The sequence below is a fragment of the Mycobacterium sp. SM3041 genome (assembly GCF_039668335.1).
GTDB lineage: Bacteria > Actinomycetota > Actinomycetes > Mycobacteriales > Mycobacteriaceae > Mycobacterium.
In genome coordinates, this window is sequence record NZ_JAYXBQ010000001.1 from 341,411 (window position 1) to 394,570 (window position 53,160).

The following is a 53,160-nucleotide window of genomic DNA, read 5'->3' on the forward strand; positions in this document are numbered from 1 at the left end:
GGAGGCCCTTCCACGTGCTCTCGATGTCAGCAGCGAGCGCCGTGGTTGCCTCCACGGCGGTCACCACGACGTTCGGGAAGCCTCCGTTAGCCGTGGAAGGCCTGGTCACTTGCTGAACTTATCGCGCAGCGCGGCAGCAGCCTCGGGGTTCTCTTCCTCGAGCTTCTGGATGTAGGCGACGACGTCACCAACAGTGCGCAGGCCGGCCAGGTCCTCGTCCGGGATCTTCACGCCGTACTTGTCCTCGGTCTGGACGGCGATCTCGACCATCGACAGCGAGTCGATGTCCAGGTCGTCGACGAAGGACTTCTCGGGGGTCACCTCAGACGGCTCGATGCCGGTGACCTCTTCGATGATCTCGGCGAGGCCGGCGATGATTTCTTCTTGACTGGCAGCCACGATGGCTCCTTCTTTTTGTTGTGTCGGCACACCGGATTTGGTGTGCCGGGTCGGTTGATTCGGGTTGGTTGCTTTTCAGGCCTACAGCCCTGTCAGAACTCGGTGAGTCCGTCCAAATCTGCGGGGGTCTTGATGGCGAAGGTGGGCACGCCCTTGACTTCGCGCTTGGCGATACCGGTGAGGGTGCCCGCCGGGGGGAACTCGATGATGCCGGTCACTTCCTGGCCTTCCTGTGCGGCACTGAAGCGCTTCCGCATCGTTTCCGAGCACAGGTCCCAGCGGACCGGGCGGGTCATCTGGGCGACCAGCTTGGCCATGGCGTCCGCGGCGTCGGCGACCGGCTGGCCGTCGGCGTTGGACAGCAGCGTGGTGGTCGGCTCGCTGGGGGTGACGGTCGCCGCGGCAGCCGCGTACGGCTCCTGCGCCGAGCCCATGAAGTGCGTGTGGAAGGCGCCGGCGGTGGCCAGGACACGGACGCGGGCCTTGGCCGGCGGATCCTCGGCCAGCTTCTCCAGCGCCGAGACGGCACCGGCCGCGACGATCTGTCCCGCCGCGTTGCGGTTGGCCGGGACCAGTTCCAGGGCTTCGAGACGTGCCAGCACCTCGGCCTCGTCGCCGCCGAGCACCGCGGCCATGCCGGTGGGCTCCAGGGCGCAGGCCTTGGCCATCTCGGCGCCGCGGGTGGCGGCGAGCTTGATGGCCTCGTCGGCGGAGATGACGCCCGCGATGGCGTAGGCGGCGATCTCACCGACCGAGTGGCCGGCCACGATCGTGGTGGCGCCGGCCAGGAGGCCGCGCTTGGTCAGCTCTTCGTGTGCGAGCAGCGTGGCCGCGACGACCAGCGGCTGGGTCACCGCGGTGTCGGTGATCTCCTCGGCGGTCGCCGTGGTGCCCAGCTGGGCGAGATCGAGACCGCTGATCTCCGACCAGGTGGCCAGACGGTCCGCCGCACCGGCCAGCTCTAACCATGGGGTGAGCATGCCGGGCGTCTGAGATCCCTGCCCGGGGGCAAGCAGCGCAAGCACAGGTGTTTGAGGCACGGATTAAGAAAACACTGTGAAGCGGGATTTATGCCGTGTAAGAGATTATGAACCTGGTCTTAAAGTTTTGTGGAATGTCTACAAAAACGCACGTTATGCAACGTTGGCGAGACCTGGCTGCGATGTGGATCACAGTAGGGGGTCGATAGCTACCGGCGGGTAGGTTTGCTGTAACTGTGCTGATCAGGCCGTTTGCTGGTTGGCTTGAGCGGGGGTACGGCTCAATCGACCCACTGTCGAGGCCACTCGGAGCACATAGGCGTCCCTGGGCACCATCGGATCGCGGCCGGTGAAGTCCGCGATCCGGCGCAGCCGGTACCGGACGGTGTTTGGATGAACGAACAATTTACGGGCGCACGCTTCTATGGCGCCGCCGGCGTCGAGGTAGGCGTCGAGCGTCTCTGTCAGCGCCGGACCCGCGTCTGCCAGCGGCCGGACGACCTCGAGTTCCAGGGCCGCGATGGCCGTGCGGTCCCCGAGCAGGGCGCGTTCGGGCAGCAGTTCGCGCGCGGCGACGGGGCGCGGTGCACCCGTCCAGCCGCTCACCGCATTCATGCCGGAGATGGCTTCGGTGGCGCTGTAATGGGCGGCGGCCAGCGTGGCAGCGGTCGGACCGATGACCACCGGGGCGTCGGCGAACACGCCCATCAGGTCACCCAGGAACCGATCGGTGGGGGAGATCTGTCCGGAGATGATGGCCACCAGCCAGGTGCCGTGGACGTCGGACAGGGCGACGCGACCGTTGCGGCTGGCGACGTCGTGGACGTCCTCGCTGGCCAGATCGGCGCGGTCGGGCTGCGGGTAGCCCACCACGACGGTGGCGGGCGCGGTGGCGTCCCAGTTCAGTGCCGCCGCCTGCGACTGCAGGCTGGTGCCGACGTCGCCACGCACCACGGCGTCGACGACATTGGCCTCCATCCGGGTGTCCCAGGCGCCGCGGGCCTCGGCCTGATCGGCGTACGCGCTGGCGGCAGCGAACGCCAGGTCGCGGCTGTACCGCAGGATGCCGGCGGTCAGCGCCGTCAGCTGTTCCTCGGTGCGGGCCAGGAGCGGCACCACTTCCTCGAAGAACTCCATGGTGGTCCGCACCATCTCCACCGACTGCCGCAGCGCGATGCGGCGCCGCAGATCCTGGGGCACGACCTCGAAGGCCTCCGCGGTGTAGCTGACGTCGCTGTTCGGGTCGCGCATCCACTCGACGAAGTTGACGACGGCGGTCTGCACCACCAGGTGAACGCTGGCTCGCTGCGAGGCCTCCAACTCGGCGAAGAACGGCAGGCGCTCTTCGAGGGCGTGCACGGCCTGCGTCGCCAAGGTGCCGGAGTACTGCTTGAGGCGACGCAGCACGGTGTCCGGGACGTTCTCGAGGACTTCGAGCGTCGACTTGGGCGGAACGAACCGCTTACCGCCGTTCGTGTTGTCAGGCATGACTAAAAGCTACGCCTGATTTCTGGAGACTTCTGCCAATCCGGTCGCGCCGAGATGACGGTTCCTGTCGGAAACCGTCATCTCAGCGCCTGCGGACTACGCGCTGCCGGTGTCGGCGTACGACACCTCGGCGGCCGAGACGTCGTCGATCCGGTACTGCTTGGCCGCCGCGACGGCCACCGACGGGTCGATCTCGCCGTCGCGGGCCAGGGCCTCCAGCACCGCCACCACCACCGACTCGGCGTCGGTGTTGAAGTAACGCCGGGCCGCCGGGCGGGTGTCGGAGAAGCCGAACCCGTCGGTGCCGAGCGTGACGTAGGTGTTCGGCACCCACGGCCGGATCTGCTCGGGCACCGCGCGCATCCAGTCGGACACCGCGACCACGGGGCCCGCGGTCTTCGCGAGCTGGGCGGTCACGTACGGGACGCCGGCCTGCTGTTCGGGGTGGCGCAGCGCCTGCCGGTCGATGGCCACGCCGTCGCGGTTCAGCTCACCCCAGCTGGTCACCGACCACACGTCGGCCGCCACATCCCAGTCGGCGGCCAGGATGTCGGCCGCCCGCAGCGCGTCGGGCATCGAGACGCCCGACGCCAGGATCTGCGCCGTGCTGGAGCGCTTCTCCGTCGCGGCGCGGAACCGGTACATGCCGCGCAGCACGCCCTCGGGGTCGAAGTTCTCGGGCTCGGCCGGCTGGACGTACGGCTCGTTGTAGATGGTGATGTAGAAGTAGACGTTCTCGGGGTTCTCGCCGTACATGCGCTCGAGGCCGCTCTCGATGATGTACGCGATCTCGTAGGCGAACGCCGGGTCGTAGGCCACCACCGCGGGGTTGGTCGAGGCCAGCAGCAGCGAGTGACCGTCCGCGTGCTGCAGGCCCTCACCGGTGAGCGTGGTGCGCCCGGCTGTGGCGCCCAGGACGAAGCCGCGGCCCATCTGGTCGGCGGCCGCCCAGAAGCCGTCGCCGGTGCGTTGGAACCCGAACATCGAATAGAAGATGTAGATCGGGATCATCGGCAGGTCGTGCGTGGCGTACGACGTCGACACCGCGGTGAACGACGCCGTCGACCCGGCCTCGTTGATGCCCTCGTGCAGAATCTGGCCGACTTCGGATTCCTTGTACGCCAACATCAGATCCGCATCCACGGCGGTGTAGAGCTGGCCGTTGCGGTTGTAGATCTTCAGGCTCGGGAACCACGAGTCCATACCGAACGTGCGGGCCTCGTCGGGGATGATCGGGACGATGCGCGGCCCGATGTTCTTGTCCCGCAACAGTTCTTTGAAGGTTCGCACCGTCGCCATCGTGGTCGCGACGGCCTGGTTGCCCGAGCCCTTCTTGAGCGACTTGTAGACGTCGCGGCCCGGCAGCTGCAGCGGCTTGGACTTGGTGCGCCGCTCCGGCAGGAAGCCGCCGAGCGCCCGGCGCCGGTCGAGCATGTACCGGATTTCCGGCGACTCGGAGCCCGGGTGGTAGTACGGCGGCAGGTACGGGTTCTCCTCGAGCTGGGCGTCGGTGATCGGCACCCGCGTCGCGTCGCGGAACTTCTTGAGGTCGTCGAGCGCCAGCTTCTTCATCTGGTGCGTCGCGTTGCGGCCCTCGAAGTGGCTGCCCAGCGTGTAGCCCTTGATGGTCTTGGCGAGGATGACGGTCGGCTGGCCCTTGTGCTCCATGGCCGCGCGGTAGGCGGCGTACAGCTTGCGGTAGTCGTGGCCGCCGCGCTTGAGGTTCCAGATCTCCTGGTCGGTCATCGGGTCGACCAGCGCCTTGGTGCGGGGGTCACGGCCGAAGAAGTGGTCGCGGACGTACGCGCCGTCGTTGGCCTTGTAGGTCTGGTAGTCACCGTCGGGCGTGACGTTCATCAGGTTCACCAGCGCGCCGTCCTTGTCGGCGTGCAGCAGGGCGTCCCACTCGCGGCCCCACACCACCTTGATGACGTTCCAGCCGGCGCCGCGGAAGAACGACTCCAGCTCCTGGATGATCTTGCCGTTGCCGCGGACCGGGCCGTCGAGGCGCTGCAGGTTGCAGTTGACGACGAACGTCAGGTTGTCGAGTGCCTCGTTGGCGGCGACCTGGATCAGGCCGCGGCTCTCCGGCTCGTCCATCTCACCGTCGCCGAGGAAGGCCCACACGTGCTGATCGCTGGTGTCCTTGAGCCCGCGGTCGTGCAGGTAGTGGTTGAAGCGGGCCTGGTAGATGGCGTTCATCGGGCCCAAACCCATTGACACCGTGGGGAATTCCCAGAAGTCGGGCATCAGGCGGGGGTGTGGGTACGACGGCAGGCCGCCGCCGAGGCCGGCATGCGAGTGTTCCTGGCGGAAGCCGTCCAGCCGGTGTTCGTCGATGCGGCCCTCGAGGAAGGCGCGGGCGTAGATGCCGGGGGAGGCGTGGCCCTGGATGAAGATCTGGTCGCCGCCGCCCGGGTGGTTCTTGCCGCGGAAGAAGTGGTTGAAGCCGACCTCGTACAGCGAAGCCGACGACGCATATGTCGAAATGTGGCCGCCCACACCGACTCCCGGCCGCTGTGCGCGGTGCACCATGATGGCGGCGTTCCAGCGGATCCAGCGGCGGAAGCGGCGCTCGACCTCTTCGTCACCGGGGAACCACGGCTCCAGATCGGTGGGGATGGTGTTGACGTAGTCGGTGGACGTCAGCGCGGGGATGGACACGCGCATCTCCCGCGAGCGCTCCAACAGCCGAAGCATCAGATACCGCGCACGTGCGGGCCCGGACCGGGCCAACAGGTCGTCGAACGATTCCAGCCATTCGGCGGTCTCGTCCGGGTCGATGTCGGGAAGATACGACGCGACGCCATCACGGATCACCCGAACCCGGTCCGGTTCGGCTGAGGTACTGGAGTTTTGAGCCAGGTCTTGGCGCACGAACTCAGTGGTCAACTGCCACTCCTTGGTATGCGATTTTGGGGATGCTTTTGGCACTGCCCATGGTCCCCCCATCGTTCCGCAGATTAGGCGTTGGGGTGGGCTACCGGCGAGTACGCGTTCGGATGCCTGTGATTGCCGCATCGACCCTGTACGGTCAGCTGATGATGACCAGCGCGGCTAGTGTGTCGCGGCTTCGCGCAGCCGCTTTGGTATCCGGGGCCCTGGCGATGGTCGGGATGATGATCGTCGGCTGCAGTAAGTCCGTCGAAGGCAGCTCCACGGTCGACCAGCCCGGCGCGGCGGCGTACCGCACCTCGGTGTCGCTGTCCGCGGCAGCGTCGGCCAGTTCCAGTTCGTCGAGCGCCTCCGCGGCGGCGACAGAGGCTGCGTGCCAGACGTTCGTCGACACCGGCAAACCGGCGATGCAGGCGGTCAACGCCTACGTCGACGCCGAGAACGCCGGTGGCACCGACGCCGCCAAGCTGCAGGCTGCGGTCGACGCACTGCACCATGCCGCGGACGCGGTGACCAAGAGCGCCACGACGGTGCAGTCCGACACCCTCAAGGCGGCGCTCGCCGGCTGGTCGGCGGCGGCCCAGGCGCTGGCGACGGCGATCAGCACCAACGCGTCGACCTCTGATTTCAATGCGGCGGTCGACTCGTTCAACAACGCCAAGTCGGCCACCGAGACCGCGTGCGGGTAACACGTGCGCTGATCTTGTCGATCAAAGATGTGTCTTGCGTCGAATGAATCGTCGTCGCGTGCGACTATTGGGTTCCACACACACGGGCTGCAAACAAGCAGGTTAGAGGAGGACACCGGTGGCCGCGGCGGACGCGCCGAACTACGCCCAGAGACTGGGCATTCACAAAGATCAGATCGTCCAGGAGCTGGGTTGGGACGAGGACACCGACGACGACATCCGCGCTGACATCGAAGATGCGTGCGGCGGAGAGCTTCTCGACGAGGATTCCGACGAAGTCGTGGACGTCGTGCTGCTGTGGTGGCGCGATGACGACGGCGACCTGGTGGACCGTCTGATGGACGCCATCACCCCGCTGGCCGACGACGGCGTGATCTGGGTGGCCACCCCGAAGACCGGCAAGAACGGCCACGTCCAGCCTGCCGAGATCGCCGAGTCGGCGCCGACCGCAGGGCTCGTCGTCACCTCGTCGGCCAACCTCGGGGACTGGATCGCCAGCCGCCTGGTGCAGCCCAAGTCGAAGGCCGCGGGCCGGCACTAGTGGTGGTCGGTGCCCTGGCGCCGCGGTCTCGTAGGTCTGACGTGCCCGGCTCTGTGCGGTGTTCGTGGGCCGCTGTCTGTTTGTGGGCCACTGTCGCCGCGAGTGCAACCACACGGCGGAAAAGCGGCCTGATTTCCGCCACCACGTTGCATTCGCGGGTTGAGTCATGATCGAGGTCGGGTCCGTCGCGCCGGACTTCACTCTCAAAGACCAGCACGGTCGCGCCGTGACGCTGTCGGCGCTGCGCGGCCGGAATGTGCTGCTGGTGTTCTTCCCACTGGCGTTCACCCCGGTGTGTGCGGGGGAGCTCGGCGAGATTCAGGAAAACCTGGCCCGGTACCGCAATGATTCGGTGGAAACGCTGACCATCTCGGTCGGGCCGCCGGCCACTCACAAGGTGTGGGCGCGGGAATCGGGCTTCGAGTTCCCGATCCTGTGCGACTTCTGGCCGCACGGCGCGGTGTCCCAGCTGTACGGGGTTTTCAACGAGGTTTCGGGCTACCCGGACCGGGGCACATTCCTGGTCGACCGGGAGGGCATCGTGCGGTTCGCGGAGTGCACATCGCCCGGCGAGGCGCGGGACCAGCAGGTCTGGGTCGACGCCCTGGCGGCCTTGGACTGATTTTCCCTGACCCGCCATCGGCGTGTAGCGTGCCCGGGGCGGGGCGCGTAGCTCAGTGGTAGAGCTCTGGTTTTACACACCAGCGGTCGGCGGTTCGATACCGTCCGCGCCCACCAACTTTCCCCAGGTAGCGGCTTACTAGTCGACCGGGCTCATGTCGTCGGCACTCCACCGCACCGCGGTGACGGCAGGTGCCTTGATGACATCGGCGAGGGCCGCTTCGATGCGGTGGTCGTCTCGCTCGTCGGCGATGACGGTGGCCGTGATGCGGACTCCTTCGTCATCGGGTAAGTCGACGGCAGAGATGGAGCGCACCGTCAGGTTGGGGTGCGAGATGGCGTCGAAGATGAGGCTCCGGATGTGGAGTTCGGCGCTCGTCGCGCACCGCACCTCGAACCGGTATTCGGCGGAGGACTCTTCGGCGCCCGGGCGGCGGTGACGGTCCAGCGTGCGCCCGACCGGCCGCAGGAAGATGTTGGCGGCGATGACCGCGCAGCTGCCGATCACCGCGGGCAGCATCAGTCCACCGCCGGCCAGGGCGCCGATGGCGGCGGAGGCCCACAGGGTGGCCGCGGTGTTGAGCCCCGAGATCGTGGCGCCCTGCTGCATGATCACGCCGGCACCGAGGAAGCCGATGCCGGACGCCACCTGGGCGGCAACACGGGTTGGGTCGGCGTGTTCGCCTGCGAAGGTGTAGCCGCCCATGATCACGAACAGCGCGGAGCCGAGGCTCACCAGCGCGGTGGTGCGCAACCCGGCGTTGCGGGACCGCCACTGGCGTTCCAGCCCGATCGCTGCGCCGAGGCCCAGGCCGGCGCCGATCCGCAGCGCGATATCCAGTGTGTCGATCACCTTGTGCTCCTGTTGCTTTCGTGCGCCGGGGCGCGCTCTCGGCGCGTCCACGGCTGCGACGGCAGTAGGGGCGGATGATAGGGACGGTGTGCGAACTCAAGGTGAACGGCGGCCGACCCGCCGTTCACCTTGAGGCGCGGATATCGTTGAACCAGTGCGGATTTCGCGTTGCTGAGGTCCGCTGTGAGTTACCTCCCGATGTGCTGGGCGTCAGGCGGCGGCCTGCGACGTCGCCGCGGCCTTCTTGCCCTGGGTCTTCTTGCCGAACTTGGACTTCGGCTTCTTCGGGGCGGTCTGCTTCTCGGCCTTACTGCCGGTGTCCGACGTTCCAGCGCCGGCGTTCGTGTCGGTTGCCGCTCCGGTGGTGTCGGGTTTGGTGTCGGGTTTGGTACCGGAGTCGGTGTCGTGCTTCGTCGTCGAGACGGTGTCGGGTGTCGTTGAATCCTTGGGATCCGTCGGGTCTTTGGTGTCCTTGGGGTCGGTCACCGTTGGCTTGGCCGCTGTCGGCGCAAGCTTGATCGTGGGCTTGACCTTGGTGGTGGTGATCTTCGGTATTGCGGTGGCCTCGACGCCGGCTGCCGCCGTGGGCGTGGTCGTGTCGACCGCCGCGATTGCCGCGGGCTTGGTCGCGAGCGCGTTGGCAATGGTGTTCTGCGCGAAGGCGATTCCGTCGATGACGTTGGCGGCGCCGGTCTTGAGGCCCTGGACGACGAGCTTCACGCCGTCGACGACGGCTGTGACGAGATTGCCGATGTTGATGGGCAGTAGCGCCGCCACGACGTTCTGGGTGGCGATGATGGCCGAGGTCGCAAAAGCGTTGAATCCGCCGAGCAGACCGGTGCCGAGACCAATCAGCGCTACCGGGACTGCTTGCACCAGCGCCTGGTCCACGGCCAGCACGCGTTGGTCGCGCGCGATCATGGACACCAGAATCGGTCCGCCGATGACGGTCACCGCGCCGATCACTCCGGCTTCGACGGTGCCAAGCGCCCCGACGAAGTCGCGGGCCAGAACCTGCTGCGCGACGGTGGTCACGAGTCCCGGGATGGCGGCGATGGTCTGCCCGACGCCCTGGCCTGCTTTGACCAGGCCCGCACTGATTGTCACGAAGTCGGTGATCTGGTTGGCGACCCACTGCTTGAACGCGGGGAATTCCAGGATGTCGGCGATGGTGGCGGTCAGCTGGATGTCGGGTACCTGGATGTGCGGCACCTGGACGCTGTGGACGATCGGTGCCGGCAGGGCACTCAATGCTGGTGGCGGGGGAGCGGAGACGATGACGCCCGCGGCCATGACAGCGGCGGCGGTGGGCAGGCTCAGACGGGCGGTGAGTGTATGCATGTGAAAGCTCCTGACCGAGAGTGGAACCCAAGCAATATTGACGGTATCGACAAAATTGTCTCGGTGCTGGGCAATCGCAATGTTCGTGCCGGGATCCGGCCGCGCTCAGTGCTGCGGGCGGTGCTCGTCGGGGTGGAAGCTGCCGGGTGCCATTTTCGGGGCCTCGGGTTCGGCCGACAGAGTGCGGCGCAGGCGCTGGCCCAGTTCGTGGTTCTGCACGGGCTTGCCGACGTGCGGAACGAGCGCGCGGGCAATGGCCTGTAGTGCGGGCTCGCGCGGCGGGATGGGATAGAAGTGGTCGCCGATGACCAGCCAGCCGTTGCCGCCGGAGGCGGCGCCACCAATCAGCTTGCCGACCAGATCTGGCAGGTGGAGGTCCGCGGGTGTGACGTGCAACTGGGCGATCACCGACACCGTGTTGGCATGTCGGTTGGTGACGTAGATCCGTGATCCGTCGGGCGAAACAGCAACGGCCCCTGCGTAACTCCCGATGCTGACCGCATCTGTCACGGTCATGGTGCTGGCGTCGATCCGGCTCACGTCGCCGGTCAGCTGCGTGACGTATACCGCTGCACCATCGGGCGCGACAGCCATGTCGGTCAGCTCTTCGCCCAGCGGGAAGGTGATGGCGGTGGTGACGGTACCGGTGGCCGCGTCGATGACGGTCACATTGCTGGTTGTCACACCGAACTTGACCGCACCCAGCACGTAGACGCGGCTGTTGTCGGGGCTGACGACGAGCCCGCTGATCGGCTTGCCGAGGTCGATGGTTTGCACGATGCTGTGGCCGACGGTGTCGATGACCCAGATCAGGTCTCCGCTGTAGCCCGCAACGTAGAGCCGGGCGCCGTTGGGGCTGACGGCCAGGTAGTACGCCTCGTCGACCTTGATGCTTCCCGTCACCGTATTGGTGGCGGCGTCGATCAGTATGACCTTCGGGTCGGGAGTGCCACTGTCGTCGCCGCCCGACGCGAGGTAGACGGTGGACCCGTCGGGATGGACGGCCACCATTCCCGCCCAACCCGAAGGGATCAGTGCGGCAATGGATTTCGTGTTGACATCGACCACCGCCACCGCGCCGAAGGTGTTGCAGTACAGCCGAGTACCGTCCGGGTGCACCGTCAACTGCTGGGCGCCCTGCAGTCCGAGGGGTGCGGGCCCGATGGAGTCGATCACCGTATTGGTGACCGTGGCAACCACCGAGATCGTCGGGTTGGCGGTGCTGCCAACGTAGATGCGGTCGCCGCTCGGACTCGACGCCGGCGCGGTGGGACCACCGCCCGCCGGGATCGTGGTAATTACCGCAAGCATGGCATCACAGGGATTCGATAACCCGGGTCGCGGTGGGCAGGTCGACGCCGGCCTCGTCGCGGTACGCCTTGACGGCCGCGATCTTGTTGCCGGACGCCAGTAATTCGAGCACGCGGTTCGACACCTGTGGCTGCGCCATCGAACGCACATCGGGCAGCGGGATGCCGGTCTGCGCGTAGAGATGTCGGACCAATTGCTCCAACGCGCCGAGCCGCTCGTAGACATCGTTCGTCGTCACGTCGCCAGTGTGGCACCTATGCGCCGGCTGTGGGCCGAAAGCGCCGTCAGGCCTCCAGCCGCGCGCGGACGGTCTCGAGCCGCTCCTGCAACTCGGCTTCACTGATGACGCCGCGGGCGACGAGCGAGTGGGCGAGCGAGACCAACTGGCTCTCGGGGTACGGCAGGCCCGCATACACCGTGGCGGAGAGGGCGTCCTCCTCGTCGCGACGTTCTTTGAAGCTGAGCACCTCGGTATCGCACGCCGAATGGTCGAGTGCGTCGCACAGACCGTCGAGGCTGGTTTTCCATGGGGGAACGGGGTTTTCGACGCCCCACTTGGCGGCCATGCGTGACCAGACCTGGTCGCGCTCCACAATGTCCCGCAGCGGGGCGATGTCGCTCATCCGGCCGTCCCCGGGTGCATGGCCGGCCGCGTCGTCACGATCGCGTTGGTGGTGACGCCCGGCTTGGGCAGCGCCACGCCGATCAGGCAGTCACGCGTGATGATCTCGGCCAGTTGATCTTCGGTCCACCCATCGGTGCCCTCCGGGCGCATCGGCATCACCATGAACCGGTGCTTCTGGTTGGAGTCTTCGACACGGACCTCGATGTCGTCGGGGAGATACAGCCCGAACTCGGCCAGCACCTGACGCGGCCAACGCACCAGGCGCCGCCGGTAATTGGGCGTGCGGTACCACTCCGGCGAGTTGCCCAGGATCGGCCGGGGGTAGCACGAGCACAGCGCGCAGACGATGACGTGATGCACCGTCGGGGTATCGGCAAGGATCTGGAACGCCACGAAATCGCTTGGCGTGCCGAAGCCGGTGGGCTCCAGCCAGTCGACGCCGACGGCTTTGCTGGCGGCCAGTGAGTCGTTGACGGCGAGTTCGGCGAACTCGGGATCGAGCCAGGCGCGGGCGACGAGCCGGGCCGCGGGGGTGGGGCCGATCTGCTCGGCGAACTCGGTGAACCGCCGATGCTCCTCGGCGGTGAAAATGCCTTTCTCGATACACAACTCGCGCAGTGCGATCTCGAGGACCTCGAAGTCGGTGATCTCGTCGACCATGGGTTTCACGGTGCGCGCGTGATCGTGGTCATGATCATGGTGGTGATCGGAGCCGTGATCAGACATGCAAATCCTTTCTGGCAACGGTGATTCGAGCTAGTTGGCTGCTTCCAGCCAGCGTTCGGGGATTTCGGTGCGCAAGGTGTCCTGCTTGGTCCCGGTGTAGTCGTGCCACAGCTCGGATTGGTTGAACTCGACGACGTAGAACCACTCGGGCGGCGCGTCGGGGATGTCCCAGGTCTCGTCCTCCGGCGCCGGGCTCTCGTAGGCCAGCACGGCGATCTTGCCGGTCGCGCCGCGCACGTACTCGGGGGTGCGGGTGTAGAAGATCACCGGCAGCTCGCGCACCCGCACGGCGTCACCGACTTTGAACTTCGGTGTCCCGGCTTTGCCGGCATAGATCTGCGGATCCCCGATGCCGACGGCCTCGATGTGGTGCTTGTTGCGCTTGACGTTCGCGCCGTCGCCCTCAGACCTGGGCTTGGCTTCGAGGGTCTTGCCGTCGAGCCCGCCCTCGTAGCGCGCCTTCACCTCGGCCATCCGCTCCATGAGCTCGCCGAGGCCGATGTGGTGCTTCTCGATGAGGACCCGGGCAACCGACAGCAGCCAGCGTCCGTAATAGGGGAGACCGAGGTATTCCGCGCGGCCGACGTCGACGTTGCCGATGCGGCGCCGTTCCTCCGACAGCCAGATGCCGCGCCACGCCAGCACCTCGCAGATGACGTACGTCATGTGTTCCCACAGCTCGTACTGCTTGTTGACGTACTCCATGGGCGCATCGGGTTCACCACCGACGTCGTGGACAGGCTTGAGGTACGCCTGGATGCGGGCGGCGTCCAGCATGTCGGGGTACGGGGCGTCGGGAAGCTCCGGATAGGACGATTTCAGTCGGGACACCAAGCCCAGTTGGGCTGCGCGCTCGGCCGCTGTGCTCATGGCAGCTCCTCAGGTTGTGCAGACGCCACAAACTGACGCGAGGGCCGGTCCGGCATCCAACACGTACTGAGGAACGAACGCACCCCCGCGTCCTGGCTCACATGACTACGTTTCGACCATATCCCCGCTTCGGCAGTTGCGTGCCGGTTTGCGCGCATTCGCCAAACGCATTGCCGCATAAACCGATTCACGCACCTTCGCGGGCGTGTGCAGGCGGTGGTGGCGACGACCGGTTCGTCGGCCGGTGTGCCCGGCGCCGGCCAGCACCGGCCGGACGAGTTCACCGAGATGAATGCCAGCAAATCATCTCTTTCCCCAACCGGCCTGACGTGTGATGCTGTGCTCGGCAGTCGCAGAGGAAGGCCGGGAGATGGACGTCAGCACGATCAGCGACGAGATGCGGGAACTGTTGGAACGCGCGCTGGGCCCTCTGCCCGATCCGTGCGATCTACCCCTGCCGCCCATGGGCCTGTCGGTCGAGGAGGAACGCGAGCAGCGTAAGCGCGACCTCGCCATCGCGTTCCGGGTGTTCGGCAAGTTGGGATTCTCCGAGGGCGTCGCCGGGCACATGACCGCCCGCGACCCGGAAGACCCGGATCTGTTCTGGGTCAACCCGTTTGGCATGAGCTTCAACCACATTCGCGTCAGCGACCTCATCTGCGTCGACCATCAGGGCCACGTCGTGCACGGCACGCGGCCGGTCAACGCAGCCGCGTTCACGATCCACGCGCAGGTGCACAACGCCCGGCCCGACGCGGTCGCCGCCGCCCACACGCACTCGCTGTACGGCAAGTCGTTCTCGGCCCTCGGCATCCCGCTCGAGCCCCTCACTCAGGACGCCTGCCCCTTCTACGAAGACCACGGCCTGTATCTCGATTACCGCGGGGTGGTCCTTGCCGAAGAAGAGGGCAAGAACATCGCCGCGGCAATCGGCAGCAACAAGGCAGCCATCCTGCGCAACCACGGATTGATCACCGTCGGCACCTCGGTCTGCGCGGCCGCCTGGTGGTTCGTCACGATGGAGCGGTCGTGTCAGGCGCAACTGCTCGCGATGGCAGCCGGGACGCCGACCGTCATCGACCACGACACCGCCAAACTGGTACACAGCCAGATCGGCAGCGACATGGTCGCCTGGTTCCAGTTCCGGCCGCTGTGGGAGCAGATCGTCGCGAGCCAGCCGGACGTCTTCGACTGATGGGATTCTTCCCGGGATTCACCAACGAGCGGCTGGCCATCAACGGCGTCGAAATCCAGGCCGTCATCGGCGGCTCGGGCCCGCCGCTGTTGCTGCTCCACGGCGCGCCGCAGTCCCACGTGATGTGGCACCACCTCGCGCCCCGATTGGCCGAGCGCTTCACCGTCGTCGCGACGGACCTGCGCGGGTACGGCGACAGCTCGAAACCACCCGGCGACGGCGACCACGCCGACTACAGCTTCCGGACGATGGCGGCCGACCAGGTCGCGGTCATGAACCTGTTGGGGCACAACACCTTCGACGTGGTCGCCCACGATCGCGGTGCGCGCGTGACGCACCGGATGCTGCTCGACCACCCCGAAGCCGTCACCCGCGCCGCGCTGCTCGACATCATCCCCACCAAGTACGTCTATGACCATGCCGACCGGGCCCTGGCCACCGCGTACTTCCACTGGTTCTTCTTCATCCAGCCCGCGCCACTTCCCGAGCTGATGATCGAGCCGACCGCCGCGGTGCTGCTCAAGGCCTTCCTCGGGGCTTTCGGCGGCGGCGAGTTCTACGACCCCGCGGCCATGGCCGAGTACGAGCGCTGCTTCGCCACCCCGGACGCCATCCACGCCATGTGCGAGGACTACCGTGCCGCGGCGAGCATCGATCTGGTGCACGACGCCGCCGACGAAGGACGAAAGGTCGAGTGCCCGTTGCTGATCCTGTGGGGCGCACGCGGCGTCGTCGGCCAGCTGTACGAACCGGTCGAAGTGTGGCGGCAGTACGCCAGTGACGTTCGCGGACACGGCATCGACGCCGGCCACTACCTCGCGGAAGAGAACCCCGGCGACACCTTCGCCGCATTGGACGCATTCCTGAGCTGACCGCGCGCCCAGCATCTTCATAACAAGCTCTGAGCTGGTTCATTGCTGGGCCGGTCACTGTGGGCTCATGTCCACTACGTCTCGCACCCGGCGCTACGGCGTCGTCACCCTCGCCGGATTTGCCGCGCTGTCCCTGGCGGCCTGCGGATCCTCGAGCACACCGTCGGCCGGCTCCACCACCGCCAGTTCGTCGCCGTCGTCCGCCGCCCCCGCACCCGCAGGCGCGGGCGGCAAAGACCGCCTGTCCGGCCTGGTCAACTCGGTGTCCGGCGGCACCGTGTCGATCACCGGGAAGGACGGGCCGGGCACGGTGGACATCACGTCCTCGACCCGCATCACGCAGCTCAGTCCCGGTCAGCTGACGGACGTCACGGCGGGCGAGTGCGTCGCGGTCCGCCCGGTCAAGGGCAACGACAGCGGTTCCGCGGTGACGGCCGCCAACATCCTCGTCGGCCGGCCGGGCAACGCCCAGTGCGGCGAGAAGGGCGGAAAGCGCGAGCACGGCATCAACGGCACGGTCGCCGCGGTGAACGGCAACACCATCCAGGTCACCGACGCCGACAACGCCCAGATCACGGTGACGGTGACACCCGATACCCGCTACACCAAGACCGCCGGCGCGGACGCGAAGGCGATCGCCGCCGGGATGTGTCTGGGTGCGCGCGGCACCAAGGACGGCAACGGCGCCCTGCAGGCGACGTTCGCGATGGTGCGGCCGGCCGTCAACGGCGCGTGTGGCGGGGGCGGCGGGCACGAGCACCACTGAGTCAAGCCGCGATCACCCCGGCGGCGCGAAGAACTCCAGTGCGATGCCGTCGGGGTCGCGGAAGCTCAGACCCGAGCCATAGGGTGCGTCGACCACGCCGCCGTGGGTGATGCCCAGCGCTTCGAGCTTGGCGGCCCAGTCGACGAGCTCGTCCCGCGAGGCGCAGCCGAAACCGACGTGGTCGAGGCCGGCCCGGAACTCGCTGAACGGGCCCGGCTCGATGGCGCGGTCGTGCTCGTGGATGCCGAACAACGTGCCGCCGGGCAGTGCCCACACCAGATGTCGGTAGCCGGCGTCGGTGTGTTCGTCGAGCACCGGATCATCGCCGATCAGGGCGCGGTACCAGGGACCGCTGACCGCCATGTCGCTGACGGTGACCGCGACATGGTTCAGAGCTGCGAACGCCATGAGATGCCTCCTGATCGTGAATGTTGCGTCATACCACCGGTTTTCCGCGCCGGGCGCGGGACCGCATGTCCCACAGGTACAGCTGGTAGCCGAACAGCCACACGTCGCGCGGAATCACCCGGTCGGCCAGGCGCAGCGTCGTCAGCAGCCGGCCGAACCAGCGCTCCTGGCTCGGTGTCCACGCCAGCTTCATGTGGGTGCGGAATTCGGCGGGCAGGAAACCCGTCGTCGCGAACAGGTTGATCGGCCCGGCCAGTTGCCGCAGCGGGGTGGGCAGGAACGCCAGCGACGCCACGCCGTGCAGGTGCGCGCGGACGGGCTCGTCGATCTGCAGCTCGTCGAGCGTGCGTTTCCAGTACTCGTCGAAGGCGACGCGGTCGGGCGGCCACATGCCGTCGCGGACCTGCAGCGTGGTGCCCAGCGTGCGGGCGTCCTGATAGACGGCGTCGGCGGCCTCGGGGCTGAGCGGTCCGTAGAGGAACTCGTGCTGGTCGACGTAGTAGCGGTAGAGGCACGACGCCACCCACAGCTGCAGCTTCGGGTCGAACGCGTGGTATTTCACCGGGCTGGACGCCGTCGACCGCACCAGCGCATGCACCCGGTCCACCTCGCGGCGGATCAACTCGCGGTCGTCGTCGGTGCCGTACACCGCGGCCGCCAGATAGGTGCCCGTGGTGCGGGCGCGCTTGAACGGGTGCTTGTAGACGTTGCCGCTGTCCACGGGGCTCTCCAGCACGCCGTAGCCCACGCCGGGCAGGGCCAGTTGCATGATCACGTTGGCCGCCGGTGCGAGCGCCGCCGCGGGGTTGATGAGGTCGACAACCCGCTTCGGGTGCCGAGGTGGACCGAGCCGCATGCTGCCGAGTAAACACCCTGTGAGACGCTGCCCGGCGTGTTTGACAGAAGCGCCCCGAGGGCGGCTGGTCTGGCGCTCGGCTACCTGGCGGATGTGTGCTGGGGCGATCCGCAGCGCGGTCATCCGGTAGCGCTCTTCGGTACCGCCGCGGCCGCCCTGGAACGCCGCACGTACCGCGACAACCGGCCGGCCGGGGCCGGTCACACGGCCGCGCTGCTGGTCGGTCTGGGGGCGCTGGGTTTCGGGCTGGAACGCGTCGCGCGCGGCCCGGTGGCGAAGACATTGGTCACTGCCGCGGCGACCTACACGGTGCTGGGGGGCACGTCGCTGGCCCGCACCGGCGCCGACATGGCGGCGCGACTGGACCGCGGCGACGTGGCCTCGGCCCGTGAGCTACTGCCGTCCCTGTGCGGCCGGGATCCGTCGGCGCTCGATGCGGACGGGCTGGCCCGCGCCGCGCTGGAATCGGTTGCGGAGAACACGTCCGACGCGCAGGTCGCGCCGATCCTGTGGGGCGCGGTCGCCGGGGTGCCGGGGCTGCTGGTGTACCGCGGCGCCAACACCCTCGACGCGATGATCGGTCACCGCAACCCGCGCTACACCCGGTTCGGTTGGGCGGCAGCACGATTCGACGACGTCCTCAACTACGTGCCGGCGCGCGTGACAGGGCTGTGCGTCATGGCGGCCTCCGGTCGGCCCGCCGCGGCGTGGCGCGCCTGGCGTGCCGACGCGCACAAACATCCGAGCCCCAATGCCGGTGTCGCGGAAGCGTCATTCGCCGGTGCCCTGGGTGTGCGGCTCGGGGGCGCAACGCAGTACGCGCACCGGCTCGAGATGCGGCCGACCCTGGGCGTCGGGCCCGCGCCCGTGCCCGCCGATCTGCGCCGGGCGGTGCGACTGACCCGCCGGGTGCAGGCGCTGGCGGCCGTGCTGGCCGTCGGGATCAGCGGCGCCGGCCGTAGCGGTCGGCGAGTTTCTGCTCGGTCTTCTGCTCGGCGGTGAGCGGGGCGGCCGGTTCCTCAGCGTTCGGGCCGGGGTCGGGGCCGCCGGAAGTCTCGGTGCTCGAACCGGATTGGGCCTTCTCCAGGCGGCGCTGCCGGATTTCGGCCATCACGAAGTAGCCCAGCCCGATGGGTGCGACGATGCCGAACGCGATCCACTGGATGCCGTACGACAGGAACGGGCCGGCATCCAGATGGGGGAGCGCGATGACCCCGAGACCGCCCGGCTGGCCGTCGACGAGCTGCAGGTACTCCGCCGTCAGCGGCACCCCGGTCAGCTGCGAGATCTGCGTCGGGGCGATCGAATAGACCTGCTGGATGCCGTCCTGCTTGAACGGTTCCTTGCCCGACATGACCGGCTCGGCGTCGCGGAGGCGCCCGGTGATCGTGACCGTGCCCGTCGGCGGCGTGGCGAACGGCGGCACGCCCGGCCCGTCGCCCTGCTTGACGTAGCCGCGGTTCACCAGCACGGTCGGGCCACCGTCGACCGCGAACGGGGTGAGCACCTCATAGGACGGGTCGCCGTCGTCGGTCCGTAGCCGGACCAGCACCTGCGCCTCGGGGCGGTAGTGGCCCGTCGCCGTCAGCCGCCGCCACTGCGCGTCCGGGGCCGACGAATCCTGGTGCGGCAGGACCGAGATGAGGGGCGCGGGTTCGGTGTTCAGCGACGACGCGATCTGGTTGTTCTCCCGCGAGGTGCGGGTGTTCTTGCCCAGCTGCCACGGCGCGAGCACCGTGAAGCACAGGTAGGCGAACGCGATCACCACGACGAACAGCGCCAGCCACTGCGGCCGGAGCAGGAACCCGAGCCGGCGCATCAGTCGCCTCGCTCCGCGAGTTGCTTGTCGACCCAGTCGTGCAGGCCCGGCAGCGCGGCCTCGATGACCGCGAAGGTCTCCTCGAAATCGTCGATGCCGCCGTAGTACGGGTCTTCGACGTCGAGGGCGTGGGCGCCCGACCGCGGGTCGAACGAGCGCATCATCCGGACCCGGTCCGGGTCGGCGCCCAGGTCGCTCAGGATGCGGGTGTGGTTGCGGCCCATGGGAACGATCATGTCGGCGGCGAGATGGTCGTCGTCGATCGCCGCGGCGGCGTGCGCGGTGGGGTAGCCGTGCGCGCGCAGCACCCGCTCGGCGCGGCTGTCGGCCGGGTCACCCGCGTGCCAGCCGCCGGTGCCGGCGCTGGTCACCCGGACCAGGTCGGCCAGTCCGCGCTCGTTGATCTGGTGGGCGAACATCTTCTCGGCCATCGGCGACCGGCAGATGTTGCCCGAACAGATGAACGTCACGTGCACGGGGTCAGACACCCAGCACCTCCCGTAGCTCGGCGACGGTGGCGACCCGCCGGACCGTCGAATCGTCGGCGAAATCGGTTGCGCCGTAACCCCAGTCGACGACGACGGTGTCGATGCCGTGGTGCGCGGCCCCATGCACGTCGTGCGACCGGTCGCCGACCATCAGCACCTGTTCGGGTACCGGGGCCAGCTGGGCGAGGGCATGGGCGACGACGTCGGCCTTGGCCGACCGGGTGCCGTCCACACTCGCGCCGGCGACGACCTCGAAGTGCTCGTGGATACCGAAGTGCTCGACGATGCGCCGGGCGGTCGGTTCGGCCTTCGACGTCGCGACGGCCAGGCGCACTCCCGCGGCCCGCAGGTCCGCCAGGAGATCCTCGATGCCGTCGAACATGCGGTTCATGGACCAGCCGCGGGTGGTGTAGTCGGCGCGGTAGGCGGCGATGGCGTCGGCGGCCTTCTCGCCGAGGCCCAGCGAGCCCAGCGTCACGTGCATCGGCGGGCCGACGATCCGTTCCACGAGGTCACCGTCGGGGATGTCGGCGCCGACAGCGCCGAGCGCATGACGGAAGCTGGCGACGATGCCCTCGGCGGAGTCGGTCAGCGTCCCGTCGAGGTCGAATAGCACCAACTGCGGGGTCACGGTGTCATTGTCCCTGATGTGTCTGGCCGCCTGCGCCGCGCATTAGGGTCTACCTGTGGAACTCGGGGCGCGCTATCACGGCGATCAGGCGGTGGCGCCCGGCATGCTCGACTTCGCGGTGAACGTCCGCGGCGCCGGTCCGCCGCAGTGGCTGGCCGACCGGCTCGCGGCCCGGCTGGCCGACCTGGGCAGTTATCCGGCCTCGTCCGACGTGGCCGCGGCCCGCGCAGCCGTGGCGGCCCGGCACGGCCGTGACCTCGACGAAGTGGCGCTGCTGGCGGGCGGCGCCGAGGGTTTTGCGCTGCTCCCGTTGCTGCAGCCCAGCCTGGCGGCGCTCATCGCGCCGTCGTTCACCGAGCCGCAAGCCGTCTTCGACGCCGCCGGGGTGCCCGTCACGCACGTGGTGCTGGCCGCGCCGTTCCGGCTGTCCGGCGCGGCGGTGCCGGCGGACGCGGACCTCGTGGTTGTGGGCAATCCCACCAATCCGACCGGCGTCCTGCACCGCCGCGACGAGATCCTGGCGCTGCGGGCACCGGGTCGCATCGTCGTCGTCGACGAGGCCTTCGCCGACGCGGTGCCCGGTGAACCGGAGTCGCTGGCCGGGCGGTCGCTGCCCGACGTCGTGGTGCTGCGCAGCCTGACCAAGACGTGGTCGCTGGCCGGGCTGCGGGTCGGCTACGCGCTGGGCGCGCCCGAGGTGCTGGCGCGGCTGACGGCGCAGCGGCCGCACTGGCCGCTGGGCACGCTGCAGTTGGAGGCGTTGACGGCGTGCAGCACGCCGGCCGCGGTCGCCGAGGCCGGGGCCGGGGCGCGCCGGTTGGCCGACCTGCGGGCCGAGATGGCGGCGGGTCTGACGGCGGCGGGTTTCGCGGTGGCCGACGGCGCGGCACCCTTCGTACTGTTCTCGGTGCCGGACGCCGAGCTGGCCCGGAAGCACCTGGCGGAGAAGGGGATTGCGGTGCGCCGCTGCGACACGTTCGTCGGGCTGCCCGGCGGCTACCTGCGCGCCGCGGTCCGCCCGGAATGGCCGGTCCTCGCCGAAGCCCTACAGGAGGTCCCCTGGTGAGTGTGCCGTTGCGTGACGTCATCGCCGCGCTGGACCGCGCCTACCCGCCGGCGCTCGCGCACAGCTGGGACTCGGTGGGCCTGGTGTGCGGTGACCCGTCCGAGGCCGTGGAGTCGGTGACCGTCGCGGTCGACGCCACCGCGGCCGTCGCCGCGTCGGTGCCCGAGGGCGGACTGCTGCTGGCGCACCATCCGCTGCTGCTGCGCGGCGTCGACACCGTGGCCGCCGACACCGGCAAGGGCGCCCTGATCCACTCGCTGATCCGCCGCGGCGCGGCGCTGTTCAGCGCGCACACCAATGCCGACGCGGCCGCGCCCGGGGTGTCGGACGCCCTCGCCGAGGCACTGGGCCTGCAGGTCGAGGGTGTGCTCGACCCCGCCGAGGCGCGCGCTGACCTGGACAAATGGGTCGTGTTCGTGCCGCACGTGAACGCCGACGCGGTGCGGGACGCGATGTTCGCCGCCGGTGGCGGCCAGATCGGCGACTACTCGCACTGCAGCTGGGCGACCATGGGCGTAGGCCAGTTCCTGCCGCACGAGGGCGCGACACCGACCATCGGCATGGTCGGCGCCATCGAGCAGGTCGCCGAGGACCGCGTCGAGGTGATCGCGCCGTCCCGGCTGCGGCGGGCGGTGCTGACGGCGATGCGCGCGGCGCACCCCTATGAGGAACCGGCGTTCGACGTGCTCACGCTGGCGCCGCTGCCGTCGGACGTCGGAATCGGGCGCATCTGCTCATTGCCGGAGCCGGAACCGTTGTCGGCCTTCGCGTCCCGCGTCGCGCGCGGTCTGCCCACCACATCGTGGGGGGTACGGGCAGCGGGCGATCCGGACGCCCTGGTGTCACGCGTCGCGGTCTGCGGGGGCGCCGGCGACTCGCTGCTGGGGGCGGTGACGCGGTCGGGCGTCGATGTCTACGTGACGTCCGATCTGCGCCATCATCCCGCCGACGAGCACCGCCGCGCATCGGACGTGGCGCTGGTCGATGTAGCGCATTGGGCGAGTGAATTTCCGTGGTGCGAGCAGGCCGCCGGGGTCGTGCGTGCACAATTCGGTGATGCGTTGCCGGTGCGGGTCAGCCAGATCCGTACCGACCCCTGGAACGTCGAGATAACCTGCTGAGAGACGTGAAGATGAAAGCTGAAGTGTCGCAACAACGTTTGTTGCTCGAGGTGGCCGAAGTGGACGCCGCGCTGACCCGCCTGACGCACCGGTCGACGCACCTGGTCGAGCAGCAGCGCTTCGACGCCGTGCAGGCAGAGCACCGCGAGGCCAACGATCGGTTGGCGGCGCTGAGCATCGCCGTCGAGGATTTGGACGCGCAGATCGCCAAGTTCGAGTCCGAGATCGACGCCGTGCGTCAGCGTGAGGCCCGTGACCAGAAGCTGATGGACAGTGGTTCGGTCGGCGCCAAGCAGGTGGCCGAACTGCAGCACGAGCTCGAGACGCTGCAGCGCCGGCAGGCCGCTCTCGAGGAGCAGCAGCTGGAGATCATGGAGCGTCGGGAAGAGCTGCAGGGTGAGCGGAACGAGGAACTGGCCCTGATCGACGCGCTGCAGGGGGATCTGACCTCAGCGCAGGTCGAGCGCGACCAGGCGCTGGTGTCCATCGACGAGTCCCGCAAGGTGGCGGCCGACCGGCGCAAAGCGCTGCTGGACTCGGTGTCCCCGGAACTTGCCGAGATGTACGAGAAACAGCGCAAGCTGGGCGGCCCCGGCGCGGGGCTGCTCCAGGGCAGCCGCTGCGGCGCCTGCCGCATCGACCTGGATCGTGGTGAGCTGTCCCGGGTTTCGGCGGCCGCCCCCGACGACGTGCTGCGCTGCCCCGAGTGCGGGGCGATCCTGGTGCGGGTCAAGGACTTCCGTGCGGGAGAAACCGGTCTGTGAGAGTTCTGGTCGAGGCCGACGGTGGGTCGCGCGGCAACCCGGGACCCGCAGGCTATGGCGCCGTGGTGTTTTCGGCCGACCGGGCCGAGGTGCTCGCGGAGAGCAGTGCCTCGATCGGGGTGGCGACCAACAACGTCGCCGAATACCGGGGCCTGATCGCCGGTCTGGAGGCCGCGGCCGCCCTGGACGCCGATGACGTTGCGGTGTCGATGGATTCGAAGCTGGTGGTCGAGCAGATGTCGGGCCGCTGGCAGGTCAAGCATCCGGACCTGATCCCGTTGAACCGCGAGGCGGTGGCGCTCGCCCGGCGGTTCGGCCGGGTGAGCTACACGTGGATTCCGCGGGCCCAGAACTCCCACGCCGACCGGTTGGCCAACGAGGCCATGGATGCTGCGGCGGCGTCGGTGTCGGCGCCGTCGGTGCCGGCTGCCCAGCCGGAGCCGAAAGCTGCTGCGGCACAACCATCCGCGCCCGGTTGGACCGGTGCCGTCGGCGCGCCGACCCGGTTCCTGCTGCTGCGGCACGGGCAGACCGAATTGTCGGTGCACCGGCGCTACTCGGGCCGGGGTAACCCGCCGCTGACCGAACTGGGACGCGAGCAGGCCGCGGCGGCCGCGGCGTATATCGCTGGCATCGACGGCATCTCGGCGGTGATCAGCTCGCCGCTGCAACGGGCGCTGGACACCGCGAAGGCGGCGGCGAGTGCGCTGGGCCTCGATGTCACCGTCGACGACGACCTGATCGAGACCGACTTCGGTGCCTGGGAAGGCCTGACCTTCCGCGAAGCGGCCGAACGGGATCCGGAATTGCACCGCAGCTGGCTGGGGGACACCAGCGTAGCGCCGCCGGATGGGGAGAGCTTCGATACGGTGACGCACCGGATTCGCCGCGCCCGCAACCGGATCATCGCCGAGCACGGTGCGACGACGGTACTCGTGGTCTCGCATGTCACGCCGATCAAGACGATCCTGCGGCAGGCGCTCGATGCGGGGCCCGGCATCCTGTACCGCCTGCACCTGGATCTGGCGTCGCTGAGCATCGCGGAGTTCTTCGGCGACGGCGGTTCCGCGGTCCGGTTGGTCAATCAGACCGCTTATCTGTAGGCCGGTCTGTAGCTCCGGCGGTTTGCTGACTCACAGATTTGTCGTGTCAGGACAGAGCAGAGCGGGCGACGCTGGTTTTTTCGTCGGTTGCGGACATAGGTCGAAAGCTGTCGTCCACGCAGAATCTGCGTAGCAACATTTCAAACGGTTGTTGAACGCGCATCGGTCGCAGCTGGGCAGAGCTGCCGCGGGTCCGACCCGTCTGCGCGCACCGCGGAACATGTTGGCACCAGTCCCGTTTTCGACCTCGAGGCAGGGGAGTGAATGGCCACGCTCATCGCCGGGCACGCTGCGACGACGACGGGAGCGGACCGACTGCACTCGCTGGGCCGCAATCTTCGCGATCCCGGCGCCTACCGCGAGCTGGACCGGCAACTCGACCGCTTCCGCCGCCGCCTCGAACGCCAGCGCAGTGCCGGCACCGCGACCGAAGACGTGTTGGCCGGCGTCCAGCGGCTCCGCCGTGAGCTGAGCCGTCGCGCGGTGGCCCATGGTGCCGGGCGCGTGACTGCCATTCGCCACGCCGTCGATTCGTTGCGCGGCACCTCGTCGCGGGAGACCATCAAGGCCGCCATGACACTGCTGTGCCGGGACTTCGGATTCAGCCGCGTCATGGTCTCCACGGTCCGCGAGCACGATTGGCTGCCGCGGCATCTGCATGGCCGCGGTGCGACATCGCTGTCCTTCCATGGGTTCTCGGTGGGCGTGCCCGTCCGGTTCGAGGACGCCGAGGCAGAGGCCGCCCTGATCCGCGGGCGACACGGCGTCGTCGTGTCCCGCCCGACCGCGTCGGCCCGGCTGGACTACCTCGCGGCACCGATCACCGTCGGCGGCGCGGTGATCGGGATGCTGCACGCCGATTTCCCCGAAGCCCCCGGCACCACGGTCATGGATCAGTTCGATCTGCTCGAGGCATTCGCCGAATGCCTGGCCGTGGTGTACGAGCGGGCCGTTCTGGCAGAGAAGGTTACGCAGCAGCGCGTCGAGGTCGACAAACTCTGCGCCACAATGGATCACCTCATGACGCGGCCCGCACCGGGTGGCGCTGTCGTGTCGGATGCAGGCGAGTGCGAGCCGGATGTCCAGCCGACGAGCGCGCCCGTCGTCGCGGCCGAGCTGACCCCGCGTGAGCGGGAGGTCATGTCCTACGTGGCGACCGGAGCCACCAATCGCGACATCGCGCGCTGTCTGGAGATCTCCGAGGGCACCGTCAAGTCCCATCTCAAGCGCATCGCCGAGAAGTTCGGCACCACCAACCGCGCGGCCGCCCTCGCGATGTATCTGGCGATGGACGCCGGCGTGGGGAGCGGACCGTCGCGATGACGCGCCGTGCGATGGTGACCAGGCTCAATCAGATCGACGGACACCTGCGCAGCGTGCTCAACCTGCCGCGAGCGGACAAGGCGACCACTCTCGAGGAGGCCATTGCCAACTCGGCGGCGACCACGGAGGAAGTGCTGTTCGGCGACGACGGCGAGGGCATCGCACTGATGCCCGCCGTGGCGCAGCGGCTGCTGATGGCGTCGTTGCAGGCGCAGGTCGAGGCGCGCCTGATCAGCGGTGACGACTCCGGTGCCACGGCGCGCTCGGTGATCGACAGCATCCGGCGGTTGAAAGCGGCGCCGTCGCTGCAGGCACTCGAGCGCCAGGTGTGCGCCGAGCTCTGCCACACCATCGGGTTCAGCAGTGCGGTGCTGTCGTCCATCGCTCCCGACAAGTTCATCCCCGTGACATCGCACGGCACGCGCGGTACCGGAAAACCGGTGCCGCGCAATGTCGCTGCCGCCGAACAGGACTGCGTCAGATTCCGGCGGGTCATCCACGCCGGCGGCGATGAGGCGCCGGCCAGCGAGGGCTTCTGCGACATACTGGGCGCTGCGGACTATCTGGTCGCCCCCATTGTCGTCGAGTCGAAAGTGGTGGCACTGGTCCACATGTTCCGCGCGCGGGGTGCCATCGCCGACGGTGACGTCGAGACGTTGGGACTGCTGTTGGCGGTGTATTCGTTCGTCTACGAGCGGCTGTTGAATTCCGAACGGATGGAACAGCTTCGGGTATCGATCATCGGGGCCGCCGCCCGGTTGGCGGAGGAAGCCGACCGCATCGCCGGCACCGCCGTCAGCCTGGACCCCGGCGGTGACGACGACGTGTTCGCGCCGGCCGCGGCGGTCGATGCGGTCACGGCGGCGTTGTCCAGCCGCGAGCGTGAGGTGTTCGCCAGGATGGTGCGGGGCGACTCCAATGCGGAGATCGCCGAGGGGTTGGTCGTGTCGGTGGAAACCGTCAAGACGCACGTGAAACGCATCCTGCGCAAGATCGGCGCGGCCAATCGGTTGGAGGCGATCACGCTCTACATGGACGCGCAGTCCAGATTCGGTGAACAGGCGCGATAGCCGTGCGTGCTTTCGGCCTCCGTCGGGTTTTCGGGGCGCTTTCGATATTGCCGCTGTGGTGAATTAAAAAACTGGCCTGCATTTCTGTTCTGGTGCGAATTCAGCAATTATCTGATATGGCTTGACTGTGCTATTGCTGTGGAATTCCGGTACCGCCAGCACCGTGTGATGTAGAGCACAATAGTCACCCCGATGGGGGACAACTCACAGGCCTGAATCCCTCCATCTGGAGGTGGCTGACGGCTGACCTACATTGATAGCGTCTCCACCCATGTTGGCCGCAGCGATCGCTTATCGACCATACGTAGTGGATTCGGCGCAATGGTTGGAAAGTGCGGGCGGCAAATGGTGACGATTGCTCGCACAGCGGCGAAGCCGGTTACTTCACTGGGCGGCTTCTTCGCGATGACGTTCGACACTTTTGTGCAAATGTTTCAACCGCCGTTCGCATGGCATGAATACGTCATGCAAACGTGGTTCGTCGCGCGCGTGTCCGTCCTGCCCGCGCTGCTGCTCACGATGCCGTTCGCGGTGTTGCTGACATTCACCTTCAACATTCTCCTGACCGAATTCGGCGCAGCCGACTTCTCCGGCACCGGCGCCGCGATCGGCACCGTCAACCAGATCGGCCCCATCGTCACGGTGCTGGTGGTGTCGGGGGCCGGCGCGACGGCGATGTGCGCCGACCTCGGGGCGCGGACCATCCGCGAAGAACTCGACGCGCTGCGCGTGATGGGCATCAACCCCATCCGTTCGCTCGTGGTGCCCCGCGTGCTGGCCGCCACCACGGTGGCGCTGGCGCTGTCGGCGACGGTGATCCTCGTCGGCCTGACCGGTGCGTTCCTGTTCTGTACCACCGTGCAGCACGTGTCTCCGGGTGCGTTCGTCGGCGGCCTGAACCTGCTCACCGGTCCCGGGGACATCATCGTCGCGCTCATCAAGGCGACGCTGTTCGGCATGGCGGCCGGCCTGATCGCTTGCTACAAGGGCACTTCCGTGCGCGGCGGCCCCGCGGGTGTGGGGAACGCCGTCAACGAGACCGTGGTCTTCACCTTCATGGTGCTGTTCGCCATCAACGTCATCGTGACCGCGGTCGCGATCCAGTACACGGTGTCGTGAGGGAGAGATGACTGTCGACGTCCCCAGCCGCAGATTCCCGCGGCTCGACAAACTGGCCAAGACCTCGGTGGCGCGCTGGAATCGCATCGGTGAGCAGGGTGCCTTCTATTCGCACACCATCGGGTCGATTCCCGATGCCGTCGTCAACTATCGTGCGGAGCTGTTACGGCTCATCGCCGCAACAGGTTTGGGCACCGGCGCGCTCGTCGTCGTCGGTGGCACGGTCGCGATCGTCGGCTTCCTGACGATGACGACGGGTGCCCTCGTGGCGATCCAGGGCTACAACCAGTTCTCGTCCGTGGGCTTCGAGGCGCTCACGGGTTTTGCTTCGGCGTTCCTCAACGTGCGGATGATCGTGCCGGCGACCACGGCCGTGGCGCTGTCGGCCACCATCGGCGCCGGCGCCACCGCGCAGATCGGTGCCATGCGGATCAACGAAGAGATCGACGCCCTCGAGGTGATCGGCATCCGCAGCATCACCTACCTCGCGTCGACCCGGGTCCTGGCCGCGGTGGTCGTGGTGATCCCGCTGTACTGCGTCGCGGTCATGATGGCGTTCTTCGCCGCGCGCATGGGCACCACGACGGTCTACGGGCAGGGCGCCGGTGTGTACGACCACTACTTCAACACGTTCCTCAACCCGACCGACCTCATCTGGTCGTTCGTCCAGTGCGTCGCCATCACTGTCGTGATCATGTTGGTGCACACGTACTTCGGCTTTGCCGCTTCCGGCGGTCCCGCCGGCGTGGGTGAGGCGGTCGGCCGTGCGGTGCGTCTGTCGATGGTGATCGCGGCCGTCGAGATCGTGTTCATCTCACTGGCCATCTACGGCCAGTCCGGCAACTTCAACATGGCGGGTTAGCCGGTGGAAGCGCGCAAGGGAGATCGCCGGATCTCGAACTCATGGTGGGCCCTGATCCTGATCACGGCCGTGGTGCTGTTCATGGTGGTGACCACGGTCATCTTCACCGGTGCCGCGAAACCCTATGTGCCCGTGACGGTCATGGCGGACCGGGCGGGTCTGGTGCTGGAGACCAACGCCAAGGTCAAGATGCGCGGCGTGCTGGTGGGCCGTGTCAGCCAGATCGACGTGGGCCAGTCGGGGGCGACCCTGCAACTCAAGCTCGACCCGGACCAGGTGAAGTACATCCCCGCCAATGTCGGTGCGCAGGTGAGTGTCACAACGGCGTTCGGCGCCAAGTTCGTCGATCTGGTTTATCCGTCGTCGCCCAGCAGCACCCGGTTGGCCGCCGGCGCGGTGCTGCACTCCGAACACACGACGACCGAGGTCGACACCGTCTTCGAGAACATCGTCAACCTGCTCGACATGGTGGATCCGGCGAAACTGAACTCGGTGCTCAGCGCCGTCGCCGAAGGCGTCCGTGGCCAGGGTGAGCGAATGGGCCAGGCCACAACCGATCTCAACGAGGTACTGACGGCGCTCAACTCACGCTCGGACAAGATTCGTGACGACTGGCGGTCGTTCAAGCAGTTCAGTGACACCTACGGTGCGGCGGCCGACAACATCGTGAAAATCCTCAACGCCGCCAGTACCACCAGCAGCACGGTGACGGGTAAGGCCACGGCACTCGACAGCCTGCTGATGAACGTCATCGGATTCTCCGAGGCCGGCACGGACCTGCTGGGTCCGAACCGGGACAACCTCGTCGACGCCATCAATGGGCTGGAACCCACGACGAGTCTGCTGCTCAAGTACAGCCCCGGATACACCTGCTGGCTGGAGGGCACCAAGAAGTTCCTCGACACCGGCGCGTGGGGCGTGTTCGGCGGGGCCGATGGCCGCTCGCTGATCCTCGATGCGACGCTGCTGCCCGGCAAGAACCCGTACGTGTTCCCCGACAACCTGCCGATCAACGCGGCCAAGGGTGGTCCCGGCGGGAAGCCCGGCTGTGGCTCGCTGCCCGACGTCGCCAAGAACTTTCCAGTGCGGCAACTGATCACCAACACGGGCTGGGGCACCGGGCTCGACATCCGGCCGAACCCGGGCATCGGCAGCCCCTGCTGGGGCCAGTGGTTCCAGAGCACCCGCGCAGTGCCTCAGGCGCCGAGCATCCGGCAGTGCCTGCCCGGGCCCGCTCCCGGCCCGATCCCGTACCCCGGCGCGCCGCCCTACGGCGCACCGCTGTACGGCCCCGGCGGGGTGCCGCTGTGGCCCGGTGTGCCGCCCGCGCCGCCGAATCCCGCTGACGCGCAACCGCAGTCGGCACCGGCGCCCGCCGAGGCGCCGCCACTGCCGGCCGAAGCCCCCGCGTTGCCTGCCGAGGCGGGCGGGAACTGACCGTGATGACCAATCAACGACCGAGACAGGAGGGAAGTCGTGGAGAACCTTAGGGGCACGCTCCTGCGCCTGTCCGTCTTCCTGTCGGTATGTCTGCTCGGCACCGTCGCCCTCTGGGCGGTCTTCGCCGACCTGCGGTTCGACGAGGGTCACACCTACTTCGCCCGCTTCATCAACGTCTCGAACATGAAGAAGGACAGTCACGTTCGCATCGCGGGCGTGGAGGTCGGCCAGGTCAAGAACGTGTCGATCAACCGCGATTCCACGGTGACGGTCGAGTTCACCGCGGACAGTTCCGTCGTACTGACCGAGGGCAGCCGTGCCGTGATCCGGTATGACAACGTCGTCGGTGACCGGTTCCTGGCGCTCGAGGAAGGTGCCGGCGGCACCAAGAAGCTCAACGCGGGGGACACCATCCCCGTCGACCGGACCCAGCCGGCGCTGGACCTCGATGCCGTCATCGGTGGTTTCCGTCCGTTGTTCTCGGCCCTGAGCCCCGACAAGATCAACGATCTCAGTGGGCAGCTGATCCAGGCGCTGCAGGGGCAGGGGCCGTCGATAGGGTCGTTCCTGGCGCAGGCCGCGGTGGTCACCAACACCCTGGCCGACCGCGACCAGTTGATCGGGCAGGTCGTCACCAACCTGAACACCGTGCTCAGTTCCTTCGGCGGCAAGAGCGACAAGCTCGACAAAGCCGTGGTGTCACTGTCGCAGTTGGTCGACCGCCTGGCACAACGCAAGACCGACGTCTCGAATGCCGTGGCCTACACCGATGCAGCGGCCAACTCGATTGCCGGCCTGCTGACCGAGGCCAGGCCGCCGCTGGTCAAGACCGTCCATGAAGTGGACCGGACCGCCGGACTCGTGCTCGCCGACCACGACTACTTCGACAACTTCATCAACACCCTGCCGGACAAGTACAAGGCGCTGACCCGGCAGGGCATCTACGGCGACTTCTTCAGCTTCTACCTCTGCGACGCGGTGCTCAAACTCAACGGCAAAGGCGGACAACCGGTTTACGTGAAGGTGGCCGGACAGAGCACGGGACGGTGCACACCCAGATGAAACCTTTTGCCGAGCGAAGTCATTTCGCCCTGGGCGCGATAGGCATCAGCGCCGTCGTAATGGTCGCCACCGTCGCGCTGCTGTTCCAGAAGATTCCGTTCGTCAGCGGCACGACCACGTACTCCGGGTACTTCGAAGACGCCAGCGGCCTGCATACCGGTGCGCCCGTGGACATCTCAGGTTTTCCGGCGGGCCGGGTCGCGAGCATCGACCTCGACGGCCCGCGCGTGCTGATCAAGTTCACCGTCGACGACGACGTGCACCTCGGGGAGCGCACCGAGGTCGCGATCAAGACCAAGGGGCTGCTGGGCAGCAAGATGCTCGAAGTCGTTCCCAAGGGCGACGGCGACCTCAAGGGCACCATCCCGCTCGAGCGGACCGTGTCGGCGTACCAGCTGCCGGACGCACTGGGTGACGTGACCAATGCGATCAGCGGCCTGGACACCCATCAGCTGTCGGACTCGCTGGCCACGGTCTCGGAGGCGTTCGCGAACACCGCTCCGGACCTGCGGGACGCGGTCAACGGCATCGCGCGGTTCTCCAAGACGCTGAACGACCGGGACGCACAACTGCGCGGCCTGCTGGAAAACGCCTCGAAGGCGACGACGGTGCTGGCCAAGCGCAGCGACCAGGTGGTCAGCCTGGTCAAGAACACCAATGCGCTTCTGGTGCAACTGCGTTCGCAGAGTGCCGCGGTGAGCCGGCTGTGGAACAGCCTGTCTGCGGTCTCCCAGCAGTTGAAGGGATTGATCGCGGAGAACAAGACGCAGCTGCGGCCGGCGCTGGACAAGCTCAACGGTGTCGTGACGATGCTCGACAACCGCAAGGAGCGGTTGCAGGAGGCCGTCAAGCGACTCAGCCAGTACGCCATGGCACTGGGTGACGCGCTCGGGTCGGGCCCGTTCTTCAAGGCGTACATCGTCAACCTGTTGCCGGGCCAGTTCGTGCAGCCGTTCGTCGATGCCGCGTTCTCCGACCTCGGAGTGGACCCGAACACCAAACTGCCGTCCCAGCTTCAGGATCCGCAGACCGGACAGCCCGGCACCCCGCCGTTGCCCGTGCCGTTCCCGCGCACCGGCCAGGCCGGCGACCCGCGTCTGACGATTCCGGACGCGATCACCGGCAAGCCCGGCGATACCGCTTGTGGCCCACCGGGAATCCCGTTGCCCGGGCCTGGCTGCTACCCCCTCCGCGAAACGCAACCGGCCCCGCCGCCGGGTGGACCGCCACCTGGACCGCCGGCGCTCGCACCCGGGCAGACCGCCATGCCGGAACCGCCGAAGACCCCGCCAGTGCACGTGTCGGATCCCGTTGAGCAGCCAGGAGGACCGTCATGAGCAAGCTGTCCGCCCGCCTGCTCGTCGTCGGGGCCGCGGTGGCTCTCGTCGTGGGTGGCGGCTACTTCGCCGTGACGGCGTTCCAGCGCGCGTCGCGCAACGAAGTGGTGGGTTACTTCCAGAACACCAATCAGTTGTTCAAGGGTGACGACGTCCTGATCCAAGGGGTGCCGGTCGGCAAGGTCGAGAAGATCGAACCTGGGCCGGAAAAGGTCAAGGTCACCTTCTGGATCGACGACAAGTACAAGGTGCCCGCCGAGGCCAAGGCCGTGATCCTGTCGCCACAGTTGGTGACGGGCAGGGCAATTCAGCTGATCCCGCCGTACCGCGGTGGGCCGACGCTGCGGGGCGGCGCCGTGATCCCGCTCGATCGGACCGCGGTGCCGGTGGAATGGGATCAGGTCCGCACCCAGCTGCAGCGGGTCGCCGATCTGCTCAAGCCCGATCAGCCGGGCGGGGTGAGCACGCTCGGCGGCTTCATCAACACCGCCGCCGACAACCTGCGGGGGCAGGGCGCCAGCATCAGGGAATCGGTGATCCGGCTGTCGCAGGCGGTCTCGATCCTCGGCGACCACAGCAACGATCTGTTCTCGACGTTCAAGAACCTCTCGATCCTGGTGTCGGCGCTGCAGGACAGCACCGGCTTGCTGGAACGGCTCAACACCAACCTGGCCGAGGTGACCGGACTGGTCGCCGACGATCCGGGCAAGGTCGGGCAGGCGCTGCACGACATGAGCGCTGTTGCCGATGACGTGCGCTCCTTCGTCGCGGACAACCGGGAAGCCGTCGGGACGGCATCGGACAAGCTGGCCTCGGTCAGCACCGCGATCGTGGGCAGCCTCGACGACATCAAGCAGGTATTGCATGTGGCGCCAACGGCATTGGCCGACCTGAACAACATCTACGAGCCGGCGGTCGGCTCGTTGACCGGCATCCTGGCGGCCAACAACTTCGCCAACCCCGTCAGCTTCATCTGCGGCGCCATCCAGGCCGCGTCGCGTCTCGGCGCGGACCAGTCGTCGAAGTTGTGCGCGCAGTATCTGGCGCCCATCGTCAAGAACCGGCAGTACAACTTCCCGCCGCTGGGCGAGAACCTGTTCGTCGGGACCCAGGCGCGACCCAATGAGGTTACCTACAGCGAGGATTGGATGCGGCCAGACTACGTGCCGCCGTCGCGGCCGGCAGCTCCGGCGGCACAGCAAGCGGCCGCGCAGACCGTGACCACCGACGCCAACGCCGGCCTGGCCGGAATGATGACGCCACCGGCCGGAGGTGGGTCATGACCCGGTTGCGTTCGGCCGCGGGATACGTCGTGGCCACCCTGACGCTGCTGGCCTCGGCGGGCTGCTCGGACTGGCGCGGCGCCAACAGCCTGCCGCTGCCCGGCACCGAGGGCGGGGGACCCGGCGCGTTCGAAATCCAGGCGCAGATGCCGGATGTCACCAACCTGCAGGAGAATTCGCGGGTCCGCGTTTCCGACGTGACGGTCGGCACAGTCACCAAGATCGAGCGACAAGGCTGGCACGCGCTGGTCACCATGCGTCTCAACGGCGACGTGGACGCACCCGCCAACTCGACCATCAAGCTGGGCCTGACCAGCCTGCTGGGCACGCTGCACGTCGAGATCGGACCGCCCAAAGATGGTCGCCCGCAAGGCAAACTGCACCAGGGCTCGGTCATACCGCTGGCCAGCAGCGGCAGCTTCCCCTCGGTCGAGCAGACACTGTCCGCGGTGTCGATGGTGCTCAACGGCGGTGGCATCGGCAACGTCCAGGACATCACCGAGGCCTTCAGTACGGCGTTCCACGGGCGCGCGGAGGACCTGCGCAGCCTCATCAAGCAGCTCGACACGTTCACCGCCAACGTGAAAGACCAGACGCCCGACATCATCGCGGCATCGGAGAGCCTCAACACCGTCGTCGGCAAGCTCGCCGCGAGCCAGCCCGTCCTCGACCGTGCCATCGACACCGTCCCGCAAGCGCTGGCCGTTCTCAATGGTGAGCGCGAAAACCTCGTCACGGCGGCCGACAAGTTGAGCAAGTTCGCCGCGCTCGCCACCGACACCGTGGACCGGTCAAAAGAGAACGTGATCAAGGAATTACGTGCCCTGGGACCGACACTCGAACAGCTTGCCAATGCCGGGCCCGCGATGACCCGGGCACTGAGTTTCATCCCGACGGTGCCGTTCCCGAGCGACACCATCGAGAAGTGGCAGCGCGGTGACTACGCGAACCTCACCGCGATCGTCGACCTCACGCTGAGCCGCATCGACCAGGCGTTCTTCACCGGCACCCGCTGGGAGTGCGACCTGACGGAGCTGGAACTGCAGTGGGGACGCACCATCGGCCAGTTCCCGAGTCCGTGCACCGCGGGCGGCCCGAACAACCCGGGTAATCCGCTGACCATTCCGTACCGCTGGGATCAGGGGCCGTAAATGCATCTCGACAAACGCGTGAGAATTCAGCTCGCGATCTTCGCCCTCGTCGCCCTGATCGCGGTGACGATGATGAGCCTGATCTATATGCAGTTGCCCGCCAAGCTGTTCGGCATCGGACGCTACGTGGTCAAGATGGAACTGCCCGAGACCGGCGGCCTGTATGCCACCGGCAACGTCACCTACCGCGGCACCGTGGTGGGCCGGGTGCAGTCCGTCGGGCTCACACCCACCGGGGTACAGGCGGAGCTGTCGCTCAACTCCGGCACCGATATTCCGTCTGATGTGCAGGCCGACGTGCACAGCCAGATGGCGATCGGTGAGCAGTTCGTGTCACTGACGCCCCGTGGTACCGGCTCGCGGCCGCTCAAGGACGGTGACGTCATCCCGCTGGCGCACACGTCGGTGCCGCCGGACATCAACACCGTGATCGACTCGCTGACCAAGGGCCTGCAGGCCGTGCCCAAGGAGAACCTCAAGACGGTCGTCGACGAATCCGCCACGGCGGTGGGCGGTTTGGGACCGGAGCTCTCGCACATCGTCAAAGGCGGCAGCCAGCTGGCCATCGACGCACGCGCGAACCTGGACCCGCTGCTGAGCCTGATCGATCAGGTCAAACCCGTGCTCGACTCGCAGAACAACACCTCGGGTGCCATCCAGGCGTGGGCGGCGAACGTTGCCACGGTGACCGGTGAACTGCAGGCGCAGGACAAAGCCGTGGGCACACTGCTCGACAAGGGCGGCCCGGCATTCGGCGAGATGGGGCAGTTGTTCAACCGGCTACGGCCGACCTTGCCGATCGTGTTGCAGAATCTGGTGTCCATCAACAAGGTGGCGATCACCTACCAGCCGAACCTCGAACAGCTCCTCGTGCTGCTGCCGCGGACAACGGAAGCAGCGCAAGGCGTTACGTTGGCGAACCGCGACACCAAGCAGGCGTACAAGGGCGCGTACCTGAGCTTCAACCTGAACATCAACCTGCCGCCGCCATGCACCACCGGGTACCTGCCGGCGCAGCAGATGCGCAACCCGGCGCTGGAGGATTACCCCGAGCTGCCGGCCGGTGATTTGTACTGCCGGACCCCGCAGGACGGCATGTTCAACGTGCGTGGCGCCAAGAACCTGCCGTGCGAGACGGTGCCCGGCAAGCGCGCCGCCACCGTCAAGCAGTGCGAGAGCGATGAGCCGTACGTGCCGCTCAACGACGGTTACAACTGGAAGGGCGATCCCAACGCCACCTGGACCGGGCAGGACGTGCCGCAACTGCGGCCCGACACGGCGCCGCCTGCCGGTGCACCACCGCCTCCGGTCGCCGTGGCCGAGTACGACCCGGCCAGCGGGTCGTACATCGGCCCGGACGGAAAGACCTACACCCAAGCCGATCTGGCCCACACGGCTCCGAAGGAGAAGACATGGCAAAGCATGATGACGCCGCAGCCGGGGAGCTGACCGACGGCGGCGGGGTCGCCGTCCTCGACCCCGACATCGACGACGTGGAGGGCATCGACGAGGTGGATGCCGGCGACTCGGTCGAGCCCGCCGGTGAGCCGACGAAGCCGAAGCCGGTGCGCCGGATCGCGGCGGTGGCCGGACTGATTCTGGTGGTCGCACTGAGCGCACTTGTCGGGTGGTTGGTGGTGCGGACGCACCGCGCCACGGCCGTCGACGAGCGGCAGAGCCAGATCGTCCAGGCCGCACGGCAGGGCGCACTGAACCTGACGACCATCGACTGGCAGCGGGCCGACGCCGACGTCCAGCGCATCCTCGACAGCGCGACGGGGGAGTTCTACGACGACTTCGCCAAGCGCTCAGCACCTTTCATCAAGGTCGTCAAAGAGGCGAAGTCGACGTCCACCGGCTCGATCACCGAGGCCGGGCTGGAGTCGGAATCGGGGGATTCGGCGCAGGTACTGGTCGCGGTGGCCGTCAAGACCGCCAATGTCGGTGCGCCGGATCAACAACCACGCGAATGGCGGATGCGCCTCGCGGTGCAGAAAGTCGGTGATGCGATGAAGGTGTCGAACGTGGAGTTTGTGCCGTGAAACTGATGAAGTCCCGCGGCAGTGACGTCGCCGCTGAAACGTCTGCTGAATCAACAGCTTCGGTCGATGAGCTCGACAACGAGGTCGAGGTCGATGCCGCAGAGACCACCGACGCGGCGCCTGCCGCAGGGCGGCGCCGCGTCGCGTGGGCGAACGTGGCCGTCTACGGACTGCTGCCCGCCGTCGTCCTCGCACTCGGCGGGGCGGCCGGTTACCTGCAGTGGAAGGACGTGTCGCTGGCCCAATCCGACACGGCGAAAAAGGAGTCCACGAAGGCGGCCACCGACGGCACCATCGCACTGCTGTCGTACAAGCCCGAGACGGTCGACAAGGATCTGGAAGCCGCCAAGAAGTACATGACCGGCAACTTCCTGGACTCCTACACCTCGCTCACCCGCGACGTGGTGATACCTGGGTCCAAGCAGAAGAAGATCTCGGCCGTCGCCACCGTGCCGGCAGCAGCGTGGACCAAGGCGACGCCGAACCATGCGGTCGTCATGCTGTTCGTGGATCAGACGATGATCATCGGCGACAGCGCCCCGACGAGTACCGCGTCGAGCGTGCGTGTGACGCTCGACAAGGTCGACAACCGTTGGCTCATATCGCAATTCGACCCGATGTGAGCACCATGAATCGACGGTGGACTTCAGGTTTGCTCGCCGCGGCGACGCTGGCCGTCCCGGTGGCGCTCGCGCCGGCCGCCCAGGCCGACGCGACCGCGTATCTGATCGGCGTGACCGTGCGGCCCGGCTACAACTTTCCCAATGCCGATGCGGCACTGGGCTATGGCTACGGCATCTGCGACAAGGTGGCAGCCGGTCAGCCGTTCGCCCAGGTGATGAGTGACGTGCGAGGCGATTTCAACACCGACGACGACTACCAGGCGTCCTACCTCGTCTCGCAAGCCGTCAACGAACTGTGCCCCGGGCAGATCTGGCAGCTGCGGAACTCCGCGGCGCACTACCAGTCGCCGCCGGGCGTCCATCCCTGATGCGAAGGAATCCAACATGAGGTGTCGGCAATGGGTGCTGTCGGTGTTGACGGTCGTGCCGTTGGGCACCGCGCTCTGCGTACCGCTCGCGCACGCTGACAACGGCAACACCCTCATCCCGAACAACAAGCGGCTCAACGACTCTGTCGTGTCGAACGTCTACACCGTGCAGCATCAGGCGGGTTGCACCAACGACATCGCGGTGAATTCGCAGCTGCAGCAGGCCGCCGAACGGCAGGCCAAGGACATGATGGCCAACCGGAACCTGGACGGCGACATCGGATCTGACGGCTCCACGCCCCAGATGCGGGCCGAGCAGGCAGGTTACCGCGGCGGCCCGGTCGCGCAGACGGTGGCCACCAACCCGGCGCTCGCGATCAGCGGAGTCGAGTTGATCAACCAGTGGTACTACGACCCGGTGATCAAGCAGATCATGTCCAACTGCGCCAACAACCAGATGGGCGTGTGGTCCGAGAACAGCCTCGACCGCACCGTCGTCGTCGCCGTGTACGGCCAGTTGCCCGAACCGCCGCACCGCGACGAGAAGGAGGGCGGCGGTAACAACGGCTTCGACCCGAGTCCCGACTACGACGGCAGCGACGAGTTGGAGCAGGGCATCAACTGGTTCCCCTGGATCCTGCGCGGCGTCTTCCCGGCACCGGCGTACCCGGCGAACTAGGGCTCTTGTATCGCGAGTGTGCGCGCAGAGCGAGAAAATCGCCGAACTAGCGATCTGAGTGCACATTCGCGGGGCGAAATCGTGGTCAGTTGCGCACGTGCAGCTTCTCGCCGTGCGGTCCGAAGATGGCGATCGCCTCGACCGGGCCGTCGACGGTGCCGAACCAGTGCGGTGTCCAGGTCGAGAACTCCACGGCCTCACCGGGTTTGATGGTGAAGTCGCGGTCGCCGAGTAGCAGGCGAAGGTTCCCCGACAACACGTAGAGCCACTCCTGGCCATCGTGCACCGGCAGCTCGGTCGGTGGCGTGCGCCGCCGCGCGCTCACGCGGATCTTGAACGTGTGCAGACCACCGGCCGGCCCGCCGCGGGTCAGTGGCCAGTACGTGATGCCGCCGCGGGTGTGTGAGGACCCACGCACCCGCGGATCCTCGGCCTCGGGTGCGCGCATGAGTTCGTCGGTGCTGATCGACAGTGCCGCGGCGAGCCGGGGCAGGTGGTCGAGTGCGAATCGGCGCTTGCCCGATTCCAGACGGCTCAACGTCGAGACGTCGATATCGGCCGCGCGCGCAACATCTTCCAGCGTCATGCCGCGTTGCGTGCGCAGTTCCCGAAGTCGCCGCCGGACCCGCGCCTCGATGTCGTCGTCCTCGGGGTTTGCCTGCATGGCAAATCAGCTTGGCATTTTCGCCGGCGCCCGGCAAGGTCGGTGTCATGAACAACGAATGGGAATGCGCCATCGTCGGTGGCGGCGCGGCGGGGCTGAGCGCCGCCCTGGTGCTCGGACGCGCGCGCCGGCGGACGCTGGTCATCGACGCCGGCGAGCAGAGCAACCGCGCGGCCCACGGGATCGGGGGCCTGCTGGGACAGGATGGACGGCCGCCTGCCGAGCTGTACGCCGACGGCCGCCGTGAGCTGACCAAGTACCCGTCGGTGCAGGTCGTCGAGGGGGAAGTCACCGGTGCGACGGCGCAAGAGGGCACCGCGTTCCGGCTCGAACTCGCCGACGGCTCGGTGCACCACGCCCAGCGGGTACTGCTGGCCGGCGGCATGCAGTACGACGCTCCCGACATCCCGGGGTTGAACGAGCACTGGGGCAGGGCGGTGTTCCACTGCCCGTTCTGCCACGGCTGGGAAGCGCGCGACCAGGCGCTGGCCGTCCTCGCCGACGGCGACCGGGCCGTGCACATGGCGCTGATGCTGCGCGGCTGGACCGACGACATCGTCGTCGTGACGAACGGTCCCTCCGGTCTGGATGACGACCAGAACCGCGCGCTCGCCGCTGCCGGTGTACAGGTCGACGAGCGCAAGATCGTCGAATTCGCATCGCGCGACGGCGAATTGGCGTCCATCGTGTTCGCCGACGGCGACGAACTGAAGCGCGAGGGCGCACTCGTGGCCAGCGCGCTGCGGCAGCGGACCGACCTGGCGACGCAGCTCGGTGTGCGGATCGCCCCGCCCGGCCCGGTCGTCGTCGACGCCGTCAGGGTCGACCCGATGCATCGCACGTCGGTGCCCGGCGTCTTCGCCGCGGGCGACGTCTGCGCTCAGATGCCCCAGGTCGCGGCGGCGATCGCCGCCGGTTCCGCCGCGGCCGCCGCGATCGTGCAGAGTCTGCTGCACGACGAGTTCGGCCTACCCGTCATGCCCTGGCCCCACTTCGATGAGCAGGAGAATTGATGTCCGCGACTGAAACGCCCCAAGAACAATCGCCGCAAGAACACTGGGAAGGCCGGTACGCCGAGAAGCCACAGATGTGGAGCGGCCGGGTCAACGCCAACTTCGCGAAGATCGCCGGCGGCTTAACCCCGGGCCGCGCTCTCGACCTGGGATGCGGCGAAGGTGCCGACGCGATCTGGCTGGCCACCGCGGGCTGGCAGGTGGTTGCGGTCGACATCGCCACCAATGCCCTCGATCGGGCCCGCGCCGCGGCCGTGGACAGGGGAGTGGCCGAGCGAATCGACTTTCAGCACCACGACCTGTCGCACAATTTCCCGGCGGGCAGCTTCGATCTGGTATCGGCGCAGTTCCTGCATTCCACGGTTCATCTGGAGCGCCGGCAAATACTGCAGCAGGCGTCAGCGGCCGTCGCTCCGGGCGGCACGCTGCTGATCGTCGACCACGGTGAGGCGCCGCCCTGGGCGTCCCAGCACATCCATGACCACCACTTTCAGTCCGCGGACGAGGTCGTCGCCGAGCTCGATCTGCCTGACGACGGCTGGCAGGCGCAGCACGTCGGTACTGTGGAACGCGAGGCGATCGGCCCTACCGGCGAAGCCGCCGTCTTGCGGGACAACCTGATCGTCCTGCGCCGCACGCACTGATCGGAGGGCACCAGGTGGTCAAACACCGGCTCGACATCCGGCTGGCCGCGGAGTCGATGCTGTTGGTGACCGCCTGTCTGTGCCTGCTGTGGGGCAGCGTCGAAGCGGTCCAGGTCCTGACCGACGCCATGGGCAACTCACTGGCCACCTCCGGCGACTGGTCGCTGGGGCCGGCCGCCGCGCTGCTGGTGTACGGCCCGCAGAAGGTGTGGTCGGCCTGGGCGATCACGGTGCCGGTGATCGTGGTGTTCGGGCTCGGCCTGGCCGCGGTCCGCACCCGTAGGGACGGGCCGCGCTGGCTCAAGCAGGTGCTCCTGGTGTACGGCGCGGTCGTTGTGCTGGACTCGCTGGTCGCGGCGCTCTGACCAGCTGATATGGTGGTCCGCGCGGACGAGTTGGCCGGGCGGCCGCGGGACCGGAAGGTTTCGAGGAAAGTCCGGACTTCACAGAGCAGGGTGATTGCTAACGGCAATCCGAGGTGACTCGCGGGACAGTGCCACAGAAAACAGACCGCCGTCTGAGCCTGGTGCGAAGACGGTAAGGGTGAAACGGTGCGGTAAGAGCGCACCAGCATTCCGGGTGACCGGAGTGGCTAGGTAAACCCCACCCGAAGCAAGGCCAAGAAGGCCGCAACCTGGTTGCGGTTGCGCAGGTGCCCGAGGGCTGCTCGCCCGAGCCTGCGGGTAGGCCGCTTGAGGTACCCGGCGACGGTGTACCCAGATGGATGGTCGCCGCCCCGCCACCAGTAATGGTGGCGGGGAACAGAATCCGGCTTACAGGCCAGCTCGTCCGCCCCGCTACTTCTTCACCTTGCGCATCGCCCGCGCGAGGGCCTTGAGCGAGGCATCCAATTGCAGCCGGGCGTACTCGGCGACCTCGGCCTCCTGCTGGTACAGGATGCCGTAGGTGAAGGTGTCCTCGCCCGCGGCGTGGGCGGCCTCGGCCTGCTGCACCAGATGCCCGCGGCTGACGTAGCTGTCCTGGTGGTCACCCAGGAGCGTCTGGATGTCCTTGGCGCAGTCGGCCACCTTCGACTCGCCCATGGCGGCGGCCGTGTAGCGAAGACGCTTGGCGCCCTTGCGGATTCGGTGCAGCGCCTCCTCGCTGTCCTCGGCGCCGGCAGCCTCCGCGGCCTCGGCCCGCCGCACCGACTTGCGGATGCGGCGGTAGGCGCCGCCGACGGTCACCGGCTGGGCGTCCTCGTCGGCGGTGGCCGGTTGGGTGTTGTCGACGACGATCGCATCGAGCGCGTCGAGCAGCCGGAAGTACCGCTCCGACCGCATGGCCGCGAGCGATCGCCGCAGCCCGGACTGGTAGCGCCGCTGCGAACCGTCGACCAGGCGCTCGCGCACCTGTCCGCGCACCAGCTCCGGCGCCAGGCCCTTCAACGCATCGTCGTACCGCTGGGCGAGCACCTCGGCGTCGCGCGCCGTGCCCAGCACGGCGGCCAGCAGCTTGAGCTCTTCGAGCACCCACTCGCGGTCGCCCAGATTGCCGCTCTCCTGCAGCAGGCTGCGGATCTTGCGGATCGTGACCCGCATCTGGTGCACCGAATCGAAGGCGTCGGCGCGGACGGCGCGATCCCAGTCGATCAACTCGGCGATGTGTGCCGCGATGGCGCGGTGCACCTTGTCCGTCGGCTCGGGCGCCGCCTGGGGCGCGTCCCCGCCCCGCGCCGCGGCGAGGACCTTGGCCAGCTTGGACCCGTGCCCGGCCGGCTGCGCGCCCGCGTCGAAGAGGCGGTTGGCCAGCCGGTCGAGCACCTCGGGACCCGAGTCGGCGGCCTCCGAATCCGCGCCGACCAGCTCCAGCTCCCACTCGCGCCAGTTCTGCAGCGACTCGCCCGCCGTGGCGGTGACCCGGTCGTCGCAGAACTCGGCCAGCTCGGTGTCGTCCGGCGTGTAGAGCATCGAGACGGTGCGCTCGGTCTCGATGCGGGCGACGGGCTGCAGTGAGCGGTCGCGCACGATGGCCAGCACGATGTCGCGCAGTTCGTCAGGCACGCTCTCGCGCGCCGCGGTGATCGGCAGCCGCACCTCGGTGCGGGCGTCGGCGCCGGCGGGCAGCTTCAGGTGCCAGCCCGCATCGGTGCCGCCGGTGCGCCGGCGCAGGGTGATCTTGTGTGCCGCCAGATCGTGATCCGGGGTGTCGAAGTACACCGCGTCGAGATGCGCGACGGGCAGTTGCTCGACCCTGCCGACGGCGGACAATCCGTCGAACGACGGGGACACCGTGCTGTCGACCACCGCGAACTTGCGTTCAATCTCGGTGTGGCGGGACGGTTTACGCTTGCCAGCGGCCATGTTCACCTTCATTTGCGACCCGGGACGGGCAGTACCAACGCTGCCATCAGCCTGCCATATCGCTGCGCGTGACCGGCTGCCGATAACGTCTTGACCCATGACCGAATTCGAGACCCTGAAGTTCGCCCAGTCCGGTGCCATCGTGAATATCGTCCTCGACCGGCCCGAGGCGGCCAACGGCATGAACGACGCGCTCACCCGCGACCTCGCGGCCGCTGCCGCGCTGTGCGACACCGCCTCGGTGAAGGTCGTCACCCTGACCGGTGCCGGCCGATTCTTCTGCGCCGGTGGCGACCTCAAGGCGATGGCCGCCGCCGCGGACCCGGGCGCGTTCGTCAAGGGCATCGCCGACGACCTGCACCGCGCCATGTCGACGTTCGCCCGCATGGACGCCGTGTTGATCACCGCCGTCAACGGCGTCGCCGCCGGTGCGGGCTTCCCGCTGGGCGTCTCGGGCGATCTGGTGCTCGCCGCCGAGTCCGCGTCGTTCACCATGGCGTACACCAAGGCCGGTCTGAGCCCCGACGGCGGATCGTCGTACGTCCTGCCGCGGCTGATCGGGCTGCGCCGCACCCAGGAACTCATGATCACCAACCGCGTGCTCACCGCCGCCGAGGCCGCCGACTGGGGCCTGGTCACGCGCGTCGTGCCCGACGCCGAGCTGCCCGCCGCGCTCGACGCCCTGGCCGCCGACGTCGCCACGCAGGCGCGCGGCTCGAACGCCGCCGTCAAGCAGCTGCTGCTGACGACCTACGGCGCAGACTACGAGACCCAGCTGGAACGCGAGGGCCGGCTGATCGCCAAGTGCGCCGGGTCACCGGACGGCAAAGAGGGCGTCGGCGCCTTCGTCGGCAAGCGCAAGCCGGAATTCTCTTGACGACGAGTGTGAGGGCTGTGCAGGCATTTTCGCGGAATTGCCTGCACAGCCCTCACAGTCGTACTCAGTAGGAGTGTTCCTCGGCGGGGAACACGCTGGAAGCCACCTCGGCGGCGTATTGCCGTGCGGCACGGCCCAATTCGGCTCCGACGTCGCCGAACCGCTTGACGAACTTGGCGGTCTTGCCTGCCGTCATGCCCGCCATGTCCTGCCACACCAGCACCTGCGCGTCGCAGTTGGCGCCGGCGCCGATGCCGACGGTCGGGATGGTCAGCTTGCCGGTGATCTGGGTGGCCAGCTCGGCCGGCACCATCTCGAGGACGACGGCGATGGCGCCGGCCTCGGCGACGGCGATGGCGTCGTGGATGGTCTGGTCGCCGGCTTCACCGCGGCCCTGAACCCGGAACCCGCCGAGCCCGTTGACGCTCTGCGGCGTGAAACCGATGTGGGCCACGACGGGGATGCCGGCCCGGGTCAGTGCGGCGATCTGCTCGACCATCCGCTCACCGCCCTCCAGTTTGACCGCGTGGGCGCCGGTCTCCTTCATGAACCGGGTCGCCGTCGCGAGCGCCTGCCGGGGGCTTTCCTCATAGCTGCCGAACGGCAGGTCGGCGACCACCAGCGCGTGCGGAGCACCCTTGACGACCGCGCGGGCCAGGGGGATCAGCTCGTCGATGGTGATGGGCAGGGTGGTGTCGTAGCCGTAGACCACGTTGGCCGCCGAATCACCGACGAGCAGGACGGGAATCTCGGCGTCGTCGAAAATGCGGGCAGAGGAGTAGTCGTAGGCCGTGAGCATCGCCCACTTGTGGCCTTCGGCCTTCCATTTCGCCAGGTGGTGGGTACGAATCTTGGTTCGCGGGGTCTTACAGACAGACTCCGGGGCAGCGCCGTAAACCTGATCAGACATCGTCGTCCTCAAATGTGTTGGTCGGTACGAACCTCGAGGCCCATATCGGGTCCCCGGGACGTTTGACGCCGTCAAGTCTGCCACCACCACACCCCCAAGGTGAACGACACATGAAGTGGAATGCCTCACATCGGGTCAACTGAGCCGCCTACGATCACGCCCATGCCCGGATACCAACGGCTCAGCGGACTCGACGCCAGCTTCCTCTATCTGGAGACCGCCCAGCAGCCCCTGCACGTGTGCGCGGTGCTGGAACTCGACGCCGCCACCATTCCGGGCGGCTACAGCTTCGACAAGATGCGGCAGATGCTCAGCGAGCGCATCGCGGCCATGCCGCAGTTCCGCGAGAAGCTGGCCGACTCGCCGCTCAACCTCGACCACCCGGTATGGGTCGAGGACCCGGATTTCGACATCGACCGGCACGTGCACCGGATCGGGCTGCCGGGCCCGGGCGGCCGCGTCGAGCTCTCCGAGATCTGCGGGCACATCGCCGCGCTGCAGCTGGACCGCAGCCGCCCGCTGTGGGAGATGTGGGTGATCGAGAACATCGCCGGCACCGACGCCCACGACGGCGGGCGGCTGGCGGTGATGACCAAGATGCACCACGCCGGCATCGACGGCGTCACGGGCGCCAACCTGATGTCGCAACTGTGCACGCTGGAGCCGGACGCGCCGGCGCCCGAGCCCGTGCCGGCCGCCGGCACCGCCTCCGAACTCGAGATCGCGGTGGGCGGCGCGGTCAAGTACTTCACCCGGCCGCTGAAGCTGGCCAATGTGTTGCCCTCGACAGCGACGACCGTCATCGACACCGTCCGCCGGGCGACCAAGGGACTGACGATGGCGGCACCGTTCGCCGCACCCAAGACGGCCTTCAACGTCAACGTCACCGCGCACCGCAACGTGGCCTTCGCCCAGCTGGACCTGGCGGACATCAAGACCGTCAAGAACCACTTCCATGTCAAGGTCAACGACGTCGTGCTGGCGTTGGTGTCGGGCGCGCTGCGGCGCTACCTCGCCGAGCGTGACGCGCTGCCGGAGTCGACCCTCGTGGCGATGTGCCCGGTGTCGGTGCGCGATAAATCCGACCGCCCGGGCCGCAACCAGGTGTCGGGCATGTTCGCCAAACTCGAGACCACCATCGAGGACCCGGCCGAGCGCCTGCGGGCCATCGCCGACTCGAGCACCGTTGCCAAACAACACAGTTCGGCCATCAGCGCGACGTTGCTGCAGGACTGGTCGCAGTTCGCCGCGCCGTCGGTGTTCGGGGCCGCGATGCGGGTGTTCGCGTCGACGGGCCTCGCGGAGGCCAAGCCCGTGCACAACCTCGTCGTCTCGAACGTGCCCGGGCCGCAGGATCCGCTGTACATGCTCGGCGCCGAGGTCAAGGCCATGTACCCGCTGGGTCCGCTGTTCCACGGTTCCGGGCTCAACATCACCGTGATGTCGCTCAACGGCACGCTCGACGTCGGCCTGATCTCGTGCCCGGAACTGGTTCCGGACCTGTGGGACATGGCCGACGAGTTCGCCGCCGCGCTGGACGAACTGGTTGCCGCCGCCAGCCACTGACAAGGTGGTCTCACGGCGCGCGGCAACGCCCTCATCAGGTCAGACCGGCCCACATGGCACCATGGTCGACCATGAACCTCAGACGGGGGAGTCTCGCCGCGGCAATGGTGCTCGTGCTGGCGACAGGCTGCAGCCAGGTGATCGACGGACGCGCCACGCGCGCGGTGCCGAAGCCGGGCGCGCCCCTGCAGTGGTCGCCGTGCCAGACCACGTCGCCGGACTCGCAGTCGCGCATCCCCAAGGGGGCCGAGTGCGCGATGCTGTCGGTGCCCGTCGACTACAGCAAGCCCGACGGCGACGTCGCGCAGCTGGCGCTGCTGCGGATCAAGGCGACCGGCGACAAGATCGGGTCCCTGGTGATCAACCCCGGCGGTCCGGGGGAGTCCGGCGTCAGCGCGGCGGTGTCGTTGCTCAACAACATTCCCGACTCGGTGCGCCAGCGTTTCGACCTCGTCGGCTTCGACCCCCGCGGCGTCGGGTCCTCCAAGCCCGCGGTGTGGTGCAACTCCGACGCCGACAATGACCGGCAGCGCGCCGACCCGCAGGTCGACTATTCGCCCGCCGGTGTCGCGCACATCGAGTCCGAGACCAAGGCGTTCGTGCAGCGCTGCGTCGACAAGATGGGCAAGGAGTTCCTCGAGAACGTCGGGACCGCCAACGTCGCCAAGGATCTGGACGCCATCCGGGCCGCGCTCGGCGACGACAAGCTGACGTACCTCGGTTACTCGTACGGCACCCGGATCGGCGCCCAGTACGCCGAGGACTACCCCGACAAGGTGCGCTCGATGATCCTCGACGGCGCCGTCGACCCCAACGCCGATCCGATCGAGGCCGACATCAACCAGGCCGCCGCGTTCCAGACCGCGTTCAACAACTACGCCGCCGACTGTGCCACCAACCCGGACTGCCCGCTGGGCACCGATCCCGCCAAGGTCAACGACGTCTATCACAGCCTGGTCGATCCGCTGGTCCAAAAGCCCGCTCCCACAAAGGATCCGCGCGGGCTGAGCTACAGCGACGCGTTGGTCGGCACCATCCTGCCGCTGTACTCGCCGGCGATGTGGAAGGACCTCACCGCAGGCCTCACCGAGCTGGCGGGCGGCCACGGCGACATCATGCTGCGGCTCGCCGACGCCTACATGGGTCGCGATGCCGACGGCCATTACGACAACTCGACCGACGCCCGGGTCGCGGTCAACTGTGTCGACGAACCGCCGATCACCGACCGCGCCAAGGTGATCGCGGAGGACAAGCGCACCCGCGAGGTGGCGCCGTTCATGAGCTACGGCCAGTTCACCGGCGACGCCCCGCTCGGCACCTGCGCGTTCTGGCCCGTGCCGCCGACGTCGAAACCGCACGAGATTTCGGTCAAGGGCCTGGCGCCGACGCTGGTGGTCTCGACGGTCCACGACCCCGCGACGCCGTACCAGGCCGGCGTGGACCTGGCCAAGGAGCTCGGTGGCAGCTTGCTGACGTTCGACGGCACACAGCACACCGTGGTGTTCCAGGGCAACAGCTGCGTCGACGAACACGCGGCCGGCTATCTGGTCAACGGGACCGTGCCCGAGGCCGGCGCGAAATGCTGATTCGCGAAAAGTCCGGTGCTGCCGGGAGATAACTGTTCGGTCACCGTCTGATTGCCGGGTTGTCTCCCTCCGGAACCAGGCTTCGGCTGGGCTGCGCGCCGTGCGACCATGTGTGCCATGTGGCGGGCGGGCGGTCGTGGACGACGGTGTGCGGTAGGAGTCGTCGGATTGCTGGTGGCCATCAGCGCCGCGCCGGGATCGGTCGCGCACGCGGCCCCCGCATCGCTGCAGTCCTACTACGAACAGGCACCGGCCTGGGGCAGCTGCGAACCCGTCATCGGTGACACCACGGACCTGCCGACAGCGCGGTGCGCCAACATCAGCGTCCCCGTCGACTACGCGGATCCGCAAGGGCCACAAGCGAAGCTGGCCGTCATCCGCGTCCCGGCCTCGGGCCCGCGCCTCGGCGTGCTGCTGGTCAATCCCGGTGGTCCGGGAGCGTCGGCCGTCAACACCGTCGCGGGCATGGGCGCCGTCCTGTCCGACACCGAGATCGGCCGCAGCTTCGATCTCGTCGGCTTCGACCCGCGCGGCGTGGGGCATTCGACGCCGCAACTGCGGTGCCGCAGCGACGCCGAATTCGACGCCAACCGCCGCGACCCCATGGTCGACTACAGCCCGGCCGGGGTGGCGCACATCGAGGCCGTCAGCCGCCGCACGGCGCAGGACTGCCTGCAGCAGATGGGCAGCAGCTTCCTCGCCAATGTCGGAACCGCCTCGGCGGCAAGGGATATGGACGTGGTTCGGGCCGCGCTGGGCGAGACGCAGATCAACTATCTGGGCTTCTCCTACGGCACCGAGCTGGGTGCGGCCTACGCCGAACGGTTCCCGGACCGGGTGCGCGCCATGGTGCTCGACGGCGCCGTCGACCCCAATGCCGATCCCGTCACCGAGAACCTGCTCCAATTGGCCGGATTCCAAACGGCTTTCAACGACTATGCGACGGACTGCGCGCAGTCGCTCGGCTGCCCGCTGGGCAACGACCCGACGCAGTTCGTGGCGCGGTACCAGCAGTTGGTCAATCCGCTCGCCATGCGCCCGGGCCTGACGTCCGATCCGCGGGGCCTGAGCTACTCCGACGCGATCACCGGCACCATCAACGCGCTCTATACGAAGAAGTACTGGAAGTTTCTGACCAGTGGGCTGATCGGACTGCAGCGCGGCGGCGACGCCGGCGATCTGCTGCTGCTGGCCGACGATTATCAGCACCGTGATCAGAACGGGCACTACGCGCCCCTGCAGGACGCGTTCACCGCGATCCGGTGCGTCGACGCGCCGTTCCCGACCGATCCCGCGACCTGGGCCGCCGCCGACCAGCGCGCGCGCCAGCTGGCGCCGTTCATGAGCTACGGCCAGTACACCGGCTACGCGCCGCGCGACGTCTGCGCCATGTGGCCGGTGCCCGCGACGTCCCGCCCGCACGCGCCGGCCTCGCCCGGCCCGGGCAAGGTCGTCGTCGTATCCACCACGCACGACCCGGCCACGCCGTATCAAGCCGGTGTGAACCTGGCACGCGAACTCGGCGCCGCACTGATCAGCTTCGAGGGCACGCAGCACACCGTCGTGTTCAACGGCAACCGGTGCGTCGACACGGCCGTGGTGGCGTTCCTGACGCAGTCCGTGCTGCCGGCGGCGGGATTGCGCTGCTGACCCATATCGCTCATCGGTTGCGGTAAGGGACCTTTGGCCCTGCCCCGACTGCCCATCGGCGAAATAGCGTGCCCGACAGGTCTGTCTGTGCGGGAGGTTGATGTCGGTGGTGCGATTGGACGTAATGGATGCGGGACGTTTCGATGACGACGATCCAAATTCGCGGGGGAACCAAGCCGAAGACTCGATCCGATGACCGCGCAAGCGCCTGCGGTCGCACAACTCGAGGTTCGCCGTCCGTTCCCGGAACGTATGGGGCCCAAGGGCAATCTGATCTACAAGCTGGTGACCACGACCGATCACAAGCTGATCGGCATGATGTACTGCGTCGCCTGTTTCATGTTCTTCTTCATCGGTGGCTTGATGGCGCTGTTCATCCGCGCGGAGCTGGCGCTGCCCGGACTGCAGTTCCTGTCCAACGAGCAGTACAACCAAATGTTCACCATGCACGGCACGGCGATGCTGCTGTTCTACGCCACCCCGATCGTGTTCGGTTTCGCCAATCTGGTGCTGCCGCTGCAGATCGGTGCCCCGGACGTGGCGTTCCCGCGGCTCAATGCGCTGTCCTTCTGGTTGTTCCTGTTCGGCGCACTGATCGCGCTGTCCGGGTTCCTGACCCCTGGTGGCGCCGCTGATTTCGGCTGGACCGCCTACACGCCGCTGACCGACGCGATCCACTCGCCGGGCATCGGCGGCAATCTGTGGATCGTGGGGCTGGCCGTCGGTGGTCTGGGCACCATCCTGGGTGCGGTCAACATGGTGACGACCGTGGTTTGCCTGCGCTGCCCGGGTATGACGATGTTCCGCATGCCGATCTTCACCTGGAACATCCTGGTGACGTCGATCCTGGCGCTGATGGTCTTTCCGCTCCTGACCGCGGCGCTGTTCGGCCTGGCTGCTGATCGCTTGCTCGGCGCGCACATCTACGACCCGGCCAACGGCGGGGTGATCCTGTTTCAGCACCTGTTCTGGTTCTTCGGTCACCCCGAGGTCTACATCCTCGCGCTGCCGTTCTTCGGCGTCATCTCCGAGATCATCCCGGTGTTCAGCCGCAAGCCGATCTTCGGTTACACCACCCTGATCTACGCGACGTTGTCGATCGCGGCGTTGTCCGTGGCGGTGTGGGCGCACCACATGTACGCCACCGGCGCCGTGCTGCTGCCGTTCTTCTCGTTCATGACGTTCCTGATCGCGGTCCCGACCGGTATCAAGTTCTTCAACTGGATCGGCACGATGTGGAAGGGGCAGTTGACCTTTGAGACGCCGATGCTGTTCTCGGTGGGCTTCCTGATCACGTTCCTGCTCGGTGGTCTGTCGGGTGTGTTGCTGGCCAGCCCGCCGCTGGATTTCCATGTGACGGACAGCTACTTCGTGATCGCGCACTTCCACTACGTGCTCTTCGGCACCATCGTGTTCGCCACCTACGCGGGCATCTACTTCTGGTTCCCGAAGATGACGGGCCGGCTGCTCGACGAGCGTCTGGGCAAGCTGCACTTCTGGCTGACCTTCATCGGCTTCCACACCACGTTCCTGGTGCAGCACTGGGTCGGTGACGAGGGCATGCCGCGTCGTTACGCGGACTACCTGCCCTCGGACGGTTTCACGACGCTGAACGTCGTATCCACCATCGGGTCGTTCATTCTCGGGGTTTCGGTCCTTCCGTTCGTGTGGAACGTGTTCAAGAGCTGGCGTTACGGCGAGCCTGTCGTGGTCGACGACCCGTGGGGCTACGGCAACTCCCTGGAGTGGGCCACCAGCTGCCCGCCGCCGCGGCACAACTTCACCGAGCTGCCCCGAATCCGTTCGGAGCGCCCGGCTTTCGAGCTGCACTACCCGCACATGGTCGAGCGAATGCGCGCCGAAGCGCACATCGGTCGAAGCCATCCCGCGGACTAGGGCGTGTCTGACAATTGTTTCGGGTGTGGTGTCTGAGACTTAAGGCATGTCGCGGTTTCAGCTGTTGTCCGATGCCCAGTGGGATCTGATTGCCGATTTGCTTCCTGTTCGAACGGGTAAGCGGGGTAGGCCTTTTGGTGATGCTCGTTCGATGGTCGAAGGCATCATTTATCGGTATCGCTGTGGGATCGCCTGGCGGGACGTGCCCGAGGTGTTCGGCCCGTGGCAGAGCATCTGGACCTGGCATCGGCGGATGAGCGCTGACGGCACCTGGGATAGCGTGCTCGCCCGGTTGCTGACCTCTGCTGATGCGGCCGGGATGATCGACTGGGCGGTGTCGGTCGACTCCACCATCGCACGGGCTCATCAACACGCCACGAACATCACCCGCGACACAGGGGGCTGGGTCGAATTACAAGAATCTGCTGATCGAGCCGCCTGACCATGGCATTGGGCGTTCCCGCGGCGGGTTGACCAGCAAGATTCATCACCTTGTCGACGGCCACGGACGGCCGTTGGTGGTGCTCGTCGGGGCTGGGCAAGCCCACGATGGCCCGGTGTTTGAGCATTTGCTCGCTCACTTGAAAGTCGGCCGCAGCGGCGGCGGTCGAGCACGGACACGGCCTGACCGGGTTCGTGGCGATAAGGCATATTCCAGTCGTGCGACCCGGATGTTGTTGCGGCGTCGACGAATCGGCGCGGCGATACCCGAGCCCGCCGATCAGATTGCCAACCGGAAGCGACGCGGTGCAGCCGGTGGACGACCACCAGCATTCGATGCCGCCGATTACAAAGGCCGCAACGTCGTCGAACGAAACTTCAACCAGGTCAAGCAATGGCGCGGGTTGGCCACCCGCTACGACAAACTCGCTGTCGTCTACCGCGCAGCAGCGGTCCTACGCGCCGTCACGCTTTGGCTTCCCCAATTATCAGACACGCCCTAGACGCTCGATACCGACAAACGAAAGCCGCCCCGGCACTCGCCGGGGCGGCTTCGGCTTTCACCTCCGTGCTGCGACCCTCAGACCATGGTGTCGGCCGGGGGCAGACCGAACTCGTTGTTACCGAAGATGAGGTAGGCGCGTTCGGGCTCGTTGGCGGCGTGCACGCGGCCGGCATGGGCGTCGCGCCAGAAGCGCTGCAGCGGGGTGCCGTTGGCCAGCGCGGTGGCGCCGGCGGCTTCGAAGAGGCGGTCGACGGACGCGATGGCGCGGCCGGTGGCGCGCACCTGGTCACGACGGGCACGGGCCCGCAGCTCGAACGG

General features: G+C 67.7%; 53 protein-coding genes, 1 tRNA gene, 1 other RNA gene and 2 pseudogenes (1 of these 57 running past the window's edge). 36 read left to right on the top strand and 21 right to left on the bottom strand.

Annotated features, from left to right (window positions below; genetic code table 11):
- The 5 genes from kasA to aceE form a co-directional block, all read right to left on the bottom strand.
- On the bottom strand, window positions 1-109 hold the beginning of the coding sequence (gene kasA / locus VXD91_RS01530) for a 3-oxoacyl-ACP synthase KasA (RefSeq protein WP_212812164.1). 1,142 nt of this gene lie to the left of the window's left edge; the window shows 109 of its 1,251 coding nt (coding positions 1-109); the start codon lies at window positions 107-109; the stop codon falls past the left edge of the window.
- Window positions 106-399, bottom strand: coding sequence for a meromycolate extension acyl carrier protein AcpM (gene acpM / locus VXD91_RS01535; RefSeq protein WP_061006272.1), 294 nt, complete (start codon window positions 397-399; stop codon window positions 106-108). Before acpM ends, kasA begins: the two co-directional genes overlap by 4 nt.
- A gap of 92 nt (window positions 400-491) precedes the next feature.
- Window positions 492-1,424 (bottom strand): ACP S-malonyltransferase, encoded by a 933-nt coding sequence (locus VXD91_RS01540; protein ID WP_212814883.1) that lies wholly within the window; start codon window positions 1,422-1,424, stop codon window positions 492-494.
- 198 nt (window positions 1,425-1,622) lie between these two features.
- Window positions 1,623-2,867, bottom strand: coding sequence for a PucR family transcriptional regulator (locus VXD91_RS01545; RefSeq protein WP_346414445.1), 1,245 nt, complete (start codon window positions 2,865-2,867; stop codon window positions 1,623-1,625).
- A 96-nt stretch (window positions 2,868-2,963) separates the two neighbouring features.
- On the bottom strand, window positions 2,964-5,759 hold the full coding sequence (gene aceE, locus VXD91_RS01550; protein ID WP_346414446.1) for a pyruvate dehydrogenase (acetyl-transferring), homodimeric type: 2,796 nt from the start codon (window positions 5,757-5,759) through the stop codon (window positions 2,964-2,966).
- Window positions 5,760-5,911: 152 nt separating this feature from the next.
- Between aceE and VXD91_RS01555 the strand changes: the two genes are divergently transcribed.
- The 4 genes from VXD91_RS01555 (at window position 5,912) to VXD91_RS01570 (ending at window position 7,730) form a co-directional block, all read left to right on the top strand.
- Window positions 5,912-6,451: a hypothetical protein gene (locus VXD91_RS01555; protein ID WP_212812161.1), complete on the top strand. Its 540-nt coding sequence runs from the start codon at window positions 5,912-5,914 to the stop codon at window positions 6,449-6,451.
- A gap of 118 nt (window positions 6,452-6,569) precedes the next feature.
- Complete coding sequence (locus VXD91_RS01560) at window positions 6,570-6,992, top strand: DUF3052 domain-containing protein (protein ID WP_064979978.1); 423 nt, start codon at window positions 6,570-6,572, stop codon at window positions 6,990-6,992.
- Between the two features lie 166 nt (window positions 6,993-7,158).
- Window positions 7,159-7,614 carry a peroxiredoxin gene (locus VXD91_RS01565; protein WP_212812160.1) on the top strand — a complete coding sequence of 152 codons (456 nt, stop codon included), beginning with the start codon at window positions 7,159-7,161 and terminating at the stop codon, window positions 7,612-7,614.
- Window positions 7,615-7,655: 41 nt separating this feature from the next.
- A tRNA-Val gene (locus VXD91_RS01570) sits at window positions 7,656-7,730 on the top strand.
- A 22-nt stretch (window positions 7,731-7,752) separates the two neighbouring features.
- Here the strand turns inward: VXD91_RS01570 and VXD91_RS01575 are convergent.
- The 7 genes from VXD91_RS01575 to VXD91_RS01605 form a co-directional block, all read right to left on the bottom strand.
- On the bottom strand, window positions 7,753-8,463 hold the full coding sequence (locus VXD91_RS01575) for an MgtC/SapB family protein (protein WP_029105869.1): 711 nt from the start codon (window positions 8,461-8,463) through the stop codon (window positions 7,753-7,755).
- 213 nt (window positions 8,464-8,676) lie between these two features.
- Window positions 8,677-9,807 (bottom strand): hypothetical protein, encoded by a 1,131-nt coding sequence (locus VXD91_RS01580; protein ID WP_212812159.1) that lies wholly within the window; start codon window positions 9,805-9,807, stop codon window positions 8,677-8,679.
- A gap of 105 nt (window positions 9,808-9,912) precedes the next feature.
- Window positions 9,913-11,118 (bottom strand): YncE family protein, encoded by a 1,206-nt coding sequence (locus VXD91_RS01585; RefSeq protein WP_346414447.1) that lies wholly within the window; start codon window positions 11,116-11,118, stop codon window positions 9,913-9,915.
- Window positions 11,119-11,122: 4 nt separating this feature from the next.
- A complete protein-coding gene (locus VXD91_RS01590) occupies window positions 11,123-11,356 on the bottom strand; it encodes a hypothetical protein (protein WP_346414448.1) in 234 nt (77 codons plus the stop codon).
- Between the two features lie 46 nt (window positions 11,357-11,402).
- The gene (locus tag VXD91_RS01595; protein ID WP_346414449.1) at window positions 11,403-11,741 is read right to left on the bottom strand and encodes a thiocyanate hydrolase; all 339 of its coding nucleotides are present in this window, start codon (window positions 11,739-11,741) and stop codon (window positions 11,403-11,405) included.
- Entirely contained in the window at window positions 11,738-12,469 is a 732-nt protein-coding gene (gene scnC, locus VXD91_RS01600; RefSeq protein ID WP_346414450.1) for a thiocyanate hydrolase subunit gamma, read from the bottom strand. Before scnC ends, VXD91_RS01595 begins: the two co-directional genes overlap by 4 nt.
- Before the next feature lie 30 nt (window positions 12,470-12,499).
- Window positions 12,500-13,339, bottom strand: coding sequence for an SH3-like domain-containing protein (locus tag VXD91_RS01605; protein ID WP_346414451.1), 840 nt, complete (start codon window positions 13,337-13,339; stop codon window positions 12,500-12,502).
- Window positions 13,340-13,709: 370 nt separating this feature from the next.
- Here VXD91_RS01605 and VXD91_RS01610 point away from each other — a divergent pair, with 370 nt between their 5' ends.
- The 3 genes from VXD91_RS01610 (at window position 13,710) to VXD91_RS01620 (ending at window position 16,172) form a co-directional block, all read left to right on the top strand.
- Complete coding sequence (locus tag VXD91_RS01610) at window positions 13,710-14,534, top strand: class II aldolase/adducin family protein (RefSeq protein WP_346414452.1); 825 nt, start codon at window positions 13,710-13,712, stop codon at window positions 14,532-14,534.
- Entirely contained in the window at window positions 14,534-15,406 is an 873-nt protein-coding gene (locus VXD91_RS01615; RefSeq protein ID WP_346414453.1) for an alpha/beta hydrolase, read from the top strand. Before VXD91_RS01610 ends, VXD91_RS01615 begins: the two co-directional genes overlap by 1 nt.
- Window positions 15,407-15,473: 67 nt before the next feature.
- Complete coding sequence (locus VXD91_RS01620; protein ID WP_346414454.1) at window positions 15,474-16,172, top strand: DUF5666 domain-containing protein; 699 nt, start codon at window positions 15,474-15,476, stop codon at window positions 16,170-16,172.
- Between the two features lie 12 nt (window positions 16,173-16,184).
- On the opposite strand, the gene VXD91_RS01625 is transcribed toward VXD91_RS01620, so the two are convergent.
- Both VXD91_RS01625 and VXD91_RS01630 read right to left on the bottom strand, forming a co-directional pair.
- Window positions 16,185-16,580, bottom strand: a complete 396-nt coding sequence (locus VXD91_RS01625) for a VOC family protein (RefSeq protein WP_346414455.1) — start codon at window positions 16,578-16,580, stop codon at window positions 16,185-16,187.
- A gap of 28 nt (window positions 16,581-16,608) precedes the next feature.
- Window positions 16,609-17,436: an oxygenase MpaB family protein gene (locus VXD91_RS01630; RefSeq protein WP_346414456.1), complete on the bottom strand. Its 828-nt coding sequence runs from the start codon at window positions 17,434-17,436 to the stop codon at window positions 16,609-16,611.
- Window positions 17,437-17,472: 36 nt separating this feature from the next.
- On the opposite strand from VXD91_RS01630, the gene VXD91_RS01635 reads away from it, so the two are divergent.
- Window positions 17,473-18,438, top strand: coding sequence for a cobalamin biosynthesis protein (locus tag VXD91_RS01635; protein ID WP_212812141.1), 966 nt, complete (start codon window positions 17,473-17,475; stop codon window positions 18,436-18,438).
- On the opposite strand, the gene VXD91_RS01640 is transcribed toward VXD91_RS01635, so the two are convergent.
- From VXD91_RS01640 to VXD91_RS01650, 3 genes are read right to left on the bottom strand one after another with little or no spacing between them, the layout of a single operon-like run.
- The gene (locus VXD91_RS01640) at window positions 18,380-19,255 is read right to left on the bottom strand and encodes an SURF1 family protein (protein WP_346414457.1); all 876 of its coding nucleotides are present in this window, start codon (window positions 19,253-19,255) and stop codon (window positions 18,380-18,382) included. The two genes, VXD91_RS01635 and VXD91_RS01640, sit on opposite strands and share 59 nt — an antisense overlap.
- Complete coding sequence (locus VXD91_RS01645) at window positions 19,255-19,743, bottom strand: low molecular weight protein-tyrosine-phosphatase (protein ID WP_212812139.1); 489 nt, start codon at window positions 19,741-19,743, stop codon at window positions 19,255-19,257. Before VXD91_RS01645 ends, VXD91_RS01640 begins: the two co-directional genes overlap by 1 nt.
- Window positions 19,736-20,374, bottom strand: a complete 639-nt coding sequence (locus tag VXD91_RS01650) for an HAD-IA family hydrolase (RefSeq protein WP_212812138.1) — start codon at window positions 20,372-20,374, stop codon at window positions 19,736-19,738. Before VXD91_RS01650 ends, VXD91_RS01645 begins: the two co-directional genes overlap by 8 nt.
- Window positions 20,375-20,429: 55 nt before the next feature.
- Between VXD91_RS01650 and cobC the strand changes: the two genes are divergently transcribed.
- The 18 genes from cobC (at window position 20,430) to VXD91_RS01740 (ending at window position 38,787) form a co-directional block, all read left to right on the top strand.
- Window positions 20,430-21,440 carry an Rv2231c family pyridoxal phosphate-dependent protein CobC gene (gene cobC, locus VXD91_RS01655; protein WP_346414458.1) on the top strand — a complete coding sequence of 337 codons (1,011 nt, stop codon included), beginning with the start codon at window positions 20,430-20,432 and terminating at the stop codon, window positions 21,438-21,440.
- Window positions 21,437-22,561 carry a Nif3-like dinuclear metal center hexameric protein gene (locus tag VXD91_RS01660; protein WP_163692677.1) on the top strand — a complete coding sequence of 375 codons (1,125 nt, stop codon included), beginning with the start codon at window positions 21,437-21,439 and terminating at the stop codon, window positions 22,559-22,561. Before cobC ends, VXD91_RS01660 begins: the two co-directional genes overlap by 4 nt.
- An 11-nt stretch (window positions 22,562-22,572) precedes the next feature.
- A complete protein-coding gene (locus tag VXD91_RS01665; RefSeq protein WP_138248607.1) occupies window positions 22,573-23,325 on the top strand; it encodes a C4-type zinc ribbon domain-containing protein in 753 nt (250 codons plus the stop codon).
- Window positions 23,322-24,428: a bifunctional RNase H/acid phosphatase gene (locus VXD91_RS01670; protein WP_138248562.1), complete on the top strand. Its 1,107-nt coding sequence runs from the start codon at window positions 23,322-23,324 to the stop codon at window positions 24,426-24,428. The genes VXD91_RS01665 and VXD91_RS01670 overlap by 4 nt, the downstream gene beginning before the upstream one ends.
- A gap of 264 nt (window positions 24,429-24,692) precedes the next feature.
- Window positions 24,693-25,751, top strand: a complete 1,059-nt coding sequence (locus VXD91_RS01675) for a LuxR C-terminal-related transcriptional regulator (protein WP_138248563.1) — start codon at window positions 24,693-24,695, stop codon at window positions 25,749-25,751.
- Window positions 25,748-26,821: a helix-turn-helix transcriptional regulator gene (locus VXD91_RS01680; protein ID WP_138248564.1), complete on the top strand. Its 1,074-nt coding sequence runs from the start codon at window positions 25,748-25,750 to the stop codon at window positions 26,819-26,821. The genes VXD91_RS01675 and VXD91_RS01680 overlap by 4 nt, the downstream gene beginning before the upstream one ends.
- A gap of 345 nt (window positions 26,822-27,166) precedes the next feature.
- On the top strand, window positions 27,167-27,940 hold the full coding sequence (locus tag VXD91_RS01685; RefSeq protein WP_138248565.1) for an ABC transporter permease: 774 nt from the start codon (window positions 27,167-27,169) through the stop codon (window positions 27,938-27,940).
- Between the two features lie 7 nt (window positions 27,941-27,947).
- Entirely contained in the window at window positions 27,948-28,802 is an 855-nt protein-coding gene (locus tag VXD91_RS01690) for an ABC transporter permease (protein ID WP_138248566.1), read from the top strand.
- Window positions 28,803-28,805: 3 nt separating this feature from the next.
- Window positions 28,806-30,239: an MCE family protein gene (locus VXD91_RS01695; RefSeq protein WP_138248567.1), complete on the top strand. Its 1,434-nt coding sequence runs from the start codon at window positions 28,806-28,808 to the stop codon at window positions 30,237-30,239.
- Window positions 30,240-30,278: 39 nt separating this feature from the next.
- A complete protein-coding gene (locus VXD91_RS01700; protein ID WP_138248568.1) occupies window positions 30,279-31,304 on the top strand; it encodes an MCE family protein in 1,026 nt (341 codons plus the stop codon).
- Complete coding sequence (locus tag VXD91_RS01705; RefSeq protein ID WP_346414459.1) at window positions 31,301-32,641, top strand: MCE family protein; 1,341 nt, start codon at window positions 31,301-31,303, stop codon at window positions 32,639-32,641. Before VXD91_RS01700 ends, VXD91_RS01705 begins: the two co-directional genes overlap by 4 nt.
- Window positions 32,638-33,924 carry an MCE family protein gene (locus VXD91_RS01710; RefSeq protein ID WP_346414460.1) on the top strand — a complete coding sequence of 429 codons (1,287 nt, stop codon included), beginning with the start codon at window positions 32,638-32,640 and terminating at the stop codon, window positions 33,922-33,924. The genes VXD91_RS01705 and VXD91_RS01710 overlap by 4 nt, the downstream gene beginning before the upstream one ends.
- Entirely contained in the window at window positions 33,921-35,075 is a 1,155-nt protein-coding gene (locus VXD91_RS01715; RefSeq protein WP_346414461.1) for an MCE family protein, read from the top strand. Before VXD91_RS01710 ends, VXD91_RS01715 begins: the two co-directional genes overlap by 4 nt.
- On the top strand, window positions 35,076-36,524 hold the full coding sequence (locus VXD91_RS01720; RefSeq protein ID WP_346414462.1) for an MlaD family protein: 1,449 nt from the start codon (window positions 35,076-35,078) through the stop codon (window positions 36,522-36,524). It begins immediately after the preceding gene.
- Window positions 36,488-37,117, top strand: a complete 630-nt coding sequence (locus tag VXD91_RS01725; protein WP_346414463.1) for a mammalian cell entry protein — start codon at window positions 36,488-36,490, stop codon at window positions 37,115-37,117. The genes VXD91_RS01720 and VXD91_RS01725 overlap by 37 nt, the downstream gene beginning before the upstream one ends.
- A 5-nt stretch (window positions 37,118-37,122) precedes the next feature.
- The gene (locus VXD91_RS01730; RefSeq protein ID WP_346414482.1) at window positions 37,123-37,740 is read left to right on the top strand and encodes a hypothetical protein; all 618 of its coding nucleotides are present in this window, start codon (window positions 37,123-37,125) and stop codon (window positions 37,738-37,740) included.
- Window positions 37,741-37,745: 5 nt separating this feature from the next.
- On the top strand, window positions 37,746-38,108 hold the full coding sequence (locus tag VXD91_RS01735) for a DUF732 domain-containing protein (protein ID WP_346414464.1): 363 nt from the start codon (window positions 37,746-37,748) through the stop codon (window positions 38,106-38,108).
- 16 nt (window positions 38,109-38,124) lie between these two features.
- A complete protein-coding gene (locus VXD91_RS01740) occupies window positions 38,125-38,787 on the top strand; it encodes a CAP domain-containing protein (protein ID WP_318985214.1) in 663 nt (220 codons plus the stop codon).
- Between the two features lie 85 nt (window positions 38,788-38,872).
- Here the strand turns inward: VXD91_RS01740 and VXD91_RS01745 are convergent, their stop codons facing one another.
- Window positions 38,873-39,451, bottom strand: a complete 579-nt coding sequence (locus tag VXD91_RS01745) for an XRE family transcriptional regulator (protein ID WP_346414465.1) — start codon at window positions 39,449-39,451, stop codon at window positions 38,873-38,875.
- A gap of 47 nt (window positions 39,452-39,498) precedes the next feature.
- Here VXD91_RS01745 and VXD91_RS01750 point away from each other — a divergent pair, with 47 nt between their 5' ends.
- The 4 genes from VXD91_RS01750 (at window position 39,499) to rnpB (ending at window position 41,900) form a co-directional block, all read left to right on the top strand.
- Entirely contained in the window at window positions 39,499-40,464 is a 966-nt protein-coding gene (locus tag VXD91_RS01750) for an NAD(P)/FAD-dependent oxidoreductase (RefSeq protein WP_346414466.1), read from the top strand.
- Window positions 40,464-41,108, top strand: coding sequence for a class I SAM-dependent methyltransferase (locus VXD91_RS01755; protein WP_346414467.1), 645 nt, complete (start codon window positions 40,464-40,466; stop codon window positions 41,106-41,108). The genes VXD91_RS01750 and VXD91_RS01755 overlap by 1 nt, the downstream gene beginning before the upstream one ends.
- Window positions 41,109-41,122: 14 nt before the next feature.
- A complete protein-coding gene (locus tag VXD91_RS01760) occupies window positions 41,123-41,473 on the top strand; it encodes a hypothetical protein (protein ID WP_346414468.1) in 351 nt (116 codons plus the stop codon).
- Window positions 41,474-41,499: 26 nt separating this feature from the next.
- An RNA gene (gene rnpB, locus VXD91_RS01765) (RNase P RNA component class A) lies at window positions 41,500-41,900 on the top strand.
- A 5-nt stretch (window positions 41,901-41,905) separates the two neighbouring features.
- On the opposite strand, the gene VXD91_RS01770 is transcribed toward rnpB, so the two are convergent.
- Entirely contained in the window at window positions 41,906-43,411 is a 1,506-nt protein-coding gene (locus VXD91_RS01770) for a CYTH and CHAD domain-containing protein (protein ID WP_346414469.1), read from the bottom strand.
- Window positions 43,412-43,508: 97 nt separating this feature from the next.
- Between VXD91_RS01770 and VXD91_RS01775 the strand changes: the two genes are divergently transcribed.
- On the top strand, window positions 43,509-44,288 hold the full coding sequence (locus tag VXD91_RS01775) for an enoyl-CoA hydratase/isomerase family protein (protein WP_346414470.1): 780 nt from the start codon (window positions 43,509-43,511) through the stop codon (window positions 44,286-44,288).
- A 64-nt stretch (window positions 44,289-44,352) separates the two neighbouring features.
- Here the strand turns inward: VXD91_RS01775 and panB are convergent, their stop codons facing one another.
- The gene (gene panB, locus VXD91_RS01780) at window positions 44,353-45,198 is read right to left on the bottom strand and encodes a 3-methyl-2-oxobutanoate hydroxymethyltransferase (RefSeq protein WP_346414471.1); all 846 of its coding nucleotides are present in this window, start codon (window positions 45,196-45,198) and stop codon (window positions 44,353-44,355) included.
- A 162-nt stretch (window positions 45,199-45,360) separates the two neighbouring features.
- Between panB and VXD91_RS01785 the strand changes: the two genes are divergently transcribed.
- From VXD91_RS01785 to VXD91_RS01805, 5 genes and pseudogenes are all read left to right on the top strand, one after another.
- Window positions 45,361-46,764: a wax ester/triacylglycerol synthase family O-acyltransferase gene (locus VXD91_RS01785; RefSeq protein WP_346414472.1), complete on the top strand. Its 1,404-nt coding sequence runs from the start codon at window positions 45,361-45,363 to the stop codon at window positions 46,762-46,764.
- 71 nt (window positions 46,765-46,835) lie between these two features.
- Window positions 46,836-48,350, top strand: coding sequence for an alpha/beta hydrolase (locus tag VXD91_RS01790; RefSeq protein WP_318985206.1), 1,515 nt, complete (start codon window positions 46,836-46,838; stop codon window positions 48,348-48,350).
- Window positions 48,351-48,524: 174 nt separating this feature from the next.
- Window positions 48,525-50,000, top strand: a complete 1,476-nt coding sequence (locus tag VXD91_RS01795; RefSeq protein WP_346414473.1) for an alpha/beta hydrolase — start codon at window positions 48,525-48,527, stop codon at window positions 49,998-50,000.
- Between the two features lie 192 nt (window positions 50,001-50,192).
- Window positions 50,193-51,896, top strand: a complete 1,704-nt coding sequence (ctaD, locus tag VXD91_RS01800) for a cytochrome c oxidase subunit I (protein WP_318985204.1) — start codon at window positions 50,193-50,195, stop codon at window positions 51,894-51,896.
- Window positions 51,897-51,942: 46 nt separating this feature from the next.
- Window positions 51,943-52,840 (top strand): annotated as a pseudogene (locus VXD91_RS01805) (IS5 family transposase).
- 77 nt (window positions 52,841-52,917) lie between these two features.
- Here the strand turns inward: VXD91_RS01805 and VXD91_RS01810 are convergent.
- A pseudogene (locus VXD91_RS01810) lies at window positions 52,918-53,160 on the bottom strand (flavin-dependent monooxygenase); the annotation flags it as partial.

Excerpts from the sequence above, each read along its gene's own strand:
- VXD91_RS01620 (WP_346414454.1), top strand. The coding sequence starts at position 15,474 with ATGTCCACTACGTCTCGCACCCGGCGCTACGGCGTCGTCACCCTCGCC.
- VXD91_RS01710 (WP_346414460.1), top strand. The coding sequence starts at position 32,638 with ATGAGCAAGCTGTCCGCCCGCCTGCTCGTCGTCGGGGCCGCGGTGGCT.
- VXD91_RS01790 (WP_318985206.1), top strand. The coding sequence starts at position 46,836 with ATGAACCTCAGACGGGGGAGTCTCGCCGCGGCAATGGTGCTCGTGCTG.
- VXD91_RS01745 (WP_346414465.1), bottom strand. The coding sequence starts at position 39,451 with ATGCAGGCAAACCCCGAGGACGACGACATCGAGGCGCGGGTCCGGCGG.
- VXD91_RS01730 (WP_346414482.1), top strand. The coding sequence starts at position 37,123 with ATGAAGTCCCGCGGCAGTGACGTCGCCGCTGAAACGTCTGCTGAATCA.
- VXD91_RS01685 (WP_138248565.1), top strand. The coding sequence starts at position 27,167 with ATGGTGACGATTGCTCGCACAGCGGCGAAGCCGGTTACTTCACTGGGC.
- ctaD (WP_318985204.1), top strand. The coding sequence starts at position 50,193 with ATGACCGCGCAAGCGCCTGCGGTCGCACAACTCGAGGTTCGCCGTCCG.
- VXD91_RS01675 (WP_138248563.1), top strand. The coding sequence starts at position 24,693 with ATGGCCACGCTCATCGCCGGGCACGCTGCGACGACGACGGGAGCGGAC.
- VXD91_RS01595 (WP_346414449.1), bottom strand. The coding sequence starts at position 11,741 with ATGAGCGACATCGCCCCGCTGCGGGACATTGTGGAGCGCGACCAGGTC.
- VXD91_RS01775 (WP_346414470.1), top strand. The coding sequence starts at position 43,509 with ATGACCGAATTCGAGACCCTGAAGTTCGCCCAGTCCGGTGCCATCGTG.
- VXD91_RS01735 (WP_346414464.1), top strand. The coding sequence starts at position 37,746 with ATGAATCGACGGTGGACTTCAGGTTTGCTCGCCGCGGCGACGCTGGCC.
- VXD91_RS01750 (WP_346414466.1), top strand. The coding sequence starts at position 39,499 with ATGAACAACGAATGGGAATGCGCCATCGTCGGTGGCGGCGCGGCGGGG.
- VXD91_RS01680 (WP_138248564.1), top strand. The coding sequence starts at position 25,748 with ATGACGCGCCGTGCGATGGTGACCAGGCTCAATCAGATCGACGGACAC.
- VXD91_RS01705 (WP_346414459.1), top strand. The coding sequence starts at position 31,301 with ATGAAACCTTTTGCCGAGCGAAGTCATTTCGCCCTGGGCGCGATAGGC.
- VXD91_RS01785 (WP_346414472.1), top strand. The coding sequence starts at position 45,361 with ATGCCCGGATACCAACGGCTCAGCGGACTCGACGCCAGCTTCCTCTAT.
- VXD91_RS01580 (WP_212812159.1), bottom strand. The coding sequence starts at position 9,807 with ATGCATACACTCACCGCCCGTCTGAGCCTGCCCACCGCCGCCGCTGTC.
- VXD91_RS01585 (WP_346414447.1), bottom strand. The coding sequence starts at position 11,118 with ATGCTTGCGGTAATTACCACGATCCCGGCGGGCGGTGGTCCCACCGCG.
- VXD91_RS01615 (WP_346414453.1), top strand. The coding sequence starts at position 14,534 with ATGGGATTCTTCCCGGGATTCACCAACGAGCGGCTGGCCATCAACGGC.
- VXD91_RS01690 (WP_138248566.1), top strand. The coding sequence starts at position 27,948 with ATGACTGTCGACGTCCCCAGCCGCAGATTCCCGCGGCTCGACAAACTG.
- VXD91_RS01720 (WP_346414462.1), top strand. The coding sequence starts at position 35,076 with ATGCATCTCGACAAACGCGTGAGAATTCAGCTCGCGATCTTCGCCCTC.
- VXD91_RS01740 (WP_318985214.1), top strand. The coding sequence starts at position 38,125 with ATGAGGTGTCGGCAATGGGTGCTGTCGGTGTTGACGGTCGTGCCGTTG.
- VXD91_RS01605 (WP_346414451.1), bottom strand. The coding sequence starts at position 13,339 with ATGAGCACAGCGGCCGAGCGCGCAGCCCAACTGGGCTTGGTGTCCCGA.
- scnC (WP_346414450.1), bottom strand. The coding sequence starts at position 12,469 with ATGTCTGATCACGGCTCCGATCACCACCATGATCATGACCACGATCAC.
- VXD91_RS01665 (WP_138248607.1), top strand. The coding sequence starts at position 22,573 with ATGAAAGCTGAAGTGTCGCAACAACGTTTGTTGCTCGAGGTGGCCGAA.
- VXD91_RS01755 (WP_346414467.1), top strand. The coding sequence starts at position 40,464 with ATGTCCGCGACTGAAACGCCCCAAGAACAATCGCCGCAAGAACACTGG.
- VXD91_RS01610 (WP_346414452.1), top strand. The coding sequence starts at position 13,710 with ATGGACGTCAGCACGATCAGCGACGAGATGCGGGAACTGTTGGAACGC.
- VXD91_RS01640 (WP_346414457.1), bottom strand. The coding sequence starts at position 19,255 with ATGCGCCGGCTCGGGTTCCTGCTCCGGCCGCAGTGGCTGGCGCTGTTC.
- VXD91_RS01625 (WP_346414455.1), bottom strand. The coding sequence starts at position 16,580 with ATGGCGTTCGCAGCTCTGAACCATGTCGCGGTCACCGTCAGCGACATG.
- VXD91_RS01770 (WP_346414469.1), bottom strand. The coding sequence starts at position 43,411 with ATGGCCGCTGGCAAGCGTAAACCGTCCCGCCACACCGAGATTGAACGC.
- VXD91_RS01555 (WP_212812161.1), top strand. The coding sequence starts at position 5,912 with ATGACCAGCGCGGCTAGTGTGTCGCGGCTTCGCGCAGCCGCTTTGGTA.
- VXD91_RS01715 (WP_346414461.1), top strand. The coding sequence starts at position 33,921 with ATGACCCGGTTGCGTTCGGCCGCGGGATACGTCGTGGCCACCCTGACG.
- VXD91_RS01565 (WP_212812160.1), top strand. The coding sequence starts at position 7,159 with ATGATCGAGGTCGGGTCCGTCGCGCCGGACTTCACTCTCAAAGACCAG.
- panB (WP_346414471.1), bottom strand. The coding sequence starts at position 45,198 with ATGTCTGATCAGGTTTACGGCGCTGCCCCGGAGTCTGTCTGTAAGACC.
- VXD91_RS01545 (WP_346414445.1), bottom strand. The coding sequence starts at position 2,867 with ATGCCTGACAACACGAACGGCGGTAAGCGGTTCGTTCCGCCCAAGTCG.
- VXD91_RS01630 (WP_346414456.1), bottom strand. The coding sequence starts at position 17,436 with ATGCGGCTCGGTCCACCTCGGCACCCGAAGCGGGTTGTCGACCTCATC.
- VXD91_RS01725 (WP_346414463.1), top strand. The coding sequence starts at position 36,488 with ATGGCAAAGCATGATGACGCCGCAGCCGGGGAGCTGACCGACGGCGGC.